This is a genomic window from Sphingopyxis sp. PAMC25046, assembly GCF_004795895.1.
Classification (GTDB): Bacteria; Pseudomonadota; Alphaproteobacteria; order Sphingomonadales; family Sphingomonadaceae; genus Sphingopyxis.
Genome location: NZ_CP039250.1, coordinates 4,282,991 through 4,339,324, shown reverse-complemented (window position 1 = coordinate 4,339,324; position 56,334 = coordinate 4,282,991). Strand labels below are relative to the sequence as shown.

The window sequence follows — 56,334 nt, the reverse complement described above, 5'->3', positions numbered from 1 at the left end:
GCGTCAATCTGGTGCTGCAGAAGGGGCCGGTCGATCCTGAAGGCGTGACGCTCGTGCGGATGCACGCCGTTTCGCTCTTCGACGACATCATGGGCCGCCCGGGTCCCAAGAAGCGCCGCCTCCAGCGGTCGATGGACGCGATCGGCGAAGCCGGCGCAGGGGTGATCGTGATGCTGATGCGCCCGCTGCCCGGCTCGGCCGATGCCGACGCGCTGCCGCCGCCGACCGGCGGCATGGACCTGCGCACCTATGGCATCGGCGCGCAGATCCTTGCCGACCTTGGCGTCCACGCGATGGAATTGCTCACCCCCACCCACAGCAATATCGTCGGCCTCGAAGGCTATGGCCTGTCGGTTGTCGGCGAACGCCCGATTCCCGGAGAAGCCTGATGGCACATGTTCTGATCGTTGAAGCCCGTTTCTATTCGCACCTCAACGACATGCTGCTCGACGGCGTGCGGAGCGCGCTCGAGGGCGAGGGGCATAGCCACGAAACGGTGACGGTCCCGGGCGCGCTCGAAGTGCCTGCGGCGATCTCGCTCGCCGCCGACAGCGGACGTTACGACGCCTATGTCGCGTTGGGCGTCGTGATTCGCGGCGAAACCTATCATTTCGAGGTGGTGTCGAACGAAAGCGCGCGCGGCATCATGGCGCTGACGCTCGACGGGCTCGCGATCGGCAACGGCATCCTGACCGTCGAAGATGAGGAACAGGCGCTTGCGCGCGCCGACAAGACGCGCAAGGATAAGGGCGGTGAAGCGGCGAAGGCCGCGCTCGCCATGCTCGCGCTCAAGGAACAATTCGGTATTGGTTGACCGCCCGCCCCCCAGCCGTTTTTCGGTCGTCGAGCGCGGCGGGCGGCTGGTGGTGATCGACCGCGAAACCGGGCAGATCCCGCCGACCGCGGCCGAGCGGATGGATGCGCATGATCGCCGCATGGGGGTCGAACCCCTTCGCCCCGCGGCGCAGGCTGCCGGCCCCGAGGCGATCCTCGAGCTTGCCAAAGCCGCTCCGGCGCCGCAGCGCGCCGCGATAAACCGCAAGCAGCCATGGGGCCGGCAGGCGAGGGGGAAGGGACCCGCCCGCATCCCGCAACGCCCGCAGTCTCAACCGCAAGCGAGCGACCGGAAGACGATCGTCACGGCGAAATGGTGGGATGCAAAGGGGCCGCGCACAATCGAACTGGGCCCGAACGGGCAGTCCGAACTGACCGGCCGCTTTATGGCCCTGTTCTTCGGCGTGGTGATCGCGGCGATCGTCATCGCCTTTATTGCGCCGCTGCTCTTGTTCGTCGCCGCGTTCCTGCTGTTCCGCTTCGGCGGCAATTTTCTCGGGCCGATCGGCGCCGCTATCGTCGACAAGGCGCTCGCCGAAAAGCGATGATCCGGACGGCAGCGGCCGCCCGGATCATCGGCCTGTTACGCCGGCTGCAGCGCCGGATAGTCGGTGTAGCCTTCGGGGCCCGGCGAATACCAGGTCTGCGGATTGTCGGCCGCCCAGTCGGCGCCGCTCTGGATCCGCTCGACCAGATCGGGGTTGCCGATGAAAGGCCGGCCGAAGGCGATCGCGTCGGCGGTGCCGCTGGCGAGCGCCTGTTCGGCGAGCGCGACATCATAATCGCTGTTGAGGATCAGCGGGCGCTTGAAAGCCGCCCGGATCGAAGGCGACTGTTTCGGCACATCGGTACGCCCGAAGGTGCCGTCGGGGCCGGGTTCGCGCAATTCGAGGAAGGCGATGCCGAGCGCGTCCAGCGCCGCGGCGGCGATCGGAAACAGCTTTTCGGGCGCGCTGTCGTCGACGCCCTGCGTATCGCCATTGGGCGACAGGCGCACGCCGACGCGGTCGGCGCCCCAGATCGAAATCAGCGCTTCGGTGACTTCGCGGAGCAGGCGGATGCGGTTTTCGACCGGGCCGCCATAATCATCGTCGCGCAGGTTCGACCCGTCGCGCAGGAACTGGTCGATCAGATAGCCGTTGGCGCCGTGCAACTGCACGCCGTCAAACCCGGCGCGCTTCGCATTTTCGGCCGCCTTGGCGTAGTCGGCGATGACGCGCGGTATTTCGCCAAGCTCAAGCGGGCGCGCAACTTCATATTCCCGGCGGCCGACCGGCGTGTGCGCCTTGCCCGGCGCCTGCGTCGCCGACGCGGAGACGGGCGGCTTGCCGTCGTTGAACACCGAATGGACGACGCGCCCCATGTGCCAGAGCTGCGCGACGATCCGCCCGCCGGCTTCGTGAACGGCGTCGGTCACCGGCTTCCAGCCTTCGACCTGCGCATCGGTCCAGAGACCAGGCGCGCTCGGCCAGCCGAGCCCTTCCTGCGAAATGCCCGTGGCTTCGGAAATGATGAGCCCCGCCGAGGCGCGCTGGCGATAATATTCGCGCGCGAGCTCGTTGGGCACGAAACCCGGTCCGGCGCGGCCGCGGGTCAGCGGCGCCATGATGATGCGATTCGGCGCGTCGATAGCGCCCAGCTGGATCGGATCGAACAGTGATACGGCCATATTTCCTCCACATTCACTTTCTTTGCGGGCCGGCCCCATCGGCCGCCGCCTTGGCCCGCGAAGCTATGGATGCAGCAGGGCCGACACAATGGTGGGTAGCAAAAGAAAATCTAAATGACAGCGAAGAAGGCGCGCGTCGACATCGTTATGTCCGCGCGGTTGCCGAACCGCGCGGCGCGGCCTATCTGACGCTCATGGCCTCCATCTTGCCCGCCGACCCGACCCTCGACGAGATTCGCGCCGCGCTCGCGCCGTTGATTGCCGCCTCGGCGGCGTTCGACGGGTTCGGCGATGCCGCGCTGGCGGACGCGGCGGCGCGCGTCGGCGTCGATCCCGATGTTGCGCGGCTCGCCTTTCCCGGCGGCGCGCGCGACATGGTCGACGCGTGGTTCGCCGACATCGATGCCGAAATGGAACGGCGCTGGCCCGCCGAAAAGCTTGCGACGCTCAAGATTCGCCAGCGGATCACGACACTCGTCGAAACGCGCATTGAACTGCTTGACCCCTACCGCGAATCGCTCCGCCGCGCGCTCGCGCTGCTCGCGCTACCGACCAATGCACCGCACGCCGCGAAGCTCGGCTGGCGCGCTGCAGATCATATGTGGCGCCTCGCGGGCGATACCGCGACCGACTATAATCATTACAGCAAGCGCGCGATCCTCGGCGCGGTCTATGGATCGACGATGGCGGTGTTCCTGAACGACGAGAGCGAGGATTTCGCCGATACGCGCGCTTTCCTCGCGCGCCGCATCGATCAGGTGATGCGTTTCGAAAGCTGGAAGCACCGCCGCGCCGCGCGCAGCGGCGAACGGCCGAGCCTCGCGCGTTTCGTCGGGCGGCTGCGTTATCCGGGGCGCTGATCGCCCAAGATAAGGGCTGGCGCTCGCCGAGTGTTATTGATAATCGCTCGCAAATGACTGCTTTGCTCGACAAGTCGCCGCTCGGCGTGATGGTGCGGATCGCCCGTATCGACTGGAATGCCATGTCCGACGACGAGGGCCGGCGCCTGCGCGAATTCGGCCTGATGGAAGGGTGCGAAGTCACCCCGCACCACCGTGGCAGCATCTTTTCGCGCGATCCGCTCGCGCTGACCGTCGGCCGCATGAAGGTGATCATCCGCGCCAGACAAGCCGCCGCGATCGAAGTGGAGCCCGCGGCATGACCGGCGCGATTCCCTCGATAGCGCTCGTCGGCAATCCCAACGCCGGCAAATCGAGCCTGTTCAACGCGCTGACCGGCGCGCGGCAGAAGATCGCCAACTATCCCGGCGTCACCGTCGAGCGGAAGGCGGGGCACGCCAGCTTCGCCGACGGCCGCCCGCTGTCGCTGATCGACCTGCCCGGCACCTACAGCCTGACGCCCGCGAGCCTCGACGAAGCGGTGACGCGCGACGTCGTGCTCGGCCGTCAGGCGGGCGAGACGCGCCCCGACGCGCTGATCGTCGTGCTCGACGCCGCGAACCTCGACAATCATCTGAGCTTCGCGATCGAGCTGCTGGCGCTCGGTCTGCCGACCGTCGTCGCGCTCAACATGGTCGATCTCGCGGCCCGCGACGGGCTGACGCTCGACGCCGAGCGGCTGTCGAGGGAACTCGGGGTCCCCGTCGTGCCGACAGTAGCGGTGCGCAAGCGCGGACTCACCGAACTGCTCGCCGCGATCGACAGCGCGATCCAGTCGCATTCGTCGCGCGGCCCCGCCGCACCCTCCGAAACGAACGACGCCGCGCTCCACCAGCGCGCCCGCGCGCTCGCGAAGGCCGCGATCGTCAGCGAAACCCCGGTGCGCCGCTGGACGCAGCGCGTCGACAATATCGTGCTGCATCCGGTCGCCGGGATGATCATCCTGCTCGCGCTGATGTTCGTGATGTTTCAGGCGGTTTACGCCTGGGCCGCGCCGCCCGCCGACGCACTCGAAGGCCTCGTCGGCACGATACAGGCGTGGGTGGTCGACAATATTCCGCAGAATTTCCTGCGCGACCTCGTCGTCGAGGGCCTGCTCGCGGGCGTCGGCGCGGTCGTCGTCTTCCTGCCGCAGATCCTGATCCTCTTCCTCTTCATCCTGCTTCTGGAAGCCTCGGGCTATATGACGCGCGCCGCCTTCCTGATGGACGGGCTGATGGGCAAGGTCGGGCTGTCGGGGCGCGGCTTCATCCCGCTGCTCTCCAGCTTCGCCTGCGCCGTCCCGGGCATCATGGCGACGCGCGCGATCCCCGACGAAAAGGACCGGTTGACGACGATATTGATCGCGCCCTTGATGACCTGTTCCGCGCGGCTGCCCGTCTATGCGCTGATCATCGCCGCCTTCATCCCGAACCGCGGCGTCGGCGGCACCGGCATCGGGCTGCAGGGGCTTGTGCTCTTCGGCCTCTATCTCGCGGGCATCGTCGGCGCGCTCGTTGTCGCCTTTGCACTCCGCCGCACGGTCGCCAAGGGCGCGGGCGCGGGCTTCATGATGGAAATGCCACGCTACCAGATGCCGCAGCTGCGCGACGTCCTGCTCGGCCTGTGGCAGCGCGCGTGGATATTCCTGCGCCGCGCCGGCACGATCATCGCGATGACCACGGTCGTGCTGTGGCTGCTTCTGACCTTTCCGCAGGCGCCCGAAGGCGAAAGCCAGGTGGAATATAGCGTCGCGGGGCGCATCGCGAGCGGGCTCGAGGTCGTCGTCGCGCCGATCGGTTTCAACCACGACATCGCGCTTGCGCTGATCCCCGCGATGGCGGCGCGCGAAGTCGCCGTATCGGCGATGGCGACGGCGAACGCGATCGACGCGGGCGACGACGAGGAAGCGATGGCCGAAACGCTTGGCGAACGGCTGCAGGGCAAATGGAGCCTCGCGACCGCGCTCGCCTTCCTTGCCTGGTTCGTCTTCGCGCCGCAGTGTATTTCGACGATCGCGATCACCCGGCGCGAGACTAATGGGTGGAAATGGCCGATGTTCATGGTTGGCTATTTGTTCCTGCTCGCCTATGCCGCTGCTGGTATCACTTACTGGACAGCCGTCGCCTTTGGCCTAGGCTGATCCTCCCAACTTTTGAGCGGAGCGGAGCGGCGGATGGCTGGCAGCGTCAACAAGGTAATTCTCATCGGCAATCTCGGCGCCGATCCCGAAATCAAGTCGTTCCAGAACGGCGGCAAGATCGCCAATATCCGCATCGCGACCAGCGAACAGTGGAAGGACCGCATGTCGGGCGAGCGCAAGGAGCGCACCGAATGGCATAATGTCGTCGTCAACGGCGACGGGCTGGTCGGGGTGGTCGAACGGTACCTCAAAAAGGGCTCGAAGGTTTATATCGAAGGCTCGCTGCGCACCCGCAAATGGCAGGACCGCGACGGTAACGACCGCTACACGACCGAAATCGTGATCGCGGGCATGGGCGGCACGCTGACCATGCTCGACGGCGCGCCGGGTGGCGGCGGCGGATCGCGCGGCGGCGGCGACTGGGGCGGCGGTTCGTCGAGCGGCGGCGGCTGGGACCAGGGCAGCGGCGGCTCCTCCGGCGGCGGCGGCTCGGGCGGCGGCTGGAACCAGGGCGGCGGCAGCTCGGGCGGCGGACGCCCGCCGTTCGACGACGACCTGGACGACGACGTTCCGTTCTGAGGACCGGCTGAACGATGAGCGACCTGCTGACCGCCGCCGATGTCGCGCGCGGCGTGTGCCGGCTGTTTGCGCAAGCGGGGCTGGTCGCGATTCCCGAGGTCACCTTGCCCAACGGGCGGCGCACCGATCTCACCGCGATCGACGCCAAGGGCCAGATCACGATCGTCGAGATCAAGGTCAGCCGCGCCGACCTGCACGGCGACGGCAAATGGCCCGACTATTGCGACTGGTGCGACCGCTTCTATTGGGCGCTCGCCTCGGGGCTCGACCCGGCGATCCTCGAAACCCCCGATTATCGTCCCGAAAGCTCGGGGCTGATTATCGCCGACCGCTATGGCGCGGCGGTGGTGCGCGAAGCCGCAAGCTGCAACCTCGCCCCCGCGCGGCGCAAGGCGGAACTGCTGCGGATCGGACGGCTCGCGATGCGGCGGTCTATGGTCGCGGCCGACCCTGAACTGGCGGCGGGTTGGGGAGAGGGTTAGCCTCGGTCGATCCGTGCCGAATCAAAGCCCGCTTCATATTGCGGCGCGGAATCGGCGATGCAAACCCAGGGCGCCTTCGACCCGACGAAAATATGAGCCGCATAACCGCGGAAGCCCGGATCGTCGTCGAGCAGGCCCGCCGGTACAAAGAAAAACTTGCCGTTCGCGTCGCTTAGCGGCGCTGGACTGCCGCATCGCCGGCAGAAATGCGATGCCCAGCCCCCGCCGTCGGGGACGGCGAAACGTTCGATCAAATCCTCGCCCGCCAGCCAGCGGAAACTGGCGGCCGGCGCATAGAAGACGGCATTGCCGTCCGTCCCCGATACCTTGCGGCATTTGGAACAATGGCATTGGCCGGCGGCGCCGAATTTTCCGTCGATTTCGAAACGGATATCGCCGCACAGGCAGGAACCGCGTATCGCCGTTGCCATCGCCGACCTCCTTCCCCGTTTGCGGTGCCCTTATCCCCGCGCCTGCATGCGGGCGAGGTAGCGCGCGAGGATATCGATCTCGAGATTGACCGGACGCCCCGCCGCCGCCTCGTTCAGCGTCGTCATCTCCTGCGTATGCGGGATGATGTTGAGCGTGAAATGCGCCTCGCCGTCCGGCTGGTCGGTCACTTCGTTGACCGTCAGCGACACGCCGTCGACGGTGATCGATCCCTTGGGCGCGATATGCGGTGCGAGCGACGCGGGCGCGGCGACGGTCATGGTGACGCTGTCGCCGACCGGCTCGACCGACACGATGCGGCCGATGTCGTCGACATGGCCCGTGACGATATGCCCGCCAAGCTCGTCGCCGATCTTCAGCGCGCGTTCGAGGTTGAGGCGGCGCCCCCGATCCCACATCCCCGGTGCGGTGCGCGCGAGCGTTTCGCCGCTCGCGTCGATCGCGAACCAGTGGCCCTCGGCATCGGCGCCCTTGTCGACGACCGTCAGGCACGCGCCCGAACAGGCGATCGAGGCGCCGAGGTCGACCGCGCTGGTGTCGTAAGCGGTGCCGATGACGAGCCGCGTGTCGCCGCGGTCTTCGCGGCTGCGGATGGTGCCGATGTCGGTGATGATGCCGGTGAACATATAGCCCTCAAATTGTCCTGATGCGCTCGTAGACGTCGAGCCGGTCGCTGCCAAGCATCCGGATGTCGATCTGACGCCAGCGGCCGTGGGCTTCGGCAAGGTCGGTCAGGCCGATGTCGCCGAGCGCGGACCTGCCGCCGCCGATCAGGATCGGCGCGCGATAGAGTAAAAGCCGGTCGACGCGGTCGGCGGCGAGAAAGGCCGACGCCGCGCCGGCGCCGCCCTCGACGAGCAGTGAATCGACGCCGTCGATCGATTCGGGCGCGGCGACGGCGGTCCAGCCCTCGGGCGCGGTGCCGCTGGTCAGGAGCAGCTTCTTCGGGCTGCGGCCTTCGAGCCCCGGCAGGCGCACGTCGAGCTTGGGCGTATCGGCGTCGAGCGTCCCGCGCCCGACTAGGATTGCTTCATGGCTCGCGCGTTCGAGATGCCCGTGCGAACGCGCGCGCGCGCCGGTGATCCAGCGGCTCGACCCGTCGGCCATCGCGATACAGCCGTCGAGCGACGTCGCGAGCTTCAGCGTCACGAAGGGCCGGCCCAGGGCCTGCCGCGTCCACCAGGGCGCCATCGCGGCGCGCGCGTCGGCGGGAAGGACGTTGAAGACCACTTCGATCCCCGCATCCTGCAGCCGCTCTATGCCCTTGCCGTCGGTGCGCGGGTCGGGATCCTGCGCAGCGATCACGACCCGCGCGACGCCCGCGGCGATCAGCGCATCGCTGCACGCGGGCCCGCGCGGGCTCGCGTGGGCGCAGGGTTCGAGGGTGACATAGGCGGTCGCGCCGCGCACCGCAGCGCCCGCCGCAGCGAGCGCCATCGCTTCGGCATGCGGGCGGCCGCCGGGCTGCGTCCAGCCGCGCGCGACGACGCGCCCGTCCTTGACGATCAGACAGCCGACATTAGGGTTGGGTGCGGCGGCCGGTCGGCCGCGCCGCGACAGCGCGATGGCAACCGCCATCCAGTCGGCGTCGGCGGTCGCTCGGCGCATCCGGTCAGTCGGCGGCTTTGGGCGGTGCGCCGCGCGCCGCGCGCTCGGCGAGCGTCGAGCGCGTCTGTGCGGGCGCCGGCTTTTTCTTCGCCGCCGCGGCCGCTTCCTCGCCCAGCGTCTCGCGCGTCACCTTGTCGGCTTCGCTCGAATCATATTCGATGCCGAGGCTGTCGGCGAAGCGCTGATATTCGGCGCGCTTCTTCGCATTTTGCAGCGTCGTTTCCTTGGCGCGCGCGACCCAGTCGGCGCGAATCTCGTCGGCGCTGCGCGTCGCTTTCCAATTTTCGAAATAGATGATCTGCGCTTTCGGCTTCTCATAGGGGATCAGATATTGTTCGATCCCGTTGAAGACGAGCCAGGTCAGCGCGAGCGCGACGCCCCAGATCGCCCAGCGGTGCGGGCGCGGTTCGCGGATATAGGACCAGAAATCGGACAGGCCGCCGCCCACGTCGACTTTGTTGAACATTCCCATCGGTGCAATTTAGGCGATCTTGCGGCGATTTGCGAGAGGAAGCGGCGCGGCGCGTCGATTGCATCGGATGGCGGTCGGAAAAGCCGACGATTGCAAAAAATGCAATTACGGATGCTTTTTTCGCAGTTGCAACATTCATTGTGCACTGCAATATCACACTTGCCTTTTAGGCATCCTCTCCCAAAACTTTCACGGGCCGCCCTTGGGCGGCCCTTTTTTTCGACTTTTTTGGTTGAGAGGGTCGATTCGGCTCGTTCGAATCAGCCCTGCGTCGGAGTCCGCGCTTCGAATCGCCGCACTTCCGCAATGAAACTGCCCGGCAAGGGTGTCGGCTGACCGCTATCGGTGTCGAGATGGGCATAGCTGATCTCGATGTCGGTAAGCCGTTCATTATCGCGAAAAATCCCGCAATGAAGCGTGAAGTTCGTCCGGCCGAAACGACTGATTCGCGCGGCGATCGTGATCAGCTCGTCGAGCCGCGCGGGCGCATGATAGTCGATCTCGCAGTGCGTCTCGCGAATGTCTGTGCCATATTGGTTAAAATAGGGGCCGGGCTGACCTTCGCCGAGGGCGCGGAAATATTCGGTCACCCCGATGTCGGCATAAACCAGATAATTGGCGTTGAAGACGATATTCTGTCCGTCGATCTCGTTGAAGCGCACGCGGACGCGCTCCTGGACGCGGAAATCGTCGAGCGGCACGGCGCTGCGAGCGTCGGTCATGCGTGCCTCAGGCTGCGAGTGCGGCGGGGCTGCGGTCGAGCGGCGCGCACGCAGCTTCGAGCCATTCGCGCTCCTCGCCCGCCATGCCCGCGCCAAGCTTCGCCAGCACCTCGGCATGATAGGCGTCGAGCCATTCGGCCTCCGCCGCCGAGAGCAGCGACACATCGACCAGATTTTGCGCGATCGGCGCAAAGGTGATCGTCTCGAACCCCAGCATATCCTCTTCGGCGCCGTCGATGCGGACCGGCGTGACGACGACGAGATTCTCGATGCGGATCCCGAAAGCACCCGCCTTGTAATAGCCGGGCTCGTTCGACAGGATCATGCCGGCGTGCAGCGGTTCCTCGGTTCCCGCCTGACCGCCCGCAGGCTTGGCGATGCGCTGTGGCCCTTCGTGCACCGCGAGATAGGATCCGACGCCGTGCCCGGTCCCATGCGCATAATCGACCCCGTCGGCCCACAGATATTGGCGCGCCAATATGTCGAGCTGGCTGCCACGCGTTCCCTTGGGAAAGCGCGCGGTCGCGAGCGCGATATGCCCCTTCAGCACCTGCGTGAAGCGACGGCGCATCTCGGCGGTGGGTGTGCCGATCGCGATCGTGCGCGTGATATCGGTCGTACCGTCAGCATATTGGCCGCCCGAATCGACGAGGTAGAGCGTCCCGGTCTCGATCGCGCGGTTGGTCGTTTCGTCGACCTTGTAATGCGGCAGCGCGCCGTTGGGACCGGCGGCCGAGATCGTGTCGAACGACAGATCCTTGAGCGCGCCGCTTTCGTCTCGAAATTCGCGCAGCTTCGCCGCCGCGCCGAGTTCGTCGAGACCGCCCTGCGGCGCTGCCGCTTCCATCCATTTGAGGAAACGCGACACCGCGACGCCGTCGCGGACGTGCGCGGCGCGCGTGCCGTCCAGTTCGGTCGCATTCTTGATCGCCTTGGGCAGCACCGCGGGGTCGCGGTGACGCGCGATCTTCGCGCCGGCTCCGTCGAGCGCGGTGAAGATCGCCGCGACCGCGCGGTCGGGATCGACCGCCACCTTCTTGCCCGAAAGATCGGCGAGCGCGGCCTCGAATGCGTCGCGGTCGTGGATGCGGACGCTGTTGCCGAGATGTGCGCGCACCGCGTCGGTGAGCTTTTCAGGGGCGATGAACAGGTCGGCGGTCGCATCGGCGTGGAGCAGCGCAAAGGCGAGGCCCACCGGCGTGTGGCTGACGTCTTCTCCGCGAAGGTTAAAGGTCCATGCGATCGAATCGAGCGCGGTCATCACCGTCGTGTCGAGCCCCTTCGCCTTCAACCAGTCGGCGATGATCTCGCGCTTCTCGACCGCACCCTGCCCCGCGAGCGCGGCATCGTGAACGGTCACCACCGCATCGCTCGGCGCCGGCTGGTCGTCCCACGCCGCGTCGATCGGGTTCGCGTCCACCGCGACGAGGCTCGCGCCCTTCGCCGCCAGCGCCTTTTCCAGCCCCCGCGCCCAGTCGATGCCGTGCAGCCACGGGTCGTAACCGACCTTCTGCCCCGCGCTGACGTTCGCGCCGAGCCATTCGGCGACGCTCGACTGCGGCACGCCGACATAGTCGAACAGCGACCCGTCGACCTGATCGCGGACCTGCACCGTATAGCGCCCGTCGACGAACACCGCCGCCTTTTCGGGCAGCACCGCCGCGGTCCCGGCCGATCCGCCGAAGCCGGTGAGCCACGCCATGCGCTGCGCATAGTCGCCGACATATTCGCTCATATGCTCGTCGCTGATCGGCACGACGAAGCCTTCGAGGCCGCGGGCGGCGAGTTCGGCACGGACACGCGCGAGGCGTTCTGCATGGATGGCGCTGGACATCAGACGTTCCTTATTCCTACATCGCAAGCGATCCCGCCCCATCGGGGCGACACCGCGGGGGATTTTCGTGATGCGCGCTATTTGGATGTTTCTGGCGGCAATTGCCACCCCGCTTGTCGCATCGCCGCCCCTGCTTGCCCCCCCGCTTTTCGCCAAAGAGAAAGACGCCGCATTGACCAGCCCGACCCCTGCCCTGCCCGCCGCCCCCGTCGCGGAAAGGCGCCCGCACGAAATGACGCTGCACGGCAAGACGCTGTCCGATCCGTACCACTGGCTGAAGGACGAGAGCTATCCGGTGATCGATGACAAGGACGTGCTCGACTATGTGAAAGCCGAAAACGCCTATTTCGACGCTGCGATGAAGCCGCACGCGGCGCTCGTCGAAACTTTGTTTCAGGAGATGAAGGGCAGGATCAAGGAAGCGGATTCGTCGGTGCCGCAGAAGGACGGCGACTGGGTCTATTGGGTCGAATATGAAGAGGGCGCCGAATATAAGAAATGGTATCGGCGGCCCGTCGCGGGAGGCGAGCCGGTCCTGATCCTCGACGAGGTCGCGATGGCCGCGGGCAAAGATTATTTCCGTCTCGCCGAGGTGTCGGTGAGCCCGAACGGCAAGCTGATGGCCTATTCGTTCGACGACAATGGCTCCGAACGCTTCGAGGCGCGCATCCGCAACCTCGAGACGGGCGAGCTGCTTCCCGACACCATCCCCGGCACGCTATCGTCGCTCGTCTGGACGTCGGGTAACGACGCGATCCTCTACGGTCTCGCGAACGAGAATTGGCGCACCGACAACGTCCGGCTCCACAAACTCGGCACGCCGATCACGCAAGACAAATTGCTCTACAAGGAGGCCGACATCGGCTTCGGCGTCGGGATCGGCAAGACCGCCGCCGACAATTATATCGTCGTCGCGACGGGCGATAACGAGACGAGCGAGGTCTATCTGCTCCCCGCCGACAATCCCGAGGCGGAGATGCGGCTCGTCTCGGCGCGCAAAAAGGGCCGCGAGTATAGCGTCGATGAACGCGAGGGCACGCTCTACATCCACACCAACGACGAGCATCCCAATTTCCGCGTCGCGACCGCGAGCGTTGCGAAGCCCGGCGAATGGAAGACGCTGATCCCCGGATCGGACGACAATTACATCACCGGCCTTTCGGTTTTCCGCGACTATTTCGTGCTCGAATCGCGCGAGAAGGGCGTCGATCAGGTCGATATTCGCACATATGACGCGCCGCTCACCCCGGGCCGGATCAAATTTCCCGAGGCGACCTATGTCGCGGGGCTCGGCGACAATCCCGAATATCATCAGGAAAAGCTGCGGCTCGACTATGAATCGATGGTCACCCCCGACACGGTGTTCGATTACGACCTCGCCAAACGAGAACTCGAAACGCTGAAGGTACAGGAGATTCCTTCCGGTTATAATCAAGACGATTATATAACCGAATTGGTAAACATGCCCTCCCGTGACGGCACGCCGGTTCCGGTGTCACTCGTCTATAAACGGGGCACGCCGCGCGACGGCAGTGCGCCGATGCATCTCTATGTCTATGGCTCATACGGCTACCGCGTCCCGCCGGGCTTCTCGACAACGCGCCTCAGCCTCGTCGACCGCGGCATGATCTACGCCATCGCGCATGTCCGCGGCGGCGACGACCTCGGCCGCGCCTGGTATCTCGCGGGCAAGACCGACCAGCGCAAGAATACGTTCAACGATTTCGTCGACGTCGCCAAAGGGCTGATCGCAGCCAAATATACGAGCGCGGGCAAGATTTCGATCGAAGGCCGCTCGGCGGGCGGACAGGTGATGGGGGCGGTCTATAATCAGGCGCCCGAGCTGTGGGGCGCGGTGCTCGCGGGCGTTCCCTTCGTCGACGTGATCAATACCATGGTCGACGAGACGCTGCCGCTGACCCCCGGCGAATGGCCCGAATGGGGCAATCCGATCACCGACAAGGCGGCGTTCGACTATATGCTGAGCTACAGCCCCTACGACAATGTGACGGCAAAGGCTTATCCGCCGATGCTGGTGTCGGCAGGGCTCAACGACCCGCGCGTGACCTATTGGGAGCCGGCCAAATGGGTCGCGAAGCTCCGCGCGACGCGGACCAATGATTCGACTTTGTTGCTGCGCACCAACATGGGCGCGGGCCACGCCGGCAAGTCGGGCCGCTGGGGCGCGCTGCGCGAGGATGCCGAGGAGTTCGCTTTCGTGCTGACGCAGCTCGGGGTCGAGAAATAATCGCGATAGTCCGTATCGACTAAACCACCAGCCGTGCAGCCCATTTCAAGGGTTGCCTTGAAGAGGGCAATATATATAAGCCCTTATATATGGACTATCGGTCAGGCCTTGGAACACGTCTGCGGTTGCTGGTGGCCGCGCTCGACGACGCGGTCGAGCAGGCTTATCGCGACGCGGGCCTCGATTTCCGGCCGCGCTTCTACCCCTATTTTCGGTTGCTCATGGCGCGCGAGTCGGCATCGGTCGGCGAATGCGTCGCCGCGCTTGGCTTCACCCAGCCCGCCGCCACCCAGACGCTGCAGACGATGGTTCGCGAAGGCCTGATCGAACCGGTTCCGGGTCGCGACCGGCGCGAACGGCGTTTTTCCCTCACCGTCGGCGCGCGCGCGATTATACCCGATCTCGAAGCGATCTGGGCCGCGACCGCCGGTGCCGCGCGCGCGCTCGACGCGGCGCTGCCGCAACCTCTGGGCGCGACCGTCGATGCCGCCCTCGAACAACTCGAACGCCAGTCGTTTGGCGACCTTATCAGGAAGGAGCGCTTGCCATGATACGAGCCCTGCTTTTGCTGGCGTTCGCTTGCTTCGCGCTGCCCGCCGCGGCGCAACCGATCAGCGCTGCTGACCGGGGGCAAACGATTGACGAAATCGCTCATTTGCTCGCGACGCGCTATGTCGACGCCGACAAGGGGAAGCGGATAGCCGCCGAGTTGCATCGGGCGAAGAGGCAATGGAGGGATGTCGCCGACGGCCTCGCCTTCGCCAAAGCGCTGACGGGCTGGCTACGGCAGGTTTCGGGCGACGGGCATTTCGCGGTCGATTACAGCGCCAGCCCGATCCCCGCCGACGGCGGCGACAAGACCTTTCTCGACGCGGAGATCGAGCGTTATTATGGCGCACACGTCAATCACGGCGTGCAGAAAATCGAACGTCTCGACGGCAATATCATGCTGATCGACCTCCGCGTTTTCCCGCCCCCGGCGCTTGGCGGCGACGTCATTGCCGCGATGATGACCGTTGCGGCACAAGGCGACGCGCTGATCATCGATCTGCGCAACAATGGCGGCGGCATGGAAACGGTCGACACGATCGTCAGCCAGCTCGTTCCCACGGGGTCGCCGCTCAGCGGCAGTTTCGACCGTCCGAGCGGCAAGACGACGCCCCATGTCTCGCCTGCGCCGTCCGAAGGGCGCCGGTTCGGCGAGACGAAGCCGCTCTATATCCTGACCAGCAAGCGCACCTTCTCGGCCGCCGAGGCGCTCGCTTACGACCTTCAGGCCCTGAAACGCGCGACGATAGTCGGCGAAGTCACGGGGGGCGGCGCCAACCCGTTCGAATATCGCCGCGTGCACCCGCATTTCGCCCTGAGCCTGCCCGAGAAACGGTCGGTCAACCCGATCACCGGAACCAACTGGCAGGATGTCGGGGTCAGGCCCGACGTCGCGGTCCCCGCCGACCGGGCGCTCGAAACCGCGCTATCGCTCGCGAAGGAAGCACTCGCCAGAACGCCCGGCGGTAGTCAGGACAAATAGCCCCGCGTGACGAGGTCGCGCTCCAACTCCATCGCGCCGCGAAAATGATGCCCCGCGATGCCGGCCGATTCGGCGCCCGCGACATTGGCGGCATTGTCGTCGATGAAGATCGCGCCCGCGGGGTCGATACCGAAGCGCTCGATCGCGAGCGCGTAAATTACAGGATCGGGCTTCATCAGCTTTTCGGTGCCCGACACGATGATGTCGCGGAAACGGTCGAACACCGGCTGGGTCGGACGGAAGCCTTCCCAGAACTCATGCCCGAAATTGGTGATCGCGAACAGCGGAACACCCGCAGCATCGAGCCGCTCGACCAGGTCGAGGCTGCCCGGCACCGGACCGGGGATCGTTTCGTTGAAGCGCGTTGCATAGGCGTCGATCAGTGCAACATGCGCCGGAAACTCGGCTTTCAGCTCGGGAACCATCTCGGCGAGCGGGCGGCCGGCGTCGTGCTGGAAATGCCACTCGGGCGTGACGACGTTGGTGACGAACCACTCGAGCTCGTCCTTCTCGGCGATCAACTTTGCGAAGAGAAAGCGCAGGTCCCAGTCGAACAGGACGCGGCCGACGTCGAAGATAACGCTCTGGCGAATCATGGGCACTCCAGACACGTGAAAGCGCCGCCGGAAGCATCCGACGGCGTCACGCTAACTCGCAATTGCGCGCGGGGCGGCAAACGCCCCGGCAGGGACATCAGCCCTGGCGCGCCTTGAAGCGGCGGTTGGTCTTGTTGATCACATAGGTGCGCCCACGGCGGCGGATCACGCGGTTATCCCGGTGGCGGTCCTTCAGCGACTTCAGGCTGTTGCGAATCTTCATCGTTCTGTTCCGTAAATCTTGGCGTTGTTACGCGAAGCGGCGCAACTATGGGGAAGCGGGCAAAAAGTCAACCGCCGCCTGACGAGAAAACGTCGCCCCCGCGAAGGCGGGGGCCGCTGGCAGCCTAGGGCAAGGTCGATGACGGCCCCCGCCTTCGCGGGGGCGATGGAATTACCCTGCCAAAGCCTTCTGCCGCCGTCTTTGCACCGACGAGCCATAGCCCATCGCCTCGCGATATTTGACGACGGTGCGCCGCGCGATGTCGTGCCCCTCGGCCGACAGTTTCTGCGCGATCGTCTCGTCGGAGAGGATCGCCCTCGCATCCTCGCCTTCTATCATCGCCCGGATCCGGCTCTTCACCGCCTCGGCCGATACCGCACCGTCGCCCCCGGTCGCGGCGATTCCGCTCGAGAAGAAATATTTGAGTTCGAAGAGGCCGCGCGCACAGCTCAGATATTTGTTGCTGGTGACGCGGCTGACGGTCGATTCGTGCATGCCGATCGCCTCGGCGACCTGACGCAGCGTCAGCGGGCGCATATGCGCGACACCGTTCAGGAAAAAACCTTCCTGCTGCTTCACGATCTCGCTCGCAACCTTGACGATCGTGCGCTGACGCTGGTCGAGCGCGCGCACGAGCCAGTTGGCGCCCGCGAGCTGCTCGGACAGCCACGCCTTGCTCTTCGCCGCCGCGCCCTGCGCGAGTTCGGTGTAATAGCGGCGGTTGACGAGCAGGCGGGGCAGGGTGCCATTGTTGATCTCGACCGCCCAACCCTTCGCGGTCTGGCGAATATAGAGGTCGGGGACGACCGCGGGCGCACCCTCGCCGCCGAATTTGAGGCCGGGACGCGGATCATAGCCGCGCAGCTCGCGAATCATGTCGGCGAGATCCTCGTCATCGACCCCGCAGATGCGCTTCAATTGCGGGAAAGCGCCCTTGGCGACCAGATCGAGATGCGCGATCATCGTCGCCATCGCGGGGTCGTAGCGGTCGGCCTCGCGCGCCTGAATCGCGATACATTCGGCGAGGTCGCGCGCGCCGACGCCCGACGGGTCGAAGCACTGGATGCCCGCCAGCACCGTTTCGACCAGCGCCAGCGGAACGCCGAGCTGCGCGGCAAGCTCGGCAAGGTCGGCGCGCAGATATCCCGCCTCGTCGATCAGCGCGACCAGCTGCCCTGCGACGATCGCCTCGATTCCGCCGAACCGCTCGCCGACCTGCGCGAGCAGATAGTCGTGGAGCGTCCCCTCATGCTCGGCGAAACTGTCGAAATCGATATCCTCGCCGCTGCCCGAAAGCCCGACATTGTCGCTCGCGCTGTCGTGGTGGAAGCTTTCGGCCAGGTCGACGTCGAGGTCGTTCGCGCTTCCGTCATCGGCCGACAGCGCCCGATCCGCCTCAAGCGACGCGGCTTCCGCGACGGGCGCTTCACCAGCGGGCTCGTCGCCGCCGGCGCCCTCGCTGTCGGCCGACGCCGTATCGAGCAGCGGATTGCCCTCGAGCGCCTCGGCCAGATAGGCTTCGAGTTCGAGGTTCGACAGCGCCAGCAGCTTGATCGCCTGCTGCAGCTGCGGCGTCATCACCAGCGATTGCGACTGGCGGAGATCGAGACGCGGACCGAGCGCCATCGGCGGCTAGTCGATCACAGGGAAAAACCCTCGCCGAGGTAGAGGCGACGCACCTCGGGGTCGGCGACGAGTTCGGCCGGAGAACCGGCAAGCAGCACCTTGCCGTCGTAGATGATGCAGGCGCGGTCGACGAGGTCGAGCGTTTCGCGCACATTATGGTCGGTGATCAGCACGCCGATGCCGCGCGTCTTGAGGTCCGCGACGAGGTCGCGGATATCGCTGATCGACAAGGGATCGATACCCGCGAACGGTTCGTCGAGCAGGATGATCGAGGGGTTGGCGGCGAGCGCGCGCGCGATTTCGGCGCGCCGGCGTTCGCCGCCCGACAGCGCCATCGCGGCGGCATCGCGCAGCCGCGTGAGGCCGAATTCGTCGAGCAGCTCCTCGAGCCGGCGCTCGCGCGCGATCTTGTCGGGCTCGGCGAGTTCGAGCACCGCCTCGATATTCTGCGCGACCGTCATACCGCGAAAAATCGAGGTTTCCTGCGGCAGATAACCGAGGCCGAGGATCGAGCGTCGGTACATCGGCAACGCGGTGATGTCGGCGCCGTCGAGCATAATGCGCCCGGCGTCGGGCTTCACCAGCCCCATGATCGAATAGAAGCAGGTCGTCTTGCCAGCGCCGTTGGGGCCGAGCAAACCGACAACCTCGCCCTTGCCGACCGACAGCGAGACGTCCGACAGCACGACGCGCTTGTCATAGCTTTTGGCGATCGAGATGACCGCAAGACCGTTGCCCGCCGCCGCATCCTCGCGGACGTGCGCGCGATGCTCGGTGACGCCATGATCGCCCTCGGAAAGCGTTGCCACGGTGGATTCGTCGTCGGTCATAGGTCGGTCGGTTCCGTTTCTAGCTCCCGTGCGGCGTTACCCCAGCGACGCGGCCAAGGTCAATCTGGCAAGATTTTTGCAAGACAACCAAGGGCGGCATCGTCGGCGGCGCTCAATGCGCCGCCTGCGGCCCCCGCACGATCCCCGACAAGGCGAGCTGCTCGTCGATCGCGGCGAGCAGGCGCGCGAGCGCCGCCTCGTCCTTCGCCTCGGCGCGCGCGACGAGCACGTCCTGCGTGTTCGAGGCGCGAAGCAGCCACCAGCCATCGTCGGTCAGCACGCGCGCGCCGTCGGTGCGGTCGACCTTCGCCCCCGATTCGGCGAGCCGGTTCAGAACTTCGTCCACAATGGCGAACTTGCGGCTCTCGTCGACCTGGAAGCGCATTTCGGGCGTGTTGACCATCGGCGCCATATCGCCGCGCAGGGCGGTTACGCTCTGCCCGAGCTTGGTCGCCGCCTCGATCAGCCGTACCGCGGCATAGGGCGCGTCATCATAACCATAATAGCGGTCGGCAAAGAAGATATGCCCGCTCATCTCGCCTGCCAGCGGGCTCGTGGTTTCCTTCATCTTTGCTTTGATCAGGCTGTGACCGGTCTTCCACATCAAAGGTTCACCGCCGAGCTCGGCAACACGGTCGAACAGCGCCTGGCTCGCCTTCACGTCGGCGATGACCGTTGCGCCGGGCAAATCCTTCAGCACCGCAGCGGCATAGATTTGCAGCAGCTGGTCGCCCCAGATCACCCGGCCCTCGCCGTCGATCGCGCCGATGCGGTCGCCGTCTCCATCGAAAGCGACGCCGAAATCGAGACTCTTCTCGGCGACGAGCTTCCTGAGATCGGCGAGATTCTTTTCCTCGGTCGGGTCGGGATGGTGGTTCGGAAAATGGCCGTCGATGTCGGTAAACAGCAGGTGATGCTCGCCGGGAAGGCGCGCGGTCAGCTTCTCGATCACGGTGCCAGCGGCGCCGTTGCCGGCGTCCCAACCGATGCGGAAGGCGCCGCCCGCGAAACCTTCGACCAGCCGGTCGACATAGGCGTCGACGATGTCGATGCTCTCAGACGTGCCTTCGCCCGCATCCCAGTCGCCCGCGGCGGCCATTTCGCCGATGGCCAAAATGTCGGCGCCAAAGAAGGGACGCCCCTGAAACACCATCTTGAAACCATTATAGTCGGGGGGGTTGTGGCTGCCGGTTATCTGTATGCCGCCGTCCACATCTTCGGTTGAAGCGGCATAATAGAGCATTGGCGTGGGCCCGAGCCCGACGTTGAGCGCATCGACGCCCGCGGCGTTGATCCCGGCGATCAGCGCGTCGGCGAGCATCGGGGACGAGAGGCGTCCGTCATAGCCGACCGCGATGCGCTTGCCGCCTGCGCGGCGAATCAGCGTCGCGAAGCTGCGCCCGATGGCATAGGCGTCCTTGTCGGACAGCGTGTCGCCAACGACGCCGCGAATGTCATATTCGCGCAGCATCGTCGGGTGGAAATTGTGCGTCATCTTTGATCCTCTTGGGGAGAGAAAGGGTCAGGCGGCGGCGAACAGATCCCCATCCGGATGGAATCGCTCGCGCGCCGGGAGGTTCAGTCCGCCCATCGCCTCGCGGAGTTCCTGCCGCGCGACGACGTGGCCGATTCCCATGCCGCCGAGATGCGCCTTGTCGAGCAGGGTGAGGCCAGCCGGGAAAAGCTCGCGATAGATGACGCGCTCGCCGAGCCCGGGGATGACGCGAAACCCGACGCGGCGCGACAGCTGGGTCAGCGCCTCGCCGACGCGGCGCATATTGTGCGCGTCGACATGCTGGAGGCGGTTGCGCAAGATGATCCAGTCGATCGTCCGCCCGTCGCTCTTCGCGCGCGCCTTGCGCGTGTCCCAGATGAGTTCGGAATAAAAGCTCGGCCGGGTGACCTGGAAGGTCTCGGGATCGACCTGTCCGATCAGGTCGAAATCGATGAAACTGTCGTTGATTGGCGTGACGAGCGTATCGGCGCTCGTCGCAAGGTGGCGCGCGAAGACGTCGTCGCGCCCCGGCGTGTCGGCGATCAGATAATCGACATCGACGCTCAGCCGCGCGACCTGCTCGTCGAGTTCTTCGATCGTCGATCCGGTGAACACCTCGAAGCGCGGGGTCGGCAGCGCGATGTCGCGGCGCTTTGCGGTATTCTCGCGATTTTCGAGATAGCGGTGGAAGGTGCGCTGGCGCGGGTCGAGGTCGATGCCCGCGACGCGCCACCCCTGGCTCGCCAATGCGACCGCGAAATGCACGGCGCAGGTCGATTTGCCCGTCCCGCCCTTTTCGTTGGCAAAGATGATGCGGTGCGGTGCGGGCGTCGTCATGAGCGTTGCGATTTTCCTGTTGGCACGGCATGGGCGGCCGTCGCGCGAAGTGATATAGTCGCGCCAATATCGGAGGGCGACGAACCGTGCAAATCATCCGTGACATCGCGATGCTGCACCGTGCCGTTACGGCACTGAAACAGGGAGGCAAGAGCGTCGCGCTCGTGCCGACCATGGGTTCGCTGCACGACGGACATCTCTCGCTCGTCCGCATGGGCCGGCGCGTCGCCGACCACGCCATCGTCTCGATCTTCGTCAATCCGACCCAATTCGGCCCGAACGAGGATTTCGACGCCTATCCGCGGGACGAAGCGCGCGACGCCGCGCTGCTGGTCGAGGAGGGGACGAGCCTGCTCTGGGCGCCTGACGTCGCGACCATGTATCCCGGCGGGCACAGCACGCATATCGAGGTCGCCGAACTTGGCGCCGATTATTGCGGCGCCGCGCGGCCCGGCCATTTCGACGGCGTCGCGACCGTCGTCGCCAAATTGTTCAACCAGGTCCGCCCCGACGTCGCGATCTTCGGCGAAAAGGACTGGCAACAGCTTGCGATCATCCGCCGCATGGCGCGCGACCTCGATTTCGGCATCGACATTTTGGGTGCGCCGATCGCGCGCGACGCCGACGGTCTCGCGATGTCGTCGCGCAACGTCTATCTCTCGGATGCGCAGCGCGCGGCGGCGCCCGCCTTTCCCGCCGCACTGAACGCCGCGGCGCAGGCGATCGCGGGCGGCGCCGACGTCGCCGAGACGCTCGCCAAGGCCGAGGCGGCGATCGTCGGAGGCGGTTTCGAAAGCGTCGATTATGTCGCGCTCGCCGACGCTGACAGCCTCGAAAGATTGAGCGTTTTCCGCAAGCCCGCACGCCTGCTCGCCGCCGCGCGTATCGGAAAAACACGGCTCATCGACAATCTTCCGGTGGGCTGATCGGCGCGGAAGCCTGAGGATTTCTAGGAAATTTGGACGATACCCACAAAAAACGACATCGTCGTTAACGCTTTGTTGACCATAAACCGCAAATTTGGGGCCCGAGGTCTCCATGTGGGGTGGAGGCATAAGGGGGTTATCATGGCGAACAGTCTGAAGTCTGCCCAATATCTGATCGAGAGCCGCTTGCTCGACGCAGCGCGCGGCGATGCGGGCGCCTATTTCGACCTCGGTATCGCGTTTTCGACCGGCTCGGGCGGGGTCGATGTCGACCTGATCCAGGCGCATAAATGGTTCAACCTCGCCGCGCTTGGCGGCAATGTCGAAGGCCAGCAATGCCGCGCAGACGTGTCGAGCGAAATGTCGCGCGATGAAATCGCCGAGGCACAGCGCCAGGCGCGCGCCTGGCTCGACGAGACGGCGCGCCGTCCCGCCGCCCGGCGGTTCGCGGCCTAATCCTTCCGCTTGAAGGGCATTTGCCCTTCAAGCCATTCCATCTCGGCCGCTTCGGCCTGTCTTTCCTGTTCGAGATACTCGGCGACTGCTCGGCGAAAGCCCGGATCGGCGATGAAGTGCGCCGACCAGGTCGCGACGGGGCCATAGCCGCGCGCGAGTTTATGCCCGCCCTGCGCGCCCGCCTCGACCCGCGCGAGCCCGCGTTCGATCGCAATGTCGATCGCGCGATAATAACATAGCTCGAAATGCAGATAGGGTATCTCGGCGAGACATCCCCAATAGCGGCCATAGAGCGTATCGGCGCCAAGGAAGTGCAGTGCTCCCGCGACCGGCCGCTCGTCGCCGTCATAGGCGATAAGCAGGATGATCCGATCGGCCATCCGCTCGCCGATCAGGTCGAACGCTTCGCGCGTCAGATAGGGACGCCCCCATTTGCGCGCGCCAGTGTCCTGATAGAAGAGCCACATCGCATCCCAATGCTCGGCGCGGATCGCATCGCCGGTCAGTTCCTCGACGCGCAGTCCCTCGACCGCGCGCGTTCGTTCCTTGCGCAGCTGCTTGCGCTTCTGCGAGTTCAGCGTGGCGAGGAAATCGTCGAAGCTGGCATAGTCCGCGTTCGCAAAATGGAACTGGATGTCGCGGCGGACGAGCCAGCCGGCCTCCTCGAACAACGGCATCTGTTCGGGGGCGACGAAGGTCGCGTGCGCCGACGACAATTGATTCTGCCGCACCACCGCCTCGGCGGCGCGGAGCAGCAGCAAGGCGTCGCTCTTGTCCTTGGCGAGCAGGCGCGGGCCCGGCACCGGCGTGAAGGGCGCCGCGATCTGCAGCTTGGGATAATAATCGCCGCCCGCGCGCGTCCATGCGTCGGCCCAGGCATGGTCGAACACATATTCGCCCTGGCTGTGCGATTTGAGGTAGGCCGGCGCCGCGGCGACGAGCGCGCCGGCCGCATCCCCGACGAGCAAGGGCGCGGGCTGCCAGCCGGTGCCCGGCCCGACGCTGCCCGATTGTTCGAGCAGCGACAGGAAGGCGTGGCCGACAAATGGATTGCCGCCACCCGCCAGAGCGTCCCACGCCGCCGCGTCGATCGCGGCAACGCCGGTTCCGAGCGAAATCGTCCGGGCGGGCGGGTCGGCTTCGGCCACCTTGTGCCTTAGGCGGGCTTCACCGCGACGATCGCGTCGGCTTCGACCGCCGCGCCGAGCGGCAGCACCGCGACGCCGACCGCGGCGCGCGCGTGGCGGCCCGCTTCGCCGAACAGCGTTTCGAACAGCTCCGATGCGCCGTTGGCGACCTTCGCTTGATCGGTGAAGCTTGGCGCGCTGTTGACGAAGACGCCGAGCTTGACGACACGCTCGACGCGCGACCAGTCGCCACCCAAGGCCTGCCCGATCTGCGCGACGAGCATCAGCGCGACGCGCTGCGCCGCATCCTGCCCGCCTGCAACATCCATATCGTCGCCGAGCCGGCCGGTGACGACCTGTCCGTCGCGGAAGGGCAGCTGGCCGCTGACATAGAGCATGCCGCCCTGCTCGACGACGGGCACATAGGCGGCAACCGGCGCGGCGGGCTTGGGGAGTTCGAGGCCGAGTTCGGCGATCTTGGCGGCGATATTCATGGGGGTGGTTCCTTCTTAAACCGGCTCGGCGGCCGGGGCGGGGGTGTTTTCGGCGAGGCGCGCCAATATCCAGCCCTGCGCCTCTTTCCAATCGTCGATCCGCGCATGGGCATGTTTTGCCGGCCCGATCTTGCCGGCGATCGCCGGCTCGCCGATCAGGTGCAGCCGCCACACGTCGGGCGCCTCTTGCGCGACCGACTGGTGATGGCCGGCCAGATCGTCGATGAACACCGCAACCGAGGGTCGATATTGCTCGATCAGGCGGCGCACCGGCTCGCCCTTGCCGCCGCGGCTGCCGATCACCGGCGCACGGAAATCATGGAGCGCGAGCTGGTCGATCCGCGCCTGCTGATGCTCGGGACCGACATTGGTCAGGACGACGATATCTGCCTCGGCGCCGATCGCTGCCATTGCCGCGAGCGCGCCGGGTATCGGATATTGCCGCGTCATTTCGGTGCGGAAAAAGCCGTCGAGCAGCGGCCATACCTCGGCCGCCTCCAATGGCGTGCCGCATTCCTTGCGCTTCAGCGCATTGGCGAAGCTCGCATCCTCGATGCGAAAGATGACGCCATGTTCGGCGTCGACCCATTCGGCGAAGGGCACGACCATGTGCATCAGCACCTCGTCGCAATCGGTGATGACGAGCGGGCGGTTCATGCGGGGGTTCCTTCGAGTCTTTGCGCCGCCGCGGCGATGCTGGCGGGTGGCACCTGCATCGCATCTGCGCAGGCGACAAGGTCGTTTTCGTGGGCGGTGAGGAAAGCGAGGATCGCCGCGAGCGTCGCCTGCTCGCCCAGCGAGGTGCGCAATTCGTCGGGCGCGAGGCCAGTCAGCGCGAGCAGCCGTTCGGCGCGCGGTTCGTCGCTCAAAATCCAGCCGAGCGCATGAAGCGCCAGCGCCGCATCATCTTCCAGCAAGCCCGATCCCTTCGTCGTGATGCAATTGTGTCATGCGGCCGATTCGCCTAAACGGGCCGCGCACGCAAGGTGGGGAACGGAACGCACATGGGCAAGACCATCCTGGTCGTCGAGGATAATGAACTCAACCTCCGCCTCTTCTGCGACCTGCTCAATGCCCATGGCTACAGCGCGCATCCGGTGCGCGACGGACGCGACGCGCTGGCGAAGGCGCGCGAAATTACTCCCGACCTGATCATCATGGATATCCAGCTGCCGCACGTCAGCGGGCTCGATCTTATCGGACAGATGAAGGCCGATCTGACGCTGCGCGCGGTGCCGATCATGGCGGTCACCGCCTATGCAGGGAAGGGCGACGAGGAGCAGATCAAGGCGGCGGGGGCCGAGGCCTATGTCTCGAAACCGATCTCGGTGATCAAGTTCATCGAAAGCGTCGGGGCGTTCGCTTAGGACCGGTTTCGACCGATTGCGGACGTTCCGTGATTGTGTAGGATCACGAGATGGCCGAGTATCCATCATATCAATCCGTTCCCTCGGTGATGCCAGAACGCGGGCTATTCGTATTTTGGATTTTATCGTCATTGATCTCGATCGGGATTTTCGGCGTGTTGGCAATCCGGCATCCAGACGCGAGGGAAGCGGTCATTGAGGGAGCGGCAGCCGTGCTAATTTTCTGCTCACTTTTCGGTGTCGCAGGATTTTTCTCGCGTCGGAAGCGACTCAGGCTACTTGCAAGGAGGCAGAGTCTTCTCCGTTCGCTATCGCAACTGCCCTAACGTCCGCTTCCCACCCCAAAACCGCCTCTCCTCCATAAGGAAAGGGCCTGTCGCGACAGTGCCCGGCCGCGGCAGGCCCTCCTTACGCCCTCCCCGGCTTTTGGGGAGGGGGAGAGGCGGTCAGAACTGGCCGCGCAGCGTCACACCATAGGTGCGCGGTTCGCCGGGGAAGCCGACGAACAGCTGGTTTGCGGTCGCCGGGAAGCCAAGCGCCGCGGGCGCTGCGACCGAACGGAAGGAGCCCGATCCCTGCAGCGGCATGTCGGCGCCGATCTGGTAATATTGCTTGTTGAACAGATTCTGTCCCCACAGTTCGACCCCCCAGCGCCGGTCGCGCCCATAAAGGCCGATCCGGCCGTTGAAGACCGCGAAGCCGTCCTGGATCTTTTCGACGTCGAGATCCGACCCGGTGTTGGTGTCGCTTTGCAGGCGCGTGTCGAGATAGACGAGCGCGCTCAGCCCGCTGTCGCCGATCGGCGGGGTCCAGCTGATCCCCGCGGTCGCGACATATTTGGCGGCGTTCGACACCCCGCGCCCGGGCAACTGGAACAGGACGGGCGACAGCGCCCGCCCGCCCGTGCCGACGAGGTTGCGGCGATATAGGGTGTCGACATAGGTCAGCCCCATATTGACCGAAAGATAGCGCGCGGGGCGCAGGAAGGTCTCGATCTCGAACCCCTTGGCGACGACGCCGGGTTTCAGCCGGTCGGACGCGCAGCCGCCGGTCGCGGCGCTGTTGTCGATCGGCCCGGTTCCCAGATCGTCCTTGCACGCCTGGATATTGGTGACCTCGAAATTGACGCCATTGAAGGTGTTGAGCTGGTAATTGCTATATTCCTGATAAAAAGCCGCGAGATTGACGTCGACGCCGGGGCCGTCCCATTTGACGCCGAGTTCATAGGCATCGACCTTCTCGCTCGCGAATTGCAGGTCGCTCGCTTCGGGCCGCGCGTTGCCCGGCGTGTTCGCCGGCCGCGCGAGCGCCGCGACGCAGGCGGCATCCTGCGCGTCGGATCCCGCGGTCGTGCTGCACGGCCGGTCGAGCGCCGAATAGTCGAGGTTGAAGCCGCCCGCCTTGTAGCCCTTCGACGCCGAGGCATAGATCAGCCATTCGGGCGCGGGCTTCCAGCTCAGCACCGCGGTTCCCGTCCACTGGCCTTCGCTGAATTTGGTCCCCGGCGCGTCGCGGGCGATGTCGGGCGCGGTGCCGTTGATCACGCAGGCTAGGGTCGCCAGCGCTTGCAAGGACGAATTGACGATCGCCGGACACAGCGTGTTGGTGAAATTCGCGTCGCCGCTCAGCGTCTTCTTCTCATGCGTGTAGCGCGCGCCGACGGTCAGCGTCAGCGCATCCTCGACGATGTCGAAGCTGTTGTGCGTGAACACCGCATAATTGGTGCTGCGCTGGGCAAAGGTCGATCCATCGTTGCCGGTGCCGTTCAGCGGCGCGGCGCCGAGCAGCGCGGCGATGCCCTGAAAGCCCGGAAAGCTCGCTGCGGGCAGGTTCGAACAGGTCGGCGACGCCGGGTTGAGGAAGGTCGGCGCGAGCGCCGCCGCGGCGAGGCAGTTGGCATAGCGCTGATAGTCGGCGCCATAGACGATGTCGTCGTCGACATCGAGCTTCTCGTTCGCATAATAGCCGCCAACGAGCCAGTCGAGTCGCCCGTCGAACGCTTCGCCCTGCAGCCTGAGCTCCTGCGTGAACAGCCGGAAGCGGCGATCGAGGTCGGTGCGCCGCAATATGTCGAGCGCGTTGAAATCGGCGTCCTGCCCCTGCGCATTCTTGTAATCGCGATAGGCGGTGATCGAGGTCAGTGTTGCCCCGCCGAAATGCCAGTTGAGCTCGCCCGACACGCCCCAATCCTTGGTATCCGACCGGTAGGTGACGCCCGGGGTGGTCGACTGGCGGCGAACGAAGCTGTCGCCCGCCGACGCGACCTGATGGTTCGCGCCGAGAAACTGGAGCAGCGGCAACAACGTGTTCGGCGACGCCACGGGGGCGCCGTCGGGCCCGCGCGTCAGGCTGCGCACGGGGTTCAGCAGCACGCCCCCACAGCAATTCTCTTCGCGCTTCGAGTAATCCGCGATCAGCCGCAGCGTGATATTCTCGGCGGGTTCGAGCAATATCTGCCCCTTCACCAGCCAGCGGTCGCGGTCGTTGATGTCGGGCTCGCCCGGCGTCGCATTGTCGATGAAGCCGTCGCGCCGCTGCCATACGCCGTCGACGCGTACCGCCGCCTTGTCGCCCAGCGGAGCGTTGATCATGCCGTCGACGCGCCAATAATCATAATTGCCATAGGAAACCGATCCCTTGGCGCCGAACGCCGAAAGGTCCGGCCCCTTGGTGACGATGTTGATCAGCCCCGCGGTCGAATTGCGCCCGAAAAGCGTGCCCTGCGGCCCGCGCAGCACCTCGACGCGCTCGATGTCGCCGAGCTCGGACAGGCCGACGCCCGTGCGGCTACGATAAACGCCGTCGATGAACAGTCCGACCGAGCTTTCGAGCCCCGGATTTTCGCCGACCGTGCCGATGCCGCGGATGCGCGCGGTGAAATTGACCTCGCTCGTCGCGCCCGACACGAGCAGCGACGGTGCGACCTGTCCCAGCGCGCGCACGTCGGTCGCGCCGGTCTTTTCAAGCGTGTCGCCAGTGACGGCGGAGACCGCGATCGGCACATCGGACAGCGCCTCGCTGCGGCGCGTCGCGGTGACGATGATCGTGCTGTCGTCGGTTTCGGCGCCCGCGGCGTCCTGCGCCATGGCGGGCACGGCGACGAGGCCCAGCGAAAGCGACAGCCCGGCGGCGCTGGTTCGCAGCAGACCTGCGGCGTGACGGAAATTGTTTTTCATGAAATGGCCCTCCTCTCACGATCATTCGTTTGTGCTGGGAGAGCGGTTTTTTGTTTGTGACGCAGGCGTATCACGACTTGCGCGCGTCATGCCAGCGCGCCGCCGTTGCTCTAACGTCATTCTGCCGGGCGCGCGGCTTTTGTGTCACAGCTGTCAGATGTGACGGGTTGACTCGCCGGAGCAAAAAAGGGGGCGGGACCAACGGCCCCGCCCCCTCGAACATCATGCGATCATTACGCGATCAGAACTTGCCGCGCAGCGTCACGCCATAGGTCCGCGGTTCGGCGAGGAACTGCGAGAACAGCTGGCGACCGCCCGGATACTGCGGGTCGGCGAACGCGGTGCCGGTCGAGGTGCCGCCCTCCTGGAAGGGTGAGTTGAACGCGACCTGGGCATATTGCTTGTTGAAGATGTTCTGCGCCCACAGCTCGATGCCCCATTTCTCGTCGGGACCGCGCACGCCGAGACGGGCATTGAACAGCGCATAGCCGTCCTGTCCCTTTTGCGGGAACAGGTCCGACCCGGTGTTATAGTCGCTGGTCATGCGTCCATCGATATAGACGAGACCGGTCAGCCCGCTGCTGCCGATGTCGGGGGTCCAGGCGACGCTGCCGGTCGCGACCAGCTCGGGCGCGTTCGACAGATTACTGCCCGGCAGCAGGCGCAGCGCCTGATCGAGCGGGGCGCCCGAATCATTGCCCACCAACTGGCCGCGATATTTGGTTTTCGCATAGGTCAGCCCCGCGGTCATGCGGAAGCTGCGCGCCGGAACGAGCGAGGCTTCGAGTTCGAAGCCCTGCGACCGGACGCCGTGGCTGACGTCATCGGTGGGGCAGGCGCCGGTCGCCGCCGCCGCGGCGCTATAGTTCGGCGCGCCCGTGAACTTGCTCTGGTCGCGGTCGCCGCCGGCGAGGTCGCTGTCGCAGCCGTTGATGTTCTGAACGAGGAAGACGGTGCCGTTGAACGTGTTGAGCTGGAAGCTCGAAAAATCCGACCGGAAGAGCGTCAGGCCGAGGCCGAACGGTCCGGTCGAATATTTGGCGCCGATTTCATAGCTGTTCACCGTTTCGGGATCGAACTGCAGCGCGCCGACCAGCGCCTGCGCCCCGCCTGCCGCCGCGAAGGGCAGGATCGGCGATTTCAGCGCCGACCGGTCGAGGTTGAAGCCGCCCGCCTTGTAGCCGCGCGAATAGCTCGCATAGACCATCAAATCGTCGACCGGCTTGTACGACAGGATCGCCGTGCCGGTGAACTCGTCCTCGCTCCGCTTGTCGTTGATCGACACACCATTGAGTTCGGCGGTCGAATTGCCCTGACAGCTGAGGCCGATGAGCGCGCCTGCGAGCGCGCGCGCCGTGGCGTTCGTGCTCGAAAGATCGTCGAGCACCAGCCCCTGCACGGTGGTGCAGACCGTGTTGTCGTTGGTAAAGCTCGCCGAGAATTTCTTCTTGTCGTTGGTGTAGCGGAGCCCGAAGGTGAAATCGAGCTTGTCGGTGATGTGGAAGATATTGTGCGTGAACAACGCCCAATTCTCGCCATCCTGACGATAGACGTCGTTGATGCTGCCAAGGTCGCTGAGCCCGTCGAGCGCATTGAACGCCGCGAGGATGTCGGGCCCCGAAGCACCCGATGCGCCGGCGATCGTCGCCGGCCCGACGCCGGGGAAGACGCACAAGGGGCTGGCCGGCGAATAGAGGCCGGCAAGGCCGCCGCCGGAGATGATGCGGCAGGTCGCGAAACGGCCGTAATCCTCACCGAAGCGCAGGTTGTCGCGCACGCGCAGCTTTTCATTGGCGTAGAATCCGCCGACGAGCCAGTCGAGCTTGCCGTCGAACGCTTCGCCCTGCAGGCGCAATTCCTGCGTAAAGGTGTGGAACTGGCGATAGGCGTCGTCGTCGGGCGCGCGATAGAGGATGTCGACCGTGCCATAATCGACGTCGCCGGCCTGGCTCGACCGATATTCGCGATAGGCGGTGATCGAGGTCAGCGTCGCGCCGCCGAAATCATAATCGATCTGGCCCGAGAAGCCGTAATCCTTCGTCTTGCCGGCATAGCTGCGTCCGGGCGTGACCGAAATGTCGCGGCTGTATCCTTGATCGAAGGCGTCGAGCGACTGGCCGAGATCGGCGAGCACCTGGACGATATTGTTCGTCGTCGGACTCGCGGGAACCCCCGGATTGTTGAGGTTGCCGATATAGGGGTTGACCGAGGGGCCGACATAGGTCGCGGCGCAGCATTCCTCGTTGCGATAGGTATAGTCGGCGATCAGCCGGACCGACAGCGCGTCGGTCGGCTCGAACAGCAATTGCCCGCGCAGGAAATAGCGATCGCGGTTGTTGACGTCGCGGTCGTTCGCGGTGTCGTTATAAAAGCCGTCGCGCTTGACCCACACACCGTCGAGGCGCGCGGCGAGCGTGTCGCTGATCGGGCCGGTGACGCTGCCGCCGAGCCGCCAGTAATCATAATTGCCATAGGTGATCTCGCCCGTGGCGCCGAACTGGAAATCGGGCTTTTTCGAATAGATGCTGATCAGGCCCGCCGACGAGTTGCGGCCGCCGAGCGTGCCCTGCGGGCCGCGCTGCACTTCGATGCGGTCGATTTCGCCGAGTTCGTTGAGGCCGATGCCCGAACGCGAGCGATAGACGCCGTCGATGAAGACGGGGACCGAGCTTTCGAGGCCCGGGTTGTCGCCGACGGTGCCGATGCCGCGGATACGGGCCGAACCATTGGCTTCCGAGCCGGTCGACGAGACGAGCAACGAGGGTGCGACCTGGTTCAGCTGGCGAATGTCGTTCGCGCCGCTGTTCTGCAGCGTTTCGGCGCTCACCGCCGAAATTGCGACCGGCACGTCGGACAAGAGCTGCGAACGCCCCTGCGCGGTGACGATGATCGGCGTATCGTCGCTGTCGTCGGTCGCGGCATCCGCGGCCGCATCGGGCGGTGCGTCCTGCGCGAAGGCCGGGGCCGCGACCGCCGCCATGGCGATCGAGACGCCGAGCGCGCTGGTGCGAAGAAAACGGGCAGCACGAAGGGAAGATGATTTCATATCGGGCACTCCTCTCAACATTTCATTATTTTTGTTGCCGGGGGAGCATAACTCAATTGCGCCTCCGATCCAGCCGGAGGCGCGCATTTGCGTCGTTTTTGAAGAAGTGATGCTTTTCGGTCACAGGCGGAAAAGCGCCTGTTCGAGGGGACTTAACTCCCCGTCCGCCGAAGGAGGCGGCTTGCCGTAGCGTCATCGCGCGCCCGGCCGGCGCAGGGGAAGCAGAGGCGGCGACCACGTGCGACGAGCATCGCTTCATAGGGGCCATCGAAATTTTCGGCGATGATCGGGTCCTCGGCGGTCAGGCCGCCGGTCAGGCTACCGAAAGCGGGCAGAATCATCCGCCGCGCGTCGCCCGCGAAACAGGGGCGTGAAATCGGCCGGCCGCGAACGTTGATTCGCAATTTGGGGTGAAAATGTCCCGAGATTTCGGGCCGCGTCTCGTGCGCCAGGCTTTGATGGCGAAAGACGATGCCGTCGACGGTCAGTTCGTCGGCGACTTCGCCGCCCCACGCGCCCCCGGAGAGGCCGTCGTGATTGCCCGCGATCCACAGCAGCCGCGCCGATGCCGCCTGCCGCGCCAATCGCTCGGCCACCGCCGGCACGATGCGCGCCGCGGCGTGACGGTCGTGAAAACTGTCGCCCAGGCACCAGATCGCACGCGCGCCGGTCTCGGCGGCGAGCGCGGCAAGCCGGTCGAGCGTGTCGTGGCTGTCATAGGGCGGCAGCGGCTGGCCCAGCGCCGCATACCAGCTCGCCTTTTCCAGATGCAGGTCGGCGACGATCAGCGCGCCGTGGCGCGGCCAGAACAGCGCCCGGTCGGCCAGCATCTCGAACTGCTGGCCCGCAAAGGTAAAGGTCGGCGTGGCGGACATGGCATCGCTATGGCGGCGGCGCCGATCCGCCGCAAGCCTAACCGCCGATGCGGATTCCGTTGGCGGCAAAGCGCCGCCCAATGTCGCGGTTCGCCCGTTCGGGCAGGTCGAACACGACGCGCTTGTTCGGAAAATCGATCTCGACGCGATCGAACAGCGACAGGCTGTCCATGCCGAGCAGCAGCGCCGGCCGCTCGACGAGGCCCAGCGCGCGGAACGCCTGGCTGTCGGCGAAGCTGACGGGCAGGTCATTGACGTCCATGCCGTTGATCACGATGCGGCGGATCGCGGTGCGCACCGCCGGCACCGCCTCGCCGGTCACCGCGCCCAGCGTCGTCGGCAGAAAGGGCAAGCGGTTCGCGCGCTTCGCCGCGACCAGCTTTTGCAGCGCGATATTGCCGACGCTGGTCTGCGCGCCGGTATCGACGATGACGTCGATGCGTTTGCCGTCGAGCCGCGCGTCGGAAAGGATCAGTCGCCCCGCCGAATTGCGCGCTGTGACGACGATCGCATCATTGTCGCGGATGATCGGGCGCGCGCGCCTGCGCGTCTCCAATATCTCCATCGTTTCCTTGCGGAAATCGATCAGCACGCGCCGCTCCTCGAGCATGTCAACCCCGATCAGCCCCGCGGCGCCGATGTGGCGGCCGAAAAAGGCGGGGGCATCGACCGTGGCGAGGTGCAGGTCGGACATCCGCAGCGCCGCGACGCGGAAGCTCGGCACCACCGCCGACCCGCCGATCGTCGCGAGTTTGAGTTTCGCTCCTTCGGCGAGTTCGAGGCGCGCGGCGAGTTCGCGTGCGATCACCGTGCGCTCGGCGCCGGTATCGACAAGGAAGGAGAAGGGGCCTTCGCCGCCGACCATGACTTGCACCGCCATGCGCCGCGTCGCGTCGAGGTCGAAGGGCTGGATGAAGGGGACGACGGTGACTGGCGGCGCGACCAGTTCGGCGGGCGGTGTCGGGGCCGCGGCGGGGGCGGGCGCGGGATTGGCTGGCGCCGGCATCGCGCCAGAGAGCGGGGGGGCGGTGAGCCCGGGGGCGGCGAGCAGCAGCGCCAATGGGACGGACCACCTGATTGCACGGGTCATCGCTGGCATCCTCAACTGTCTTTGCGCCAGTCTACGCCTGTGCAGCCCTTGCGGCAAGCGATGCGGCGCCGGACGTCTCATTCCTGCGGGTTAACGCGCATCGCCTCCTCGGCCAGCGCATCGGCGAGTTCGCCGAGCAGCATGTCGTCGAGATCGGACGCGGCGACATTTTCGCGCCCGATCAGCACCAGCACGGGGATGGCGAGCGGGCTGATCCGGTCGAGCGTTCGGTGCAGCATCGTCCCCGCCGCGCGGTCGAGCAGGTCGCCCAGCCGCGCGACGTCGGTCAGCCGCTCGCGCGCGTCGGCCCACGCGGCCTCGAGCAGCAGATGGTCGGGTTCGTATTTGCGCAGCACGTCGAAGATCAGGTCGGTCGAAAAGGTCACCTGCTTGCCCGTCTTGCGCTTGCCCGGATGCTGGCGCTCGATCAGCCCGCCGATCACCGCGACCTCGCGGAACGCGCGCTTCAGCAGATGCGACCGTTCGACCCATTCGACGAATTCGTCGGACAAAATCTCGGCATCGAACAGATTTTGGGGGTGTGCCACGGGCCGCAGCGACCAGATCGCGATCGCATAGTCGGAGGCGACGAAGCCCAAGGGTTGCAGCCCGGCGCGCTCCATCCGCTTGGTAATCAGCATGCCGAGCGACTGGTGCGCGTTCCAGCCTTCGAACGGATAGCAGACGAGATAATGATGCCCTTCGTGCGGGAAGGTCTCGACGAGCAGTTCGCCCGGCCGCGGCAGCGCCGAGCGCAGCGCCTGCATCTCCAGCCAGAAGCGCACATCCTCGGGAAAGCGCTGCCAGCTCGCAGGATCGGCAAGGAAGCCGCGCACCCGGTCGGCGAGCCGCGTCGAAATCGCGAGCCGCGCCCCCATATAGCTCGGGATGCGCGCGGGGCGCGTCGTCGCGCGGACGATCAGGTCGGTGTCGCGGATCGCCTCGACCTCGAGGCTCAAACCGGCAAAGGCAAAGGTATCGCCCGGCGACAGCGTGCTGGCGAAATATTCCTCGACCTTGCCGAGCCGCCGGCCGTTCTTGAAGCGGACGTCGGCCATCGGCGCCTCGACGATGATCCCGGCATTGAGCCGGTGCTGCGCGGCGAGCCGGGGATGCGCGATCCGCCAGCGTCCCGGCCCATCGGGGGCGAGGCGGCGGAAGCGGTCATAGCTTTTGAGCGCATAGCCGCCATCGCGCACGAAACCGAGCAGCCGTGCGAAAACCTCCGCATCGATCCACCGATAGGGCGCCGCGCTTCGGATTTCGGCGAGCAGTTCGTCCTCGCGGAACGGCGCCGCGCAGGCGAGCGCCATCACATGCTGCGCGAGCACGTCGAGCGCGCCGGGGCGGAAGCGGTCGGCGTCGCGCTCGCCCGCTTCGACGGCATCGAGAGCCGCCTGCGCTTCGAGATATTCGAAGCGGTTGCCCGGCACGATCAGCGCGCGGCTCGGTTCGTCGAGCCGGTGGTTGGCGCGGCCGATGCGCTGGAGCAGCCGCGACGACCCCTTGGGCGCCCCCATCTGGATCACGCAGTCGACATCGCCCCAGTCGAGCCCGAGGTCGAGGCTCGCGGTCGCGACGAGCGCGCGCAGCCGTCCCTCGGCCATCGCGGCCTCCGCGCGCTCGCGCGCTTCGCGGTCGAGGCTGCCGTGGTGGATCGCGATCGGGAGCGACAGGTCGTTGACCTTCCACAGCTCCTGAAAGATCAGTTCGGCGAGCCCGCGCGTGTTGCAGAAGATGATCGTCGTGCGATTCCTTGCGATCGCCTCCATCACCTGATGCACCGCCCAGCGCCCCGAGTGTCCCGCCCACGGCACGGCGCCCTCGGGCAGCAATATCTCGATGTCGGGGTCGGCGCCCGCTTCGCCTTCGACGATCGTGACCGTGCCGGCGTCGGCGTCGGGGGCGAGCCAGCCGGCATATTGCACCGGATCGGCGATCGTCGCCGACAGCCCGACACGGCGCAGCCCCGGTGCGATCGCCTGCAGCCGCGCCATCGCGAGGCCGAGCAGATCGCCGCGCTTGCCCGGTGCAAAGGCGTGGATCTCGTCGATCACCAATGTCTTTACGTGCGCGAACATCGTGAAGCTGTCGGGATAGGACAGCAGCAGCGACAGGGATTCGGGCGTCGTCAGCAATATGTTCGGCGGGCGGCTGCGCTGCCGCGCCTTCTTGTCCGAACTTGTGTCGCCGCTGCGGCTTTCGACGCTGATGTCGAGCTCCATCTCGGCAATCGGGCCGAGGAGGTTGCGTTCGACATCGGCCGCGAGTGCCTTAAGCGGCGACACATAGAGCGTGTGGAGCCGGTCCGACGGGTTTTGCGCGAGATCGACGAGGCTCGGCAAAAGCCCCGCCAAAGTCTTGCCCGCGCCCGTCGCCGCGACGAGCAGCGCATGTTCGCCGCGCGTTCCCGCGCCGAGCATATCGGCCTGATGCCGCCGGAGCCGCCACCCGCGCGCGGCGAACCAGTCGGTGAAAGGGGCGGGAAGCGGCATGGACGAGATGTGGCGCAGCGTACGGGCGGGGACAAGGGCCTCCGCCCCGCGCCGAAGATGCCGCGACCGGTTGCGGGGCCCCGGGGTCAAAAAATCCCGGCGGCGATCCCTTCCGCAAGCGCGGTGCCCATGTCGCGCGCTTCGGTAAGGCGGTCCGGCGCGATGGTCTTCGGCGCGAGGATGGCTTCGGGGGTTTGCGCCGCCGTATTGACGATCACCGGCTCGGCGACGCGTTTCAGCCGCCAGCCGGTCGCGATGCGGTCGAGCTGGCGCTGGGCATTCTCGCCGTCGGACCCCGCGCAGATTATCGTCGCATAGGGACGCCCTTCGAGCTTGCCGAGGCAGGGGTAATAGCAGCGATCGAACATCTCCTTCATCGCGCCCGACAGCGCGGCGAGATTTTCGGGGCCGACGAAGAGGTAGCCGCCCGCTTCTTCCAACCGGGCCGGTGTGACGTCGTGCGCGATGACGAGCTGTGCTGCCGTAGCGGCACCTTCGGCCGCGGCTTCGGCGAGCGCCTTGCTTCCGCCGGTGCGGCTGTGCCAGACGATCAGGAGGTGCGGCGTGGCGGTCATGCGACGATGCTTGCCAAGCCGAGGGGCGCGGCGCAAGCTACCCCGAAATATGGGGGAGAGAGACGATGCGCCGATTGACCGCCCTGCTGCTTGTCATGGGTCTGCCCTTTGCCGTTGCCGCGCAGGACCCCGCGAGCGAGGCGACCCGCGCCGCTCAAGCCGACCTTGCAAAGCGGCTGCCGATCGATGACCCGCGCGACGAGGCCAATGCGACGCGCGGCAAGATCGCCGAGATTCCGGGCGGACTGATCCAGACCGCCGACAGCAGGATTGTCTGGGACCGCCGGCCTTATGCCTTCCTCGATGCCAAGCAGGCGCCCGATACGGTCAACCCGTCGCTATGGCGGCAGGCGCGGCTCAATGCGGTGCATGGATTGTTCGAGGTGGTGCCGGGCAGCATCTGGCAAATCCGCGGCTATGATCTGTCCGTGATGACGATCATCCGCGGCAAGACCGGCTGGATCGTCGTCGATCCGCTCTTGTCCGAAGAGACGGCGGCCGCTGGATGGAAATTGTTTGCGGATACGGTTGAAGCGAAATCGGGCAAGCGGCCGATCAAGGCGGTCATCTTTTCGCACAGCCACAGCGACCATTTCGGTGGCGTCGGCGGGATCGTGACCGCCGAACAGACGAAAGCGGAGAATATCCGCATCATCGCGCCGCACGGCTTTTCGGAAGAAGCGACGTCCGAAAATGTCCTCGCGGGCGGGGCGATGGGGCGACGCGCGCTTTATATGTTCGGCGCGATCGTGCCGCCGGGGCCGATGGGCCAAGTCGACACCGGGCTGGGGCCGAAGCTGTCGTCGGGAACGATCGGCTATATGGAACCGACCGAGACAGTGGGCGAACAGGGCGGCACGCTGACGATCGACGGGCTGGCGTTCGACTTCCTCGACGCGGGCGGCACCGAGGCGCCGTCGGAGTTCACCTTCTACATCCCCGCCTATAAAGCGCTGCACACGACCGAGGTGGTGACCCACAATCTCCACAATATCCTGACCCTGCGCGGCGCGCAGGTGCGCGACGCGCTGCGCTGGTCGAAGGTGATCGACGCGATGCTGCTCAAATGGGGCGGAACGGCTGAGGTCGCGCTGGCGTCGCACCATTGGCCGACATGGGGTGCGGGCGAGGTGTCGTCGATGCTCGCGAACCAGCGCGATGCGTATCGTTATGTCCACGACCGCACGCTCTTTCTCGCGAACCGCGGCGCGACGCTGCACGAACTCGCAGACCAGACCGCCGAGGCGCCGGTGCAGGCGGCCGATTTTTCGACGCGCGGCTATTATGGCACGCTCAACCACGACATGAAGGCGACCTATCAACGCTATTTCGGCTGGTGGGATGGCAATCCCGCGAACTTCAACCCGCTACCGCCCGAGCAATCGGCGCCCAAATATGTCGCGCTCGCGGGCGGGGCCGACAAGCTGCTTGCAGCGGGGCGGGCGGCGCTGAAGGCAGGCGATTACCGCTGGGCGGCCGAGCTTTTGAACAAGCTCGTCTTCGCCGAGCCCGGCAACAAGGAAGCGCGCGCGACGCTTGCTTCGGCCTATGACCAGCTTGGCTATCAGGCCGAATCGGGGGCGTGGCGGAATTACTATCTCGCCGGCGCGGCGAGCCTGCGCGGGAACGCGGCCGAGGCGGCGACGAGCAATGGGCAGAGCCGCAGTTTCGTCAGCGCGATCCCGACCGCTGTTTTCTTCGATGCGCTCGCGACGCGCTTCGACGCCGCGAAGGGCAGCGCGCTCAAGGGGACCTTCCAGTTCATCCTGCCCGACAGCAAGGAAAGCGTCGCCGTCGTCGTCGGCGGCGGGGTCGAATTCCCGCGCTACGGCGTGACCGACCCGGCCCCCACCGCGACAATCACGATCGACCGCAAGATCCTCGACGAGGCGATGATGGGCCGCGCGCAATTCCCCGCGTTAATCCAGTCGGGCGCGATCAAGGTCGATGGCGACCGGCAAGCGTTTCTGTCGTGGTTCGGGCTTCACCCGCCCGCCGACCCGCGCTTCAATGTGGTTGTGCCATAGTCATATAAGACGCTAACGGAGGATCATGACCGACACGCCCGCCGCGCATCCGACCGACCCTTTTGACGCCGAGGCGCTGGGCGCCATCGAGGGGCTTCACCCGGTCGATCCGGCCTATGCCAAAGTGCTACGTATCGCGACGGCGCTCAACCTGATCCCGCTCGCGATCGCCGCGAGCGTCTTCGACGCGCTGCTGATCCGGCATATCGAGGGGCCATACGGGCTGATCACCGCGCTGGCGTGGCTGATCGCGATCGTAACCATCGTCAGTTTCCCGTCGCGCCGCGTGGCGCGCTGGGGCTACAAGATCGGCGAGGGGCAGCTTCGCGTCGCGCGCGGCTGGCTGTTCCGCACCGATACGATCGTGCCCTTCGTGCGGGTCCAGCATATCGACGTCGGGCAGGGGCCGATCGAACGCTGGTTCGGTCTGTCGCATCTGATTGTCCACACCTCGGGCACGCACAACAGCACGGTGACGTTGCCGGGACTACCCAGCGATCTCGCGGCGGCGATGCGCGAGACGATCCGCCGCCATATCCAGACCGACTTCGCATGACCGGTACCGCCGCCCTCGCCGCGCCGGACGACGAGTCGCGATGGCAGCGGCTGCACCCCGCGACGTTGGCGCTCGCGGTCGTCGCGCTCGGGCCGAAATCGCTCAACTTCCTGCCCGCGGTGGCTGCGCTCGGCTTTACGGGCAACTGGATCTGGATCGTGCCGGCGATCGGTGCGTTCCTGCTGATCTCGCTGCTCGCCGCCTGGTTCCAGTGGCTATGTTTCCGTTTCCTCGTCGGCGACGACGAGGTGGTGATCGAAAGCGGCGTCTTCGCGCGCCAGCACCGCACGATTCCTTTCGACCGCATTCAGGACGTCAGTATCGAGCAGGGACTGGTCGCGCGCGCGCTCGGTATCGCCAAGGTCGGATTCGAGACCGGCGCGGGCGGCAAGGAAAATGATGCGAGCCTCAACGCGATCGCGCTCGAGGCCGCGCAGGCGCTGCGCACGACGATCCGCGCGCATCGCAGCGGCGAGGCGGCGGTCGTCGCGGCCGACGCGCCCGACGCGCCCGATGCGGCGCCGGGCCCCGAGGACCGGCTGCTCTTCGCAATGAATTCGGGGCGGCTGCTGACCGCTGGGCTTTTCAACTTCTCGCTCGCCGCGCTCGCAGTGGTCGGCGCCGCGATGCAGTTTTTCGACGGCCTGCTGCCGTTCGATTTCAACATTTTCAATCCGATGGACTGGATCGACATCGCCGAAAGCTATGGCCTCGATCAGTGGCTGCTCGCGCATCGTTGGGTCGCCGGGATCGGCGCGGCGCTGTCGCTCTTGCTGATCGGTTTCGCGAGCGGGATCGCGATGATGGTTTTCGCCAACTGGGATTTCCGCCTGACGCGCGAACCGCGCGCGCTGCGCCGGACCCGCGGGCTGACGACGCGCACCGACGTCGCGGTGCCGGTCAAGCGCGTGCAAGCGGCGATCCTCGTCACCGGCTGGTTGCGCCGACGTTTCGGTTGGCACGAACTCCGTCTGCAAAGCCTTGCGAGCGATGGCGAGAAGGAACGCGATCATCAAGTGGTTCCCTTCGGCAAGCTGGCCGAAATCGATCCGGTGCTGGACGAGATCGCGATCGCGCGGCCGGGCGCGGAGGCGGCATGGCAGCGCAGCCATCACATCGTCGCGCTCGGCGGTCTAGTCGGGGCGGTGTGCGCAGCGGCGGTCGGTCTTGTCGCGGTGTCGTTCGGCCAGCCGCTCGGCTGGCTCGGTCCGCTTGCCGGGCTGCTGTTTGGCGCGGGATCGCTGTTTGGCGCGCGTTTCCACCGCTGGACCGACCTCGGCGAGCAAGTGGCGATCCGGCGCGGCATGTGGAAGCCCAAGACGACGCTGCTCCCGCATGCGTCGGTGCAGAGCATCGACCTCAAGAGCGATTTTATCCTGCGCCCGCTGGGCCTCGCGACCTTGGTGTTCGGCGTGCCGGGCGGCAGCTCGCTCGCGGCACACGAGATTCCTGCGATTCCCGTTGCGACGGCACAGGCGTTGCGCACGCGCATCCTTGCCGCGAGGGCGCGGCGATGAGTGATGCGGCGCTCGGAATCACGCGCTCGATTGCAGGGCAGCCTTGGCATTGGCGGCGGGCGAGTGCCGATATGGGCAGCGAAAATCTCGCGCCCGATGATCTCGTCACGCAATTGCTGCTCGCGCGCGGCGTTGCGCGCGACGATCTCGACCGGCAGCGCGTACCGACGCTGCGCGGCTTCATGCCCGATCCCTCGCTTTTCCGGGACATGGATGCCGCCGCGGCACGGCTCGCCGACGCGGTCGAAAAGCGCGAGGCCGTTACGATCTTCGGCGATTACGACGTCGACGGCGCAACCTCGGCGGCGCTGCTCGTGCGGCTGCTGCGCGGGCTCGGCCTCCCCGTCGGCGCCTATATCCCCGACCGCCTGATGGAAGGCTATGGCCCGTCGGGCGCCGCGCTCGTCAAGATCGGCGAGGCGGGATCGAGGCTGGTCGTTACGGTCGATTGCGGCGCGCAGGCGTTCGATGCGATCGCCGAGGCCAAGGCGGCGGGAGTCGAGGTGATCGTCGTCGACCATCACCAGTGCGCGACGACGCTGCCCGATGCCCTTGCCCTCGTGAACCCCAACCGGCTCGATGAGGAAGCCGATGCGGCGATCCACGGCAATCTCGCCGCGGTCGGGGTCGCCTTCCTGCTCGGCGCCGCGCTGCTCCGCACGCTTCGCGCACGCGGCTTTTTTGTGGACCGTGACGAGCCCGCGCTGATCGAACTGCTCGACCTCGTCGCGCTCGGGACCGTCGCCGACGTCGCGCGCCTCACCGGATTCAACCGGGCGCTCGTGACGCAGGGGCTGAAGGTGATGGCACGGCGCGGCAACACGGGCCTTGCGGCGCTGATGGACGCGGCGCGGCTCACCAAGCCGCCGAGCGCAAGCGACATGGGCTTTGCGCTCGGCCCGCGGATCAACGCCGGCGGGCGCGTCGGCAAGTCCGACCTCGGCGTGCGGCTGCTCACGACGAGCGACCCGCAGGAAGCGGCGGAGATCGCAGCCGAGCTCAACCGGCTGAACGAAGAACGCCGCGCGATCGAGGCGGCGGTGCTCGAACAGGCAATCGAAGCGAGCGCCGCTTGCGGCAACGCACCCGTCGCGATCGTCGCGGGCGAGGGTTGGCATCCGGGCGTCATCGGCATCGTAGCCGGGCGCCTCAAGGAAAGATTGCATCGGCCCGCGATCGTGATCGCGGTCGACGAGGAGGGCGTCGGCAAGGGATCGGGGCGCTCGATTTCGGGCGTCGACCTTGGCGCCGCGATCCTCGCCGCGAAGGAAACGGGCCTGCTCGTTGCGGGTGGCGGCCATGCGATGGCGGCGGGGCTGACCGTCGAAAAGGGCAAGGTCGATGCGCTTGGCGCGTTCCTCAATGACCGCCTCGCCGCCGACGTCGAGCGCGCGAGCGGCGACAAGGCGCTACTGATCGACGCGGTGCTTGCGCCACGCGGCGTTTCGCCGCTCTGGTGTGATGCGATTGAAAGCGCGGGCCCCTATGGCGCCGGCTGGCCCGCGCCGCGCGTCGCGACCGGCCCGGTGCGAATCGTCGAATCGGGGATCGTCGGCACCGATCATGTCCGCCTGATCGTGTCGGGCGACGATGGCGCGCGCTTCAAGGCGATCGCTTTTCGTAGTGCCGAGACCGAGCTGGGACAGGCTTTGCTCCGCGCGCGCGGGCGCAAATTATGGCTCGCGGGCCGCGCAAAACGGGACGACTGGGGCAGCCGCCCCGCCGCCGAATTGCATCTCGAGGACGCGGCCTGGGCCGACTAGGGGCGGGCCGCTTCGGTGCAGCGCAATATTTTTGCGCGGGGGCGGCGTCGCCATGCTTGACCGCGTCCAAACGCCCGTCTAAGGCGCCCGCTCACCGATCAGACGGCCCCTTCGTCTAGCGGTCTAGGACGTCGCCCTTTCACGGCGAAAACACGGGTTCGAGTCCCGTAGGGGTCACCATCGGTTTCAGGAGCGGTCGGCTCCTTTCTCCGGCAAGACTTCCGACCCAAGGCCCCTTCGTCTAGCGGTCAGGACGCGGCCCTCTCACGGCTGAAACACGGGTTCGATTCCCGTAGGGGTCACCAAATCCGCCTGCGGGCGCGATCCTTGAAACGGATAGAAACGCGCCGAAATGGCGCCATGGCCGACTTTTTCACGCTGTCGGTCCGGTGGCTTGGGGCGCAACATCGCCCGGTGACCGAAAGCGGGGGCCATATCCATCTGATCCTGCCCGACCCTATCGAACGGGCGGCCTGTTTTCGCACGCTTGCAACAGGTCACGCGCGGGTGGTTCGCAGCTTTGCCAGCGCGGACGCCTGGGTTGAGGCCGAGGGCGACGATCTGGCCGGCGTGCTGCTTTTTCGCTGGCGCCAGCCGGGGCGAACCGACGGCGCCGCGCTGCTCGAACGGATCGCAGGGCGTCCCGCGATCCTCGCCTTCGTTGCCGCCGATCGGCTCAGCATCGCCGAATCGCGCACGATCCTGCGCGGCGGCGCGCGGGATCTGTTGCCAGCGCCGCTCGACCCCTGCCTCGTCCGGCGCACGATCGACGCGGCGCTTGCCGACTGGCGCGCGGCCCAAGGCGCGCTAGCGCGGCATCGCGAGGCCGAAGCGCGGCTGGCGGCGCTGACCCCGCGCGAGCGCGACATTTTGGATGCGATCGCCGCCGGGCTCGGCAACAAGGCGATCGCGCGGCGGCTCGACCTCAGCCCGCGCACCGTCGAAGTGCATCGCGCGAATATCATGCGCCGCGCGGGCGCGGGCAATGTCGCCGAACTGCTGCGATTGCAATTCACCGCCGAATCTGCGCGCGCCGCGCCGGGCGATCGGGTCCATTTCGGTGCAGGATCGCACGGGAACCCGGCCAGGTGCCGGGCGTAACGCCTATAAGGAAAATGAACGGTGTACCGCCCTTGAGTTGGTCCCCATTGGCGCTGCCGTTCATCCGCCCGGGGTCAACCCCACCTGACCCCGGGCAAACAACAGGGCCGGCAGGGACGTTCCTCTCTGCCGGCCCTATCGCTATCCGGTAATCAGCCCCCGCTGCTCGGCGCGGCCCATCGAGAGCAGGATCGGGTCCGACGCCTGCCGGGCCATGAAATCAGTCTTGCTTGTCATGCCCTGCCAGCCGATGCCGATCAGCGATTGCGCGATCGCGCCGCCGAGCGTGTCGCCGGGGCCGGGCAGGATGATCGCGTCGGGCGCATACTCCTTGACCGCGACCTGCACCGACCGTGCGAAATCATAAGGCGCGAGGATCTGGTGGCCGAAACTATAGTCCCAAGTCTCGGCGGGGTCGCTGGAGAAGCGGCGCCAGATGTGGCCGCGGCCGTCGACCATCGGAATGTCGGGGCGGCCGAAAAGCGCGACGGGCAGCTCGGCCTTCGCCTTCTCCGAACTGCCGAACATCAGCGGGGTGTGGAAGGGGCCGTGGCCCGCGAGGCGCAAGGGATCGCGGCCGGGGGTCGGCGGCGCCTCGGCGAGCAGCGCAGCGAGACCTTCCTCATTGCCCGCGAGGACGAGCATGCCTGCGAGGTCGATCGAGAGCGCGAGGTCGTGGCCGGGGCGCGCCGCGATGGCCGCGACAAGGTCGAGCAGACGGTCGCGCAGGCCGGGGAGGGGGTGCCAGTCCTCGTCGGCCACTTGCAGTAAAATCTGCCCTCCGGGACCGTGCGTCTGGCTGTTGAGCCCCATCGCGTTCGATATGCGGAAGCCGTCCTCGATCGACACCGCACCGCCGAGCGCGAGCGCGCTGTACCAGCCCATCGAATTGCCGAGCGCCGCGACGATGTCATATTTGTCGCGGTCGATGCTCAGATAATCGAGCGCGGTTGCGGTGTAGATCAGCGGCGCTGCGACGTCGCCGCGCATATGTACCCCGACGCTGAAGCGGTCGGCGCCGTCTAGTTCGGTTACCGTTGGCTGGCCGCGGTCGTGGCGCTGTGCGTCGAAGTTCGCGATCAGCGCGCCGAAAGGCGCGCCGTGCAACCGCGCGATGCTGCCGAGTTCGCCCTTGCCATAGGTACCGCGGCCGGGGGCGACGACGATCGCGGTCTTGCGCGCGGTCATGCGAGCAGCTCCTTCGCGGCGGCATAGATGGAATCGCGGCTCGGCAAGGTTAGCGTCGCCGCCTTGCCCAAGGGGATGAAGCTGTCGTCGGCGGCGATGCGCGCCAGCTTCTTGTCGGGAGTCCGCTCGACGAAGGTCGCCATCAGCGCCTCGCTCTGCGAGCCGGTGATGCGGCATTCGTCGACGATCAGGATGAGTTCCGCGGCGCCGACGGCCGCCACCAGCTTCGCCTCGTCGACCGGTCCGAGCCAGCGGAGGTCGATCACGCGCGCCTTGACGCCTTCTTCGGCGAGCAGTTTCTCGGCCTGCCGCGAGAGATAATAGCCATTGCCGTAAGTGACGATCGCGAGGTCGCTGCCGTCGCCGTGGACGCCGACGTCGCCGAGGTGGATCGGCGCACCTTCGCCCGGCGCCTCGTATATGCTGGTCCACAGGCCGTCGCCTTCTTCATGGAGGTCGCGCGTCATGTAGAGCGCGATCGGTTCGACGAAGACGATCACGCGCTGCTCCTCGCGCGCCAGCCGCACGCACTCGCGCAGCATGTGGACCGCGTCGCGGCCGTTCGACGGCACCGCAAGGATGACGCCGGGGATGTCGCGGAAGACCGCGAGGCTGTTGTCGTTGTGGAAATGGCCGCCGAAGCCTTTCTGGTAACCCAGCCCCGCGATGCGGATGACCATCGGATTGGTGTACTGACCGTTCGAGAAGAAGCTCAATGTCGCCGCCTCGCCGCGTATCTGGTCTTCGGCATTGTGGACATAGGCGAGGAACTGGATCTCGGGCATCGGGATAAAGCCATTGTGCGCCATGCCGATCGCCAGCCCGAGGATTGCCTGTTCGTCGAGTAGCGTATTGATCACTCGCGCCGATCCGAAACGCTGGTGGAGCTTCGCGGTGACGTTGTAGACACCGCCTTTCGGTCCGACATCCTCGCCCATCACGGCGATTTCCTTGTGCGCGAGCATCAGGTCGGCGAGCGCCCAACTCAAAAGCCGCGCCATGTGCATCGGCTTGTCCATCGCCTGCGCATCGCTGCCGAACATCGCCCCCCGGTCCTCGTCCGACGGCGTGTTGCGCGGCGCGACTTCGCGCTTCGGCGGGATCAGGCTGTCCATCACATGCGCGGTGGTCGTGATCTTCGGACGCAGGATCGCCGCTTCGGCCTGCCGCGCGAGCGTGGCGCCGATCTCTTCATAGGCTTCGGCGATCTCGGCCGCGCTCATCCAGCCATGTTCGGCCATCAGCGCGGCGCCCGCGAGCAGCGGGTCGCGCGCCTCGTCGGCCTCGATCAGCGCCTTGGGAAGATAGGCGCCCTGCACGTCCGAACCGGCGTGGCCATAGAGGCGGACGGTGCCCATGTGGAGGAACACGGGCTTGCGGGTGCGCCGCGCATAATCGGCCGCCTCGGCGGCGCCAGCATAGGCCGATACGAGGTCGGTGCCGTCGCATTTGATGTAGTGGAGCCCCGCGCGATGGCGGAACTGCGCCTCGATCCAGCCGGTCGGCGTGCGCGTCGAAATGCCGATGCCATTATCCTCGCAAAGGAAGATCAGCGGCATCGGCGACCCCTGAAACGCCGCCCAGCCCGCGGTATTGAACGCGCCCTGCGCGGTCGAATGGTTCGCCGACGCATCGCCGAAGCTGGTGAGCACGACCGCATCGTCGGGGAGCGGCAGCCCCGTCATGCCGAGGCGGCGCGCGATGCCGATCGAGAAGGCGGCGCCGACCGCTTTCGGCAAATGCGAGGCGATCGTCGAGGTTTGCGGCGGGATGGCGAGCGGCTTCGACCCGATCACCTTGTGCCGACCGCCGGAAATCGGATCCTCCGACGACGCCGCGAAGCTCAGCAGCATGTCCCACGTCGGCGTCCCCCCTGGAAGCTGGCGTGCGCGGTGGAGCTGAAACGCGTTCGAGCGATAGTGGAGGAACGCCATGTCGGTGACGCGTAGCGCCGCCGCGACCGCCGCATTGCCCTCGTGCCCCGACGAGCCGATCGTGTAGAAACCTTCGCCGCGCGCCTGTAGGTGGCGCGAGAGTCGGTCCATCTGGCGGCTTGTCAGCTGCGACAGGAAAATGTCGGTGGCCTCGCCGCGCGACAGGCCGGCCGCGGCGGGGTCGGGTGCATCGGCGCGGCCGGGCAGTCTGCCGCCCGCCAGCGCGCCAAGGAATTTTTCATGTACCGCCTGCGCCGCGTCCACTTGTCTCTCCTGTCGCGCGGCCGGCAGTTTCCATTGTAACGAACCGGCCGATTTTTCCGCGCGCTAGAACGGGGCAGTTCGGCGCGCAAGCATCTCTTGCCTTGCAGAGCACGCTCGCGCTACCAAGATCGGCAATGAGCGAGCGGGGCGAGATCATCTTTTCAACATGATATCCATGTGGATCGCCCAGACGTCGGCTGCGGCCGACACCTCGGCTCAGGGGTGGCTGCTCGACCCCGAACTCGTCGATCCGGGTTATAGCCAGACGATCGCGGGCGGCGAGATTCAGACCGCCTTTCCCCCGCCGCCGCCCCCGCCGCCGCCGACGCCCGAGTGGCTGAAGTCGCTGCTGCGTGCGATCGGCGATTTTTTCGAGTGGAGCGCCCCCGCGGCGAAGCCGCTGATGTGGATCGGGATCGCGCTGATCCTGCTGTTCCTCCTTTACCATTTCGTCCCCGCCTTTGCGCGGTGGGTCGACAATCTGCGCTTTGGCCGCAGGCGCGGCGACGCGGATGCCGACGATCCCATCGGGCAGGCGGAGGCCGGCGCCGCGCGCGCGCTGCTCGCCGAGGCCGATGCGCTCGCCGCCGAGGGGCGCTTCGCCGAAGCGGTGCATCTGCTCCTCCATCGCAGCGTCGAGGATATCGAAGGGCGCCGCCCCGGGCTCGTCAAACCCGCGATGACCTCGCGCGACCTTGCCGATGCACACGACCTGCCGTCGGTCGCGCGCGGCGCGTTCAGCCGCATCGCGCGTGCGGTCGAGATCAGCCTGTTCGGCGGACGATCGATCGACGCCGCGGCGTGGGAGCAATGCCGCGTCGCCTATGCCGAGCTGACGGTGCCGAAGAACTGGGCGCGCGCATGAGCGACGCGGCCGTCGCCAGCGACCATGGCTTCAACCCCCGCCTGATTGCGGGCGTCGTCGCGATCGGTGTGGTCGCCTTCATCGCGCTCTGGGCGCTGATCGCGCTGGGGCCGCAGCTCAGCAGCGGCAATGACGGCGGCGGCCACGCGCTGTCGAAGGCTGCGCCGGGTTATGCCGCGATCGTCGACCTCGCCGAGCGCGCCGGCGCCGAGGTCGAACTGCGGCGGAGGGTCGAGACGACGCGCTACGAAGAATATGAGCCGCTGCTGATCATCACGCCGACGCATCGCACCCGCGCGACCGAGATCGCCGAGCTGCTCGACGCGCAGATCGGCGCGCCAGCGCTGATCATACTGCCCAAATGGCAAACGATGGCGGTGCCCGGCCAGACGGAGAAGCCCGGCTGGGTCAGCGTCGGCTTTCCGGTCAAGCCGCGCGACGCCATGCTTCCGCCCGGGCATTTCGGCAAGATTGCGATCAAGGCCGCGCCGGGCAAGGCGCAGGAAATGCCCGCGCATCTTGCGGGCCACAGCTTCACTGCCTGGCTGCCGACCAATGTGCAGACGATTTCGGGCGACAATCTCGAAAAGCTGATCGCCGCGCCGGGCGGCGGGGCGGTGCTGGCGCAGGTCGGCGACCGCGATCTCTACATTCTTGCCGACCCCGACCTCATCAACAATCTCGCCTTCGCCTCGCGCGATCGGGCGGTCGGCGGCGCGATGCTGATCGACGCCATCGCCGACTATGCCGATGCCGACGGCCTTGCCTTCGATCTGACGCTCAACGGCTTCGGCGGGCAGCGTTCGCTGCTGCGTTTCGCCTTCGTTCCGCCGTTCATCGGAATCACCTTGTGCCTGATCGCGGCCGGGCTGCTCGCGCTGTGGCAGGCGTGGATGCGCTTCGGTCCGGCGTTGAAGCCCGGCCGCGCGATCCCGGTGTCGAAGGCGGCGCTGATCGCGAACAGCGCAGACCTCATCAAGCAGGCACGCCGTGAACTCGACGGCGCCGATGCTTATGTGAAGAGCCAGCGCATAGCAATCGCACGGCGCCTGCACGCCCCCACCGGGCTCGACGACGCCGAAACCGACGCGTGGATCGACCGGCATTTGAGGAAAGGCAGCGACCTTTTCTCGTCGCTCGCGCGGCGGCTGCCGCTTTCGCGCAACACGCATGAATTCCTTGCAGACGCACAGGCGCTGCACGACATCAGGAAGGACCTACTCCGTGACAGCTAATCCCGTCGAAAGCGTTCAGGCGCTCGGTGCCGCGATCGAGGGCGAGGTCGCCAAGGCCGTTTTCGGGCAGGGGCCGCTCACCCGCATGGTGACGATCGCGCTGCTCGCGGGCGGACACGTGCTGCTCGAAGGTCCGCCAGGAACCGCGAAGACGCTGCTCGCGCAGGCGTTCGCGCGCGCGACGGGGCTCGATTTCGGCCGCATCCAGTTCACCCCCGACCTGATGCCGGGCGACATTTTGGGGTCGAACCTGTTCAACTTCCAGACGTCGAGTTTTACGCTGACCAAGGGGCCGATTTTCACCGAACTCCTCCTCGCCGACGAAATCAACCGCACGCCGCCGAAAACGCAGGCCGCGCTGCTCGAGGCGATGCAGGAGCGGCATGTGACGATCAATGGCGAGCCGCACGCGATGAGCCCGCGCTTCACCGTGCTCGCGACGCAGAATCCGATCGAACAGCAGGGCGTCTATCCGTTGCCCGAAGCGCAGCTCGACCGCTTCCTGTTCAAGCTCGTCGTCGATTATCCCGACGCCGACGAGGAACGTCGCATCGTCGCCGACCATGGTGGGCGCTTCAAGAGCCCGGCGGTCGGCGATTTCGGGGTGACGCAGGTCGCCGATGCGAAGGCGATCGGCGAGGCGATCGATACGATCGCGGCGGTGCGCCTCGCCGAAGAGATCGTCGATTATATCGTCCGCCTCGTCCGCGCGACGCGCGAGAGTGCCGACCTCGAATGCGGCGCGTCCCCGCGCGCCGCGACCCTGCTCGCGCGCGCGGCGTGCGCGGCGGCGGCGCTCGACGGGCGTGACTATGTGATCCCTGACGACGTCCAGCGCCTCGCCGCGGGCGTGCTTCGCCACCGGGTCATCCTGTCGGCGGCGGCTGAGATCGAGGGCCGGGGCATCGAGCAGGTCGTCGCGGCCTTGCTCGAACGCGAGGAAGTCCCGCGGTGATCTACCCCACCCGCCGCGCGATCTACATGCTGCTCGCAGGCGCCCCGATGGCGCTCGCGCTCGGGCTGATCCGGCCCGAGCTTTGGCTCGTCGCGGCCGGCTGGATCGGCGTGATCCTTGCTTGCCTGATCCTCGACACCGTCGCCGGCGCGAATCCGCGCCACCTGACGCTCGACGCGCGTTTCCCGCATCAGATCGGGGTCGGCGATCCCTTCGACCTGTCGTTGGCCGCGAGCGGTCGCGGTGTCCCGCCGCGCGCAGAACTCGCGCTCGCGCTCGATGGAAGGCTCGCCGAAGGCGGGCGCCTCGCGGGCGATATGCGCCGCGCGAGCAGGGGTGACGTGCTCGTCCGCACACTCTCGCTCACCGCCTCTCGGCGTGGGCAGGCTCTGGTCGAGGCGCTGTGGCTCCGCTGGACGGGGCCGCTCGGGCTCGTCTGGAAACAACGCAAATTCGAGATCGGCGGTGCAATCAACGTCGTGCCCAGCTTGCGCGCGGTGACCGACGAGGGCAGCCGGCTGTTCCAGCGCAACAGCTGGTTCGGCCTCCGCCAGCAACGCTTCCGCGGCGAAGGCACCGAGTTCGAAGCGCTCGCCGAATATCAGCCGGGAATGGACCGGCGCGCGATCGACTGGAACGCCTCGGCGCGCCACGTCAAGCTGCTCGCCAAGGAGTATCGCGTAGAGCGCGACAATCGCGTCGTCCTCGCGATCGACAGCGGGCGGACGATGGCCGAGCCCGTCGGCGGCATGCCGCGCGTCGACCGCGCGGCGTCGGCGGCGCTGCTGCTCGCCTATGTGGGGCTCAAGCTGAATGACCGGATCAGCTTCTTCTCCTTTGCTGCCAAGCCGCAGGCGCTGACTCCCGCTTATATGCACACGCAGGACTTCCCTGCGTTGCAGCGCGCCGCGAGCCTGATCGACTATGCGCATGTCGAGAGCAATTTCACCCTCGCGCTGACCACGCTGAGCGCGCAGCTCAACCGCCGCTCGCTGATCATTCTCTTCACCGAATTCACCGACGCGACGAGCGCCGACCTGATGATTCGCGCAGCGGGGCGGCTCGTTCAGAAACACCGGCTGCTGTTCGTCGTGATCCGCGACGAAGAGGTCGAGAGCGAGGAGCGGCGGCGGCCCGAGACCGGCGCCGACGTCACGCGGTCGAACGTCGCTGCAGCGATGCTGCGCGACCGGCAGCTGGTGATCGCGCGGCTCCAGCGCCTCGGTGCCGATGTCATCGAAGTTCCCGCGGACGCGATGGGGGCGAGCGCGGTCGAGGCCTATCTCGGCATCAAAAGACAGGGCAGCCTGTGATCCCGCCCGCCGCCCCCGCAAGGACCATCGATGCGCCGAGCTTCTCGACGAGCCGTTTCCGCGCCGAGCGCGAGGCCGACTGGATCGCCTTCGACCTTCTGCTCACCAAGCTCGAGAAGAAGGGTGCGAAGGCACTGACCAGCGACGAGCTGCTCCAGCTCCCGATCTTCTATCGCGCGACGCTGTCGTCCTTGTCGATCGCGCGCGCGACGAGCCTCGACAGGGCGTTGCTCGATCATCTCGAGGCACTGTCGATCCGCGGCTATTTCCTCGTCTATGGCGTGCGCGAAAGCCGCTGGAACCGCCTTCGCCGCTTCTTCCTCTACGACTGGCCCGCCGCGGTGCGCTCGGTATGGAAGGAGACGCTGATCATCGCGCTCGTCATCCTGCTCGGCGCGCTGACCAGCTACTCGCTCGTGTCGAGCAATCCCGAATGGTATTTCAACTTCGTTCCAGAGGAAATGTCGGGCGGGCGCGACCCGCGCGCGACCGCCGAATATCTCCAGACAACGCTCGGGCACGGCAAGGCGGCGGAGAAGGGCGAAAGCGGGCTGCACGTCTTCGCGACCTATTTGTTCACGCATAACAGCCAGGTATCGATCCTCTCCTTCGCGCTCGGCTTCGCCTTCGGCATTCCGACGCTGATGCTCGAATATTATCAGGGGATCGGGCTCGGCGCGATGATGGCGGTCTTTTCCGCCAAGGGGCTTGGCTTCGATTTCGGCGGCTGGCTTTTCATCCACGGCACCACCGAACTATTCGCCGCCGCCTTGTCGGGCGCCGCGGGCCTGCGGATCGGGACGGCGGTCGTCTTTCCCGGCGCGCGCGGGCGGTTGCAGGCGGCGTCGCAGGCGGGGCGCACCGCGGGCAAGGTGATGGTCGGCGTCATCCTGATGCTGTTCGCGGCCGGGCTGCTCGAAGGTTTCGGGCGTCAGCTGATCACCGACACGATGCTGCGCTATGCGACGGGCACGCTGATGCTGCTCTTCTGGCTCGCCTATTATTACATTCCGCGGCGCGAGGATGTGACATGACCGCCCTCGCCAACGCGAAACAGCGCGCCGCCAGCGCGAAGAAGATTCGCCAATTCGTGACCCCCGAAGGCGTCGATCTCGAACTCAGGATCGCGAGCGCGGGGCTGCGCTTCGGCGCGTTGCTTGTCGACCTGATACTGATCCAGATCGCGCTCCTTCTTTTCTTTCTTCTGGTGTTGTGGGCAGGCCTCGCCTCGCAATCGGACGTCGCGGTGGCGATCTGGCTGCTCGGTTCCTTCCTGCTGCGTACCTTCTGGTTCATCGGGTTCGAACTCGGCTCGCGCGCGGCGACGCCGGGCAAGCGCCTGATGGGCATCCGCGTCGTCGCGCGCGACGGCGGCCGCCTGACCGCCGACGCGGTTGTGGCGCGCAACCTAATCCGCGAGCTCGAGCTGTTCCTGCCGCTTATGATGCTCGGGGCGGGCGCCGCGGAGGATATGGTGTCGGGGTGGATCATTCTCGCGGGCGTGCTCTGGTCGCTGACTTTGAGTCTCTTCCTGTTCTTCAACCGCGATCGGATGCGGATGGGCGATCTGATCGCGGGCACGTGGGTGGTGATGGCGCAGCGCGTCAAGCTCGACGCCGATATCGCGACCGATGCGGCAGGGGGCGCGATGACGTTCACCGAGGCCGAGCTCGCGGTCTATGGCATTTTCGAACTGCAGGAGCTTGAACGCGTGCTGCGCGGCCGCGATGCGCGCGCGATGCGCGAGGTCGCCGATACGATCCGCGCCAAGATCGGGCGCCCTGTCGCCGAAGAGGATGACGTCTTCCTGCTTTCCTATTACCGGCAATTGAAAGCCCGGCTCGAACGCAAGCTGCTGTTCGGCAAAAGGCGAGAGGATAAATATGCCAGCGACTGACATAAGCGTTACCGAGGCCCTCCACGTGCGTCGTTCGGTGCGCGCCTTTACCGATCGGCCGGTCGATCCGGCGCTGCTTGAGGAGATTTTCGTGGCGGCGCAGCGCGCGCCCTCGGGCGGCAATCTGCAGCCGTGGCAGGTGACGCTACTCACCGGCGAACCCTGGCAGGCGGTGAAGGATGCCGTCGCGAGCCGGATCGCGATGGGGCGCGAGGGACATGAGCCCGAATATGATATCTATCCCCGCGCGCTGACCGAACCCTGGACCGACCGCCGCTTCGGGGTCGGCGAGGCGCTTTATGCGTCGCTCGGCATCCCGCGCGAGGACAAGGCGGGACGACTCGCTCGGTTCATGGACAATTACCGGGGGTTCGGCGCACCGGTGATGCTTTTTCTCCATTGCTCGCGCATCATGGGGCCGCCGCAATGGTCGGACATGGGGATGTGGCTGCAATCGGTGATGCTGCTGCTCGTCGAACATGGCCTCGCAAGCTGCCCGCAGGAATGCTGGGCGATGTATGGCGCAACGATCCGCCGCATGCTCGGGTTGGGTGACGAACAGATTTTGTTCACCGGGCTAGCGATCGGCTATGCCGACACCGAAGCGGCGGTGAACCAGTGGCCGGTGCCGCGCGCGCCGCTGGATGAAGTGATCGACTGGCAGGGGTTTTGAGGATGCAAATGTCCGGGTTCCGTTATGCGGCGGCAGCGACGCTGACGCTGGTCATCGCGAGCTGCGCCGCGATCCCCCAGCCTGAGGCTCCGCCGCCTGCGCCGAGGCCGGTCGCGCCCGCACCGGTGCCGGCCCCGCTGCCGACGCCGACCGCGGGCTGGGAGGATCGCGCGATCGATCGCGGCGCGTGGCGTTACGACACCGCCAGCCGCACCGCCGCTTTCGTGCCGACGGGTAGCGCCAACGCCTTGCTGACGATGGCGTGCAGCGGCGGGGGCATCCGCATGACCTCGGCGCTCGATGGCAATGTCAGCCTGCGCACCAGCGCCGGCACCGATGCGATCCGCTTCGACGACGGCAGCGCGAACCTGCCGAGCCGCGACCCGCGGCTCGACCGCATCGCGTTCAGCCGCGGCCGCTTCGCGCTCGAAGCCCCGGGCGGCGGCGCGTTGACGCTGCCGGTGCAGTCCGAAATCGGCCGCGTGATCGAGGATTGCCGCTAGATGGCTGGAATCAGCCGCCCAGCTGGACGGTCCCGCCCTTGATCCAGCCCCAGCGGCACGGGCCCTGATATTCACGGGCGTTGGAAACCGACTTGCCGACGCCGCACATGTCGGGGTCGGTGCCGGGCGCGGCGAAGACGACGCCGAACCAGGCGTCATTCTCGGCCGCTTCGCACAGCGACACATTCGCGCCGCCGGCAAGCTTCGCCTTCACCGCGCGCGTCTCGTTCGGTGCCCAATAGACGTCGGTGCCGCCCGATTTGACGCGGCTGATGCTCGAACAGGCGGGCAGGCTCGGCCCCTCGGTGCCGATCATCACCGCGCGCGTCGCGATCGGTTCACCCGGAAGCTCCGGGGCATTGTCGGCGGGTGGCGCGGGCTGGCTGCACGCGGCGAGCGAGGTGAGGAGGATCGAGGCGAGGGGGAAAACGAGACCTTGTTTCATGCGCCGAAACTAGCCGTCGCGGCGCGGGCGCGCAATGTTCGTCGCGATATGGCCAAGAGCCGCATTTTCGCTTGGGTTTTTGCGCCTTCGACCCTATATAATCGATATGACGGACACGCCTGAAAATGAAGCGCCGAGCGCAGCTTCCAACCAGCCCAATGCCAACGCCTATGGCGCCGATTCGATCAAGGTTCTGAAGGGCCTCGATGCGGTGCGCAAGCGCCCCGGCATGTATATCGGCGATACTGACGACGGCTCGGGCCTGCATCACATGGTGTTCGAGGTTTCGGACAATGCGATCGACGAAGCGCTCGCGGGACATTGCGATCTCGTGCTGATCACGCTCAACAGCGACGGATCGGTCAGCGTCGAAGACAATGGCCGCGGCATTCCCACGGGTATCCACGCCGAGGAAGGCATTTCGGCGGCCGAGGTCATCATGACCCAGCTCCACGCGGGCGGGAAGTTCGAGAATACCAGCGACGACAACGCCTACAAGGTGTCGGGTGGTCTGCACGGCGTCGGCGTTTCGGTCGTCAATGCGCTCAGCGAATGGCTCGAACTCACGATCTGGCGCGACGGCGAAGAACATTGGATGCGCTTCGAACATGGCGATTCGGTCGCGCCGCTGAAGGTCACCGGTCCCGCCCCCGCGGGCAAGAAGGGCACGCGTGTCACCTTCTGCGCCTCGACCGACACGTTCAAGAACGTCACCGAATTTGATTTCGAGAAGCTCGAGCATCGCTATCGCGAGCTTGCCTTCCTGAACTCGGGCGTGCGCATCAAGCTCGTCGACGCGCGCCATGCCGAGCATGAGACGCACGACCTTTTCTACGAAGGCGGGATCGCGGCGTTCGTCCAGTATCTCGACCGCAACAAGAATGCGCTGCTGCCCGATCCGATCGCGATCAGCAGTGAACGCGACGGCATCGGCATCGACGTCGCGCTCGAGTGGAACGACAGCTATTATGAAAATGTCCTCTGCTTCACGAACAACATCCCGCAGCGCGACGGCGGCACGCACCTCGCCGCCTTCCGCGCCGCGCTGACGCGCACGCTCAATGGCTATGGCGAAAAGTCGGGGATGCTGAAGAAGGAAAAAGTGTCGCTCACCGGCGAGGATATGCGTGAAGGCCTGACCGCGATCGTCTCGGTCAAGCTGCCCGATCCCAAATTCTCCTCGCAGACCAAGGACAAGCTGGTTTCGTCCGAAGTCCGCCAGCCGCTCGAAAGCCTGATGGCCGACCGGATGACCGAATGGCTCGAGGAAAATCCCGCCTACGCCAAGGCGGTGATCCAGAAGGTGATCGACGCCGCCGCGGCGCGCGAGGCCGCGAAAAAGGCGCGCGAACTGACGCGGCGCAAGGGCGCGATGGACATCGCGAGCCTGCCCGGCAAGCTCGCCGACTGTCAG

54 protein-coding genes and 2 tRNA genes (2 of these 56 only partly in view) are annotated in these 56,334 nt (G+C 66.4%); 30 read left to right on the top strand and 26 right to left on the bottom strand.

Translation table 11 applies throughout. The features are described from left to right. The 3 genes in view from ribB to E5675_RS20515 are tightly spaced (each overlapping or abutting the next) and all read left to right on the top strand, a layout consistent with a single transcriptional unit that may run on beyond the window. Positions 1–389 carry the 3' portion of a 3,4-dihydroxy-2-butanone-4-phosphate synthase gene (gene ribB / locus E5675_RS20525; RefSeq protein WP_136176135.1) on the top strand. The gene continues 886 nt to the left of window position 1, outside the view, so only the last 389 of its 1,275 coding nucleotides appear in the window; its start codon lies beyond the left edge, outside the window; the stop codon is at positions 387–389. Further along, positions 389–814 carry a 6,7-dimethyl-8-ribityllumazine synthase gene (gene ribH, locus E5675_RS20520; protein ID WP_136176134.1) on the top strand — a complete coding sequence of 142 codons (426 nt, stop codon included), beginning with the start codon at positions 389–391 and terminating at the stop codon, positions 812–814. Before ribB ends, ribH begins: the two co-directional genes overlap by 1 nt. Next, on the top strand, positions 807–1,382 hold the full coding sequence (locus E5675_RS20515; RefSeq protein WP_136176133.1) for a hypothetical protein: 576 nt from the start codon (positions 807–809) through the stop codon (positions 1,380–1,382). Before ribH ends, E5675_RS20515 begins: the two co-directional genes overlap by 8 nt. Positions 1,383–1,417: 35 nt before the next feature. Here E5675_RS20515 and E5675_RS20510 read toward each other — a convergent pair whose 3' ends face one another. Continuing rightward, positions 1,418–2,503 (bottom strand): alkene reductase, encoded by a 1,086-nt coding sequence (locus E5675_RS20510; RefSeq protein WP_136176132.1) that lies wholly within the window; start codon positions 2,501–2,503, stop codon positions 1,418–1,420. A 194-nt stretch (positions 2,504–2,697) separates the two neighbouring features. Here E5675_RS20510 and E5675_RS20505 point away from each other — a divergent pair, with 194 nt between their 5' ends. Genes E5675_RS20505 through E5675_RS20485 form a run of 5 tightly spaced genes read left to right on the top strand, consistent with a single transcriptional unit; the run spans position 2,698 to position 6,585 of the window. Then, positions 2,698–3,363: a COQ9 family protein gene (locus tag E5675_RS20505; protein WP_136176131.1), complete on the top strand. Its 666-nt coding sequence runs from the start codon at positions 2,698–2,700 to the stop codon at positions 3,361–3,363. Positions 3,364–3,416: 53 nt separating this feature from the next. Continuing rightward, the gene (locus E5675_RS20500; RefSeq protein ID WP_136176130.1) at positions 3,417–3,665 is read left to right on the top strand and encodes a FeoA family protein; all 249 of its coding nucleotides are present in this window, start codon (positions 3,417–3,419) and stop codon (positions 3,663–3,665) included. After that, positions 3,662–5,524 carry a ferrous iron transporter B gene (locus tag E5675_RS20495; protein WP_136176129.1) on the top strand — a complete coding sequence of 621 codons (1,863 nt, stop codon included), beginning with the start codon at positions 3,662–3,664 and terminating at the stop codon, positions 5,522–5,524. Before E5675_RS20500 ends, E5675_RS20495 begins: the two co-directional genes overlap by 4 nt. A gap of 33 nt (positions 5,525–5,557) precedes the next feature. Beyond that, entirely contained in the window at positions 5,558–6,103 is a 546-nt protein-coding gene (gene ssb / locus E5675_RS20490) for a single-stranded DNA-binding protein (RefSeq protein WP_136176128.1), read from the top strand. Between the two features lie 14 nt (positions 6,104–6,117). Then, positions 6,118–6,585 (top strand): MmcB family DNA repair protein, encoded by a 468-nt coding sequence (locus tag E5675_RS20485; protein ID WP_136176127.1) that lies wholly within the window; start codon positions 6,118–6,120, stop codon positions 6,583–6,585. On the opposite strand, the gene E5675_RS20480 is transcribed toward E5675_RS20485, so the two are convergent. The 6 genes from E5675_RS20480 to E5675_RS20455 form a co-directional block, all read right to left on the bottom strand. After that, complete coding sequence (locus E5675_RS20480) at positions 6,582–7,016, bottom strand: GFA family protein (protein WP_037556134.1); 435 nt, start codon at positions 7,014–7,016, stop codon at positions 6,582–6,584. The two genes, E5675_RS20485 and E5675_RS20480, sit on opposite strands and share 4 nt — an antisense overlap. Before the next feature lie 30 nt (positions 7,017–7,046). Continuing rightward, complete coding sequence (locus E5675_RS20475) at positions 7,047–7,661, bottom strand: riboflavin synthase (RefSeq protein ID WP_136176126.1); 615 nt, start codon at positions 7,659–7,661, stop codon at positions 7,047–7,049. A 7-nt stretch (positions 7,662–7,668) separates the two neighbouring features. Then, positions 7,669–8,613, bottom strand: coding sequence for a bifunctional diaminohydroxyphosphoribosylaminopyrimidine deaminase/5-amino-6-(5-phosphoribosylamino)uracil reductase RibD (gene ribD / locus E5675_RS20470; RefSeq protein ID WP_136176599.1), 945 nt, complete (start codon positions 8,611–8,613; stop codon positions 7,669–7,671). A 34-nt stretch (positions 8,614–8,647) separates the two neighbouring features. Beyond that, positions 8,648–9,109: a hypothetical protein gene (locus E5675_RS20465; RefSeq protein WP_247594706.1), complete on the bottom strand. Its 462-nt coding sequence runs from the start codon at positions 9,107–9,109 to the stop codon at positions 8,648–8,650. A gap of 266 nt (positions 9,110–9,375) precedes the next feature. Further along, positions 9,376–9,837 carry a thioesterase family protein gene (locus E5675_RS20460; RefSeq protein WP_136176124.1) on the bottom strand — a complete coding sequence of 154 codons (462 nt, stop codon included), beginning with the start codon at positions 9,835–9,837 and terminating at the stop codon, positions 9,376–9,378. Between the two features lie 7 nt (positions 9,838–9,844). After that, positions 9,845–11,671 (bottom strand): aminopeptidase P family protein, encoded by a 1,827-nt coding sequence (locus E5675_RS20455; protein ID WP_136176123.1) that lies wholly within the window; start codon positions 11,669–11,671, stop codon positions 9,845–9,847. Positions 11,672–11,903: 232 nt separating this feature from the next. Between E5675_RS20455 and E5675_RS20450 the strand changes: the two genes are divergently transcribed. From E5675_RS20450 to E5675_RS20445, 3 genes are all read left to right on the top strand, one after another. After that, positions 11,904–13,919 (top strand): S9 family peptidase, encoded by a 2,016-nt coding sequence (locus E5675_RS20450; protein ID WP_247594906.1) that lies wholly within the window; start codon positions 11,904–11,906, stop codon positions 13,917–13,919. A gap of 89 nt (positions 13,920–14,008) precedes the next feature. After that, the gene (locus E5675_RS21600; RefSeq protein ID WP_168707947.1) at positions 14,009–14,470 is read left to right on the top strand and encodes a helix-turn-helix domain-containing protein; all 462 of its coding nucleotides are present in this window, start codon (positions 14,009–14,011) and stop codon (positions 14,468–14,470) included. Further along, a complete protein-coding gene (locus tag E5675_RS20445) occupies positions 14,467–15,450 on the top strand; it encodes a S41 family peptidase (RefSeq protein WP_168707946.1) in 984 nt (327 codons plus the stop codon). The genes E5675_RS21600 and E5675_RS20445 overlap by 4 nt, the downstream gene beginning before the upstream one ends. Here E5675_RS20445 and E5675_RS20440 read toward each other — a convergent pair. The 6 genes from E5675_RS20440 to E5675_RS20415 form a co-directional block, all read right to left on the bottom strand. After that, positions 15,438–16,046: an HAD family phosphatase gene (locus E5675_RS20440; protein ID WP_136176121.1), complete on the bottom strand. Its 609-nt coding sequence runs from the start codon at positions 16,044–16,046 to the stop codon at positions 15,438–15,440. The genes E5675_RS20445 and E5675_RS20440 overlap by 13 nt on opposite strands. 97 nt (positions 16,047–16,143) lie before the next feature. Next, positions 16,144–16,269 (bottom strand): type B 50S ribosomal protein L36, encoded by a 126-nt coding sequence (gene ykgO / locus E5675_RS20435; RefSeq protein WP_003046794.1) that lies wholly within the window; start codon positions 16,267–16,269, stop codon positions 16,144–16,146. Between the two features lie 171 nt (positions 16,270–16,440). Beyond that, entirely contained in the window at positions 16,441–17,895 is a 1,455-nt protein-coding gene (gene rpoN / locus E5675_RS20430) for an RNA polymerase factor sigma-54 (RefSeq protein ID WP_136176120.1), read from the bottom strand. A 14-nt stretch (positions 17,896–17,909) separates the two neighbouring features. Next, positions 17,910–18,725 (bottom strand): LPS export ABC transporter ATP-binding protein, encoded by an 816-nt coding sequence (lptB, locus tag E5675_RS20425; protein WP_037556153.1) that lies wholly within the window; start codon positions 18,723–18,725, stop codon positions 17,910–17,912. A 112-nt stretch (positions 18,726–18,837) separates the two neighbouring features. Then, positions 18,838–20,220 (bottom strand): phosphomannomutase/phosphoglucomutase, encoded by a 1,383-nt coding sequence (locus E5675_RS20420; protein ID WP_136176119.1) that lies wholly within the window; start codon positions 20,218–20,220, stop codon positions 18,838–18,840. Positions 20,221–20,247: 27 nt separating this feature from the next. Further along, positions 20,248–21,057, bottom strand: a complete 810-nt coding sequence (locus E5675_RS20415; RefSeq protein WP_136176118.1) for a division plane positioning ATPase MipZ — start codon at positions 21,055–21,057, stop codon at positions 20,248–20,250. An 86-nt stretch (positions 21,058–21,143) separates the two neighbouring features. Here E5675_RS20415 and panC point away from each other — a divergent pair, with 86 nt between their 5' ends. Then, positions 21,144–21,983 carry a pantoate--beta-alanine ligase gene (gene panC / locus E5675_RS20410; RefSeq protein WP_136176117.1) on the top strand — a complete coding sequence of 280 codons (840 nt, stop codon included), beginning with the start codon at positions 21,144–21,146 and terminating at the stop codon, positions 21,981–21,983. A gap of 141 nt (positions 21,984–22,124) precedes the next feature. Beyond that, a complete protein-coding gene (locus E5675_RS20405) occupies positions 22,125–22,439 on the top strand; it encodes a sel1 repeat family protein (RefSeq protein WP_136176116.1) in 315 nt (104 codons plus the stop codon). On the opposite strand, the gene E5675_RS20400 is transcribed toward E5675_RS20405, so the two are convergent. From E5675_RS20400 to E5675_RS20385, 4 genes are read right to left on the bottom strand one after another with little or no spacing between them, the layout of a single operon-like run. Further along, complete coding sequence (locus E5675_RS20400; protein WP_136176115.1) at positions 22,436–23,587, bottom strand: GNAT family N-acetyltransferase; 1,152 nt, start codon at positions 23,585–23,587, stop codon at positions 22,436–22,438. The two genes, E5675_RS20405 and E5675_RS20400, sit on opposite strands and share 4 nt — an antisense overlap. A gap of 8 nt (positions 23,588–23,595) precedes the next feature. After that, positions 23,596–24,060 carry a RidA family protein gene (locus E5675_RS20395; RefSeq protein ID WP_136176114.1) on the bottom strand — a complete coding sequence of 155 codons (465 nt, stop codon included), beginning with the start codon at positions 24,058–24,060 and terminating at the stop codon, positions 23,596–23,598. A gap of 15 nt (positions 24,061–24,075) precedes the next feature. Further along, positions 24,076–24,717: an HAD family hydrolase gene (locus E5675_RS20390; protein ID WP_136176113.1), complete on the bottom strand. Its 642-nt coding sequence runs from the start codon at positions 24,715–24,717 to the stop codon at positions 24,076–24,078. Then, positions 24,714–24,977 (bottom strand): DUF3572 family protein, encoded by a 264-nt coding sequence (locus E5675_RS20385; RefSeq protein ID WP_136176112.1) that lies wholly within the window; start codon positions 24,975–24,977, stop codon positions 24,714–24,716. The genes E5675_RS20390 and E5675_RS20385 overlap by 4 nt, the downstream gene beginning before the upstream one ends. Before the next feature lie 87 nt (positions 24,978–25,064). On the opposite strand from E5675_RS20385, the gene E5675_RS20380 reads away from it, so the two are divergent. Then, positions 25,065–25,427 carry a response regulator gene (locus E5675_RS20380; RefSeq protein ID WP_136176111.1) on the top strand — a complete coding sequence of 121 codons (363 nt, stop codon included), beginning with the start codon at positions 25,065–25,067 and terminating at the stop codon, positions 25,425–25,427. 446 nt (positions 25,428–25,873) lie between these two features. Here the strand turns inward: E5675_RS20380 and E5675_RS20375 are convergent, their stop codons facing one another. The 6 genes from E5675_RS20375 to E5675_RS20350 form a co-directional block, all read right to left on the bottom strand. Then, entirely contained in the window at positions 25,874–28,603 is a 2,730-nt protein-coding gene (locus E5675_RS20375) for a TonB-dependent receptor (protein WP_136176110.1), read from the bottom strand. Between the two features lie 241 nt (positions 28,604–28,844). Next, positions 28,845–31,649, bottom strand: coding sequence for a TonB-dependent receptor (locus E5675_RS20370; RefSeq protein WP_136176109.1), 2,805 nt, complete (start codon positions 31,647–31,649; stop codon positions 28,845–28,847). Positions 31,650–31,801: 152 nt separating this feature from the next. Beyond that, positions 31,802–32,524 carry a ligase-associated DNA damage response endonuclease PdeM gene (pdeM, locus tag E5675_RS20365; RefSeq protein WP_136176108.1) on the bottom strand — a complete coding sequence of 241 codons (723 nt, stop codon included), beginning with the start codon at positions 32,522–32,524 and terminating at the stop codon, positions 31,802–31,804. 37 nt (positions 32,525–32,561) lie between these two features. Continuing rightward, complete coding sequence (locus tag E5675_RS20360; RefSeq protein ID WP_136176107.1) at positions 32,562–33,614, bottom strand: retroviral-like aspartic protease family protein; 1,053 nt, start codon at positions 33,612–33,614, stop codon at positions 32,562–32,564. Positions 33,615–33,691: 77 nt separating this feature from the next. Next, on the bottom strand, positions 33,692–36,109 hold the full coding sequence (locus E5675_RS20355) for a ligase-associated DNA damage response DEXH box helicase (protein WP_136176106.1): 2,418 nt from the start codon (positions 36,107–36,109) through the stop codon (positions 33,692–33,694). Positions 36,110–36,195: 86 nt separating this feature from the next. Beyond that, positions 36,196–36,684 carry an NAD(P)H-dependent oxidoreductase gene (locus E5675_RS20350; RefSeq protein ID WP_136176105.1) on the bottom strand — a complete coding sequence of 163 codons (489 nt, stop codon included), beginning with the start codon at positions 36,682–36,684 and terminating at the stop codon, positions 36,196–36,198. Between the two features lie 65 nt (positions 36,685–36,749). Here E5675_RS20350 and E5675_RS20345 point away from each other — a divergent pair, with 65 nt between their 5' ends. The 7 genes from E5675_RS20345 to E5675_RS20320 all read left to right on the top strand — a co-directional run bounded on the left by E5675_RS20345 (position 36,750) and on the right by E5675_RS20320 (position 43,648). Next, a complete protein-coding gene (locus E5675_RS20345) occupies positions 36,750–38,711 on the top strand; it encodes an alkyl sulfatase dimerization domain-containing protein (protein ID WP_136176104.1) in 1,962 nt (653 codons plus the stop codon). Between the two features lie 25 nt (positions 38,712–38,736). Beyond that, positions 38,737–39,267 (top strand): PH domain-containing protein, encoded by a 531-nt coding sequence (locus tag E5675_RS21865; protein WP_247594705.1) that lies wholly within the window; start codon positions 38,737–38,739, stop codon positions 39,265–39,267. Further along, entirely contained in the window at positions 39,264–40,784 is a 1,521-nt protein-coding gene (locus tag E5675_RS20340; protein ID WP_247594704.1) for a PH domain-containing protein, read from the top strand. The genes E5675_RS21865 and E5675_RS20340 overlap by 4 nt, the downstream gene beginning before the upstream one ends. Continuing rightward, a complete protein-coding gene (recJ, locus tag E5675_RS20335; protein WP_136176103.1) occupies positions 40,781–42,547 on the top strand; it encodes a single-stranded-DNA-specific exonuclease RecJ in 1,767 nt (588 codons plus the stop codon). The genes E5675_RS20340 and recJ overlap by 4 nt, the downstream gene beginning before the upstream one ends. 104 nt (positions 42,548–42,651) lie before the next feature. Beyond that, positions 42,652–42,727 (top strand) — tRNA-Glu (locus E5675_RS20330). A 50-nt stretch (positions 42,728–42,777) separates the two neighbouring features. Then, a tRNA-Glu gene (locus E5675_RS20325) sits at positions 42,778–42,852 on the top strand. 55 nt (positions 42,853–42,907) lie between these two features. Continuing rightward, the gene (locus E5675_RS20320) at positions 42,908–43,648 is read left to right on the top strand and encodes a LuxR C-terminal-related transcriptional regulator (protein ID WP_136176102.1); all 741 of its coding nucleotides are present in this window, start codon (positions 42,908–42,910) and stop codon (positions 43,646–43,648) included. A 141-nt stretch (positions 43,649–43,789) separates the two neighbouring features. On the opposite strand, the gene E5675_RS20315 is transcribed toward E5675_RS20320, so the two are convergent. Next, on the bottom strand, positions 43,790–44,836 hold the full coding sequence (locus E5675_RS20315) for an ACP S-malonyltransferase (protein ID WP_136176101.1): 1,047 nt from the start codon (positions 44,834–44,836) through the stop codon (positions 43,790–43,792). Beyond that, the gene (locus tag E5675_RS20310) at positions 44,833–47,034 is read right to left on the bottom strand and encodes a thiamine pyrophosphate-dependent enzyme (protein ID WP_136176100.1); all 2,202 of its coding nucleotides are present in this window, start codon (positions 47,032–47,034) and stop codon (positions 44,833–44,835) included. Before E5675_RS20310 ends, E5675_RS20315 begins: the two co-directional genes overlap by 4 nt. A gap of 175 nt (positions 47,035–47,209) precedes the next feature. Between E5675_RS20310 and E5675_RS20305 the strand changes: the two genes are divergently transcribed. The 8 genes from E5675_RS20305 to E5675_RS20270 are packed head-to-tail and all read left to right on the top strand — an operon-like array spanning position 47,210 to position 54,475. Continuing rightward, on the top strand, positions 47,210–47,899 hold the full coding sequence (locus E5675_RS20305; protein ID WP_247594703.1) for a DUF4129 domain-containing protein: 690 nt from the start codon (positions 47,210–47,212) through the stop codon (positions 47,897–47,899). Further along, positions 47,896–49,134, top strand: a complete 1,239-nt coding sequence (locus E5675_RS20300; RefSeq protein WP_136176098.1) for a DUF4350 domain-containing protein — start codon at positions 47,896–47,898, stop codon at positions 49,132–49,134. Before E5675_RS20305 ends, E5675_RS20300 begins: the two co-directional genes overlap by 4 nt. Next, complete coding sequence (locus tag E5675_RS20295; protein WP_136176097.1) at positions 49,124–50,089, top strand: MoxR family ATPase; 966 nt, start codon at positions 49,124–49,126, stop codon at positions 50,087–50,089. The genes E5675_RS20300 and E5675_RS20295 overlap by 11 nt, the downstream gene beginning before the upstream one ends. Beyond that, positions 50,086–51,402 (top strand): DUF58 domain-containing protein, encoded by a 1,317-nt coding sequence (locus E5675_RS20290; RefSeq protein ID WP_136176096.1) that lies wholly within the window; start codon positions 50,086–50,088, stop codon positions 51,400–51,402. The genes E5675_RS20295 and E5675_RS20290 overlap by 4 nt, the downstream gene beginning before the upstream one ends. Continuing rightward, entirely contained in the window at positions 51,399–52,436 is a 1,038-nt protein-coding gene (locus E5675_RS20285) for a stage II sporulation protein M (protein WP_247594702.1), read from the top strand. Before E5675_RS20290 ends, E5675_RS20285 begins: the two co-directional genes overlap by 4 nt. Further along, complete coding sequence (locus tag E5675_RS20280) at positions 52,433–53,299, top strand: RDD family protein (protein ID WP_136176095.1); 867 nt, start codon at positions 52,433–52,435, stop codon at positions 53,297–53,299. The genes E5675_RS20285 and E5675_RS20280 overlap by 4 nt, the downstream gene beginning before the upstream one ends. After that, the gene (locus E5675_RS20275) at positions 53,286–53,972 is read left to right on the top strand and encodes a nitroreductase (protein ID WP_136176094.1); all 687 of its coding nucleotides are present in this window, start codon (positions 53,286–53,288) and stop codon (positions 53,970–53,972) included. Before E5675_RS20280 ends, E5675_RS20275 begins: the two co-directional genes overlap by 14 nt. Before the next feature lie 8 nt (positions 53,973–53,980). Then, positions 53,981–54,475 carry a hypothetical protein gene (locus E5675_RS20270; protein ID WP_247594701.1) on the top strand — a complete coding sequence of 165 codons (495 nt, stop codon included), beginning with the start codon at positions 53,981–53,983 and terminating at the stop codon, positions 54,473–54,475. Positions 54,476–54,485: 10 nt separating this feature from the next. Here E5675_RS20270 and E5675_RS20265 read toward each other — a convergent pair whose 3' ends face one another. Next, a complete protein-coding gene (locus E5675_RS20265) occupies positions 54,486–54,920 on the bottom strand; it encodes a hypothetical protein (RefSeq protein WP_136176092.1) in 435 nt (144 codons plus the stop codon). Between the two features lie 106 nt (positions 54,921–55,026). On the opposite strand from E5675_RS20265, the gene gyrB reads away from it, so the two are divergent. Continuing rightward, positions 55,027–56,334, top strand: partial view of a DNA topoisomerase (ATP-hydrolyzing) subunit B gene (gyrB, locus tag E5675_RS20260; protein ID WP_136176091.1) — the 5' portion only. Its footprint extends 1,239 nt past the window's final position; the window shows 1,308 of its 2,547 coding nt (coding positions 1–1,308); its start codon is at positions 55,027–55,029; its stop codon lies off the right edge, out of view.

Coding starts and splice junctions, on each gene's coding strand:
- ribH (WP_136176134.1), top strand. CDS start 389: ATGGCACATGTTCTGATCGTTGAAGCCCGTTTCTATTCGCACCTCAAC.
- E5675_RS20510 (WP_136176132.1), bottom strand. CDS start 2,503: ATGGCCGTATCACTGTTCGATCCGATCCAGCTGGGCGCTATCGACGCG.
- E5675_RS20505 (WP_136176131.1), top strand. CDS start 2,698: ATGGCCTCCATCTTGCCCGCCGACCCGACCCTCGACGAGATTCGCGCC.
- E5675_RS20500 (WP_136176130.1), top strand. CDS start 3,417: ATGACTGCTTTGCTCGACAAGTCGCCGCTCGGCGTGATGGTGCGGATC.
- E5675_RS20495 (WP_136176129.1), top strand. CDS start 3,662: ATGACCGGCGCGATTCCCTCGATAGCGCTCGTCGGCAATCCCAACGCC.
- ssb (WP_136176128.1), top strand. CDS start 5,558: ATGGCTGGCAGCGTCAACAAGGTAATTCTCATCGGCAATCTCGGCGCC.
- E5675_RS20485 (WP_136176127.1), top strand. CDS start 6,118: ATGAGCGACCTGCTGACCGCCGCCGATGTCGCGCGCGGCGTGTGCCGG.
- E5675_RS20480 (WP_037556134.1), bottom strand. CDS start 7,016: ATGGCAACGGCGATACGCGGTTCCTGCCTGTGCGGCGATATCCGTTTC.
- E5675_RS20475 (WP_136176126.1), bottom strand. CDS start 7,661: ATGTTCACCGGCATCATCACCGACATCGGCACCATCCGCAGCCGCGAA.
- ribD (WP_136176599.1), bottom strand. CDS start 8,613: ATGGCGGTTGCCATCGCGCTGTCGCGGCGCGGCCGACCGGCCGCCGCA.
- E5675_RS20465 (WP_247594706.1), bottom strand. CDS start 9,109: ATGTTCAACAAAGTCGACGTGGGCGGCGGCCTGTCCGATTTCTGGTCC.
- E5675_RS20460 (WP_136176124.1), bottom strand. CDS start 9,837: ATGACCGACGCTCGCAGCGCCGTGCCGCTCGACGATTTCCGCGTCCAG.
- E5675_RS20455 (WP_136176123.1), bottom strand. CDS start 11,671: ATGTCCAGCGCCATCCATGCAGAACGCCTCGCGCGTGTCCGTGCCGAA.
- E5675_RS20450 (WP_247594906.1), top strand. CDS start 11,904: ATGACGCTGCACGGCAAGACGCTGTCCGATCCGTACCACTGGCTGAAG.
- E5675_RS21600 (WP_168707947.1), top strand. CDS start 14,009: ATGGACTATCGGTCAGGCCTTGGAACACGTCTGCGGTTGCTGGTGGCC.
- E5675_RS20445 (WP_168707946.1), top strand. CDS start 14,467: ATGATACGAGCCCTGCTTTTGCTGGCGTTCGCTTGCTTCGCGCTGCCC.
- E5675_RS20440 (WP_136176121.1), bottom strand. CDS start 16,046: ATGATTCGCCAGAGCGTTATCTTCGACGTCGGCCGCGTCCTGTTCGAC.
- ykgO (WP_003046794.1), bottom strand. CDS start 16,269: ATGAAGATTCGCAACAGCCTGAAGTCGCTGAAGGACCGCCACCGGGAT.
- rpoN (WP_136176120.1), bottom strand. CDS start 17,895: ATGGCGCTCGGTCCGCGTCTCGATCTCCGCCAGTCGCAATCGCTGGTG.
- lptB (WP_037556153.1), bottom strand. CDS start 18,725: ATGACCGACGACGAATCCACCGTGGCAACGCTTTCCGAGGGCGATCAT.
- E5675_RS20420 (WP_136176119.1), bottom strand. CDS start 20,220: ATGACGCACAATTTCCACCCGACGATGCTGCGCGAATATGACATTCGC.
- E5675_RS20415 (WP_136176118.1), bottom strand. CDS start 21,057: ATGACGACGCCCGCACCGCACCGCATCATCTTTGCCAACGAAAAGGGC.
- E5675_RS20405 (WP_136176116.1), top strand. CDS start 22,125: ATGGCGAACAGTCTGAAGTCTGCCCAATATCTGATCGAGAGCCGCTTG.
- E5675_RS20395 (WP_136176114.1), bottom strand. CDS start 24,060: ATGAATATCGCCGCCAAGATCGCCGAACTCGGCCTCGAACTCCCCAAG.
- E5675_RS20390 (WP_136176113.1), bottom strand. CDS start 24,717: ATGAACCGCCCGCTCGTCATCACCGATTGCGACGAGGTGCTGATGCAC.
- E5675_RS20380 (WP_136176111.1), top strand. CDS start 25,065: ATGGGCAAGACCATCCTGGTCGTCGAGGATAATGAACTCAACCTCCGC.
- E5675_RS20375 (WP_136176110.1), bottom strand. CDS start 28,603: ATGAAAAACAATTTCCGTCACGCCGCAGGTCTGCTGCGAACCAGCGCC.
- E5675_RS20370 (WP_136176109.1), bottom strand. CDS start 31,649: ATGAAATCATCTTCCCTTCGTGCTGCCCGTTTTCTTCGCACCAGCGCG.
- pdeM (WP_136176108.1), bottom strand. CDS start 32,524: ATGTCCGCCACGCCGACCTTTACCTTTGCGGGCCAGCAGTTCGAGATG.
- E5675_RS20360 (WP_136176107.1), bottom strand. CDS start 33,614: ATGACCCGTGCAATCAGGTGGTCCGTCCCATTGGCGCTGCTGCTCGCC.
- E5675_RS20355 (WP_136176106.1), bottom strand. CDS start 36,109: ATGCCGCTTCCCGCCCCTTTCACCGACTGGTTCGCCGCGCGCGGGTGG.
- E5675_RS20350 (WP_136176105.1), bottom strand. CDS start 36,684: ATGACCGCCACGCCGCACCTCCTGATCGTCTGGCACAGCCGCACCGGC.
- E5675_RS20345 (WP_136176104.1), top strand. CDS start 36,750: ATGCGCCGATTGACCGCCCTGCTGCTTGTCATGGGTCTGCCCTTTGCC.
- E5675_RS21865 (WP_247594705.1), top strand. CDS start 38,737: ATGACCGACACGCCCGCCGCGCATCCGACCGACCCTTTTGACGCCGAG.
- E5675_RS20340 (WP_247594704.1), top strand. CDS start 39,264: ATGACCGGTACCGCCGCCCTCGCCGCGCCGGACGACGAGTCGCGATGG.
- recJ (WP_136176103.1), top strand. CDS start 40,781: ATGAGTGATGCGGCGCTCGGAATCACGCGCTCGATTGCAGGGCAGCCT.
- E5675_RS20320 (WP_136176102.1), top strand. CDS start 42,908: ATGGCCGACTTTTTCACGCTGTCGGTCCGGTGGCTTGGGGCGCAACAT.
- E5675_RS20315 (WP_136176101.1), bottom strand. CDS start 44,836: ATGACCGCGCGCAAGACCGCGATCGTCGTCGCCCCCGGCCGCGGTACC.
- E5675_RS20305 (WP_247594703.1), top strand. CDS start 47,210: ATGTGGATCGCCCAGACGTCGGCTGCGGCCGACACCTCGGCTCAGGGG.
- E5675_RS20300 (WP_136176098.1), top strand. CDS start 47,896: ATGAGCGACGCGGCCGTCGCCAGCGACCATGGCTTCAACCCCCGCCTG.
- E5675_RS20280 (WP_136176095.1), top strand. CDS start 52,433: ATGACCGCCCTCGCCAACGCGAAACAGCGCGCCGCCAGCGCGAAGAAG.
- E5675_RS20275 (WP_136176094.1), top strand. CDS start 53,286: ATGCCAGCGACTGACATAAGCGTTACCGAGGCCCTCCACGTGCGTCGT.
- E5675_RS20270 (WP_247594701.1), top strand. CDS start 53,981: ATGTCCGGGTTCCGTTATGCGGCGGCAGCGACGCTGACGCTGGTCATC.
- E5675_RS20265 (WP_136176092.1), bottom strand. CDS start 54,920: ATGAAACAAGGTCTCGTTTTCCCCCTCGCCTCGATCCTCCTCACCTCG.